Genomic DNA, 57,671 nt, shown 5'->3' with positions numbered 1-57,671 from the left:
GTAGGGGAGTAAAGTCATGAATATTTTGAATTTAGATATACTAAGTGAGGTTGAAATACTTATGATATACTACGCTAGGAATCCACAATTAGATTCCAGTTCATGAGATTCCTGTCTGCACAGGAATTTAAAATATTAAGATAATTTTATAATCACTACAGTAAGTAATAACTAGCTTTACGACTTACTAAAAAAAATAATATGAAGAACTTTAAGCAATTCACACTATGGTTCGGTGCATTAATGTTTCTTTTAAGCTGTGGTAGTCCTCATAACCCACAATTGATTATCGATAAGGCTATTAATGTTTCCGGAGGTGGGTTATTGGACTCATCAAATATCAATTTTAATTTTAGGGATAAACATTATATCGCAAAGCGTAACAAAGGCGATTTTTTTTACGGCAGATCGTTCGTAAATGCCTCAGATTCCATATTAGATGTTTTAACAAATAGAGGCTTTGAGCGTTTTGTAAATGATGATTTTAAACCTATCCCAGATAGTATGGCTGTAAAATATAGTAGTTCTGTAAACTCGGTGCATTATTTTTCGGTATTGCCTTACGGTTTAAATGATGCAGCGGTAAATAAAGAATATTTAAGTAAAGTCGTTATTAAGAATAATCCGTACCATAAGATAAAAATCACTTTTAATGAAGAAGGAGGCGGTGAGGACTTTGAAGATGTGTTTGTATATTGGGTGCATACCGAAACCTTTATGGTAGATTATCTGGCTTACTCTTATGCAGAAGATGACGGAGTTGGTTTACGTTTTCGAGAAGCTTATAATGAACGTTACATTAAAGGAATACGCTTTGTAGATTATATTAATTATAAGCCTATTGATGGTAATGCAAGCTTGTTATCTTTGGATAGTCTGTACGAGAGCAAGGAGTTAAAGGAATTATCGAGAATCAACCTTGAACAGGTAAAAGTTGAATAGTTTACAGCAGTGCAGGCTACAATGTTTTGCTCATAAGAAGCATACCACTTAAGTGTTCATTAATACGTTCAAAATCTAAAGACATACTGCTAGTTTCTTTATAGCCCATTTTTTTGTAGAAAGATAGGGCTTGGTGTTGTGTATCCATAGCTTCCAACCAAATGTATTTATTGTTGTTTTGTCTTGCTACGTTTTCAACCCAATTAAATAGTTGTTTACCTATGCCTTTACCTTGTACGTCACTGCTTAAATATATACGATGTATATAAGTTGTTAATTCATTGGGGAATTCTTTAATTATCTGATTTACAACCAATCTTAATATGCCAACGGTTATAGCATCGTTAATAACAAAATAGTAAGAAGCATTAGTGTCTTTTAATTCCTCTTTAAAGTTACTTATACCATAGCATTTGTTTAAATACCAGCTACAGTCATTGTTTTTCCATAAATGCTTGTAAGGAGGCGGATAAATACGCTCCATAAGTGAAACTAACTCGGAATGGTTTTCTATATGAATATCTTTAAGTGAGAGAGATTCAGAAATTAATATCATGATTATGCTAACTCTAATGCAATTTCCATCATATCCTTAAAAGTTGTTTCTCGTTCTTTACTGGTAGTACGTTCTCCGGTAACTAAAGAATCTGAAATAGTTAAAATAGTTAAGGCATTTACATCGTGTTTGGCAGCTAAGGTATATAAACCTGCAGTTTCCATTTCTACGCACAAGACACCAAATTCCGACCATTTCTTATATGAATTAAAATCGTCTTCGTAAAACTCATCGGAGGTAAGTATGTTGCCAGCTTTTAATGGAATATCCTTGCTTTTAGCTATTTCTAATGCTTTCTGAAACAGGTTAAAACTTGCAGTAGGTGCATAATCTGCTCCGCCAAATCTTAACTTATTTATCCCGGAGTTTGAAGATGCCGCCATGGCCAATACGATATCCCTGATTTTTATGTGTTTTTGGTAAGATCCGGCGCTTCCAACACGTATTAAATTTTTAACGCCATAATCGGTAATTAATTCATTGGCATAAATAGAGATAGAAGGAACACCCATGCCGGTTCCCATTACAGAAACGCGTTTGCCTTTATAAGTTCCCGTATAGCCGTACATGTTTCTTATTTTATTAAAGCATTTAGGATCTTCTAAAAAGGTTTCTGCAATCCATTTAGCTCTTAAAGGATCGCCGGGAAGTAAGATGGTTTCGGCGATGTCTCCTTTTTTTGCTTCTATATGTACACTCATTCTAGTATTTTGAACTCGAAGCAACCCCGTTTACAATAGCAATTCCTGAAGAAGTGCCTAAACGATCGACTCCTAAATTAATATATTTTAGGGCGGTTTCATGGTCTTTTATGCCTCCCGAGGCTTTTATTTTAGTAGAGGTGGAGTCTGAGCAAACACTTTTCATAAGCTTTACATCATTTAATGTAGCGCCTTCGGTTCCAAAACCTGTAGATGTTTTTATAAAATCTGCGCCGCTCTGTATAGCTAGTTCACTGGCTTTAATTATTTCTAATTCATCAAGATAGCATGTTTCTAAAATAACTTTTAGTGTATTATTGGGCATGTGCTTTTTTACGGCTTCAATGTCTTTCCATACCCCATCAAAGTCTTTGCCTTTTAATAAACCAATATTTATAACCATATCAATTTCATCAGCTCCGTCAGATAGCGCCTGTGTAGCTTCAGCTACTTTGGCTTTGGTACTCATGGCTCCCAAAGGAAATCCAACAACACTACAGATTTTAACATCGCTATACTCTAATAACTCTTTGGCTAAAGATACATAGCAACTGTTTACACATACGGAATGAAACTTGTATAGTTTTGCTTCTTCGCAAAGTTTACCAATTTCTGTTGTTGTTGCTGATGCTTTTAAGAGCGTATGGTCTATGTAATTATTAATTGGTTTCATATGTTAGTTAAAATTAATACTATTTTTTTATCTAGGAGCATTTAAAAACTGTTATAAAGCGTTAATATGCTCATTTCTTTATATACGAACAATGACTTAAATCAGTTTTTATGTCTATAAAAAAAATCAATTTTTTTACGGACTTAAAAAGAAAAAGCTTTCAAAACGAAGGTTTTGAAAGCTTTTTCTTTTTATATTACATAGTAAATTTTTCTCATACGATTTGTTTTATTTTGAATTCTGATGAAGCTGAAATTCTACTAACTCCTATATCGATATATTTTTTGGCAGTTTCGGTATCTTTAATACCTCCAGAAGCACATATCTTTACATAGTCTTTAATCGTTTTCTTAATAATTTTAACAACGGTTAAAGTAGCACCGCTTTTGGAAAATCCACTAGAAGTCTTGATATAATCTACATTGGCATCCAGACAAATTTCGCAGGCTTTAATAATTTCATTTTTATTTAATTCAGAGACTTCTAAAGTAACTTTTAAAGGATGTTTGCCTATGGCCAGTTTTACATCGCTAATATCTTTTAAAACAGATACGTAATTTTTACTTTTAAGAAACCCAATATTAATAACCATATCAATTTCTTCTGCACCATCACTAATAGCCTGTTTGGCTTCGTAAACTTTTGATGCTGTTGCCATAGATCCGAGAGGAAAGCCAATGGCAGAACAAACTTTAACATCTGTTTTATTTAATAATTGTTTTGCTAATGCAACATAAGAGCTGTTAACGGAAACTGAATAGAAACTATTTCTCTTAGCCGTATAACATAAGTCTATGATATTACGTTCTGTGGAGGTAGGTTCTAAAAGCGTATAATCAATATACTTGGATATATCCATTGTTGTAAGTAGGTTTTAAAAGTTTATTTAAGGGGGATAAACCAGAATTATTTAATTTCATGCAGAGTTGCTGCAACGCCACACAAAAGCAAATTTACATATTTATACTGATATAAAATCCACAAAAAGCCATATTTTTATTAACATTGTAAGGTAATGATTACTAGTGTTTAATGGCGATGCGAGAAGAATTTTAAGAATTTTTAACAAGATTGGGTTTTAGCTGGGAGACGCGTTTTTCAAATGATATTGCATTTACAGGGTTGTTCACATTTTCAAAAAGTTGCATTAAATCTTCTGTATGTATGTCACGTTTTTGGGTTAATAGATTAAAATAAACAAAACCACACCAGATTATAGCTTTTAAGTGACTTTTGTCTTCGTTGTACATACGCATTTCAACATGTAACTCACTGTTTGTAAAGCGAATTAACTGCGACTCAAAAACAACATTTTCCATTAAAAATGCGGGTTTTAAATAGGCGATTTGATTGCTGCTGGAAACCCAACTTTTCCCTCTTTGTTTTGCCATTTTATAAATGTCTACATCATAATGCTTTATTAGAACGTCTTCACGGTGGTTCATGAAGTAGTTTATATAGCTACCGTTGTTAAGGTGGTTAAACGGATCGCAGTCCTGAAATCTAATTTTGGTTTTACTCTCTAGCACATTTGGTAATTGGATCATGTTTAGCGGTTTATAAAATATACCAATCGGTATATTTTTGGTTAAAAAAATATTATAGTTTTAGTTCTTGAACTATCATGTTATCTATTAAGTCCATAGTATCTTGTATATAAAAATCATCATCCATGGTGTAGGTCATAAAAATGGCACCTTGAATCATGGTGTCTAAGCGTTTGGCAAAATACATGGCGTTTATTTCTGATGATATTTCTCCGGCCTCAATGCCATCTTCGATTATTGTGGCAACTTGATCTTGAATTCTTTCTATGACTTCTTTTACTTTTTGGAGTAAAAGTGAATTTTGGTTGTTTGCATCTACACCAATATTTATAACGGGACAACCTCCTAACTGTTTGCTGTAATCGTAGTAATTTCGATAAAAATCGGTTATTAGAAACAATTTTTGAATAGGGGAGTCGCTGGTAGATAAATGTTCGGCTATGCGTTTCATCATGTTTTTAATGGTAAACTTAAACGAAGCTATAGCTAAATCTTCCTTGTTTTTAAAGTTACCATAAATGGCACCTTTAGTTAATCCGGTAGCATTAGTTACATCACTTAAACTAGTAGCCGCATAACCATTTTTGTTAAAAATAGGTGCTACAATTTCTAAGATATATTGCGATGTGAGTTCTGCTTTTGTAGTCATAATGAAGCAAATATACAAAAATATACCAATCGGTATATTTTTTATGTAGATATTTTAAGAATATTATTAAATAAGAAAGTTGTAAAAAGTTAAAGGCTGTGTCAATTACGAAGTAGGAATTACTGAGGCAATCTGATGTTTTTATTTAAATGGATTCTCGCGTTGTACTTGTGGTGCGCTTCAGCATGACGACCTCTTTTTTGCTTTTAGACCATTTTACAATCTAATAAACGAAGCAACTAACTTATTTCTATTATATGGGTTATAAATTCTGTAGCCGATTTTTTAAACTTAAGTGTGTATGTTCCGATTGTAGGTGCTTTAAACTTGTAAATAACCCTTTTGGTAGAAGGTGTAGATCCGCAATTCGTGCCTAAATACTTGGCTTCTACTTCGATGATTGTTGTTTTGTCGGTAGTTTCCTTAATCAGTTTACTAAAGGTGCCACAATTATTATCAATAATGAAGGTGATATCCAAAGGAATTTCCTTGTCAACTTCTCCCGTTGTATCTCCAGCAACATTTGTTACTACAGTTTTTTTTGTAATATCAAGGAGTACACCATCGTCTTCACTGCAAGCAACGAAACTTGCTGCCATGAATAAAGCAAAAGCAACCATTTTTAATCTAACTATTTTCATATTGCATTTTTTGTTTTATATATTAGATACAGTTAAATTAGAAAGGTTGCTTGCGGTTTAGCGAAAAACTGTTCGTTGTTTTCGCTAGGTTTTATATATGTTTGACTATTAATATTTTGCTTGAAGTTTTTGATTTCTAAAAACTAATTCATCATCAAAGGCATCTAACAGAATAATGCTATCTGTGGTGATTTTACCTGCTAATATTTCTTTACTCAAAGCATTTAAAACTTCTTTTTGAATGACACGTTTTACCGGTCTTGCACCATATTCGGGATTGTATCCTTTTTCTGCTAAATAAGCTATAGCCTCTGGTGTAGCATCGAAAGTGATATCTTGTTGTCCTATCATTTTTGTAAGTGCTTTTAGCTGTAAACCAACAATAGCTGTAATATCTTCTTTGCTTAATGGTGTAAACATGATGATATCATCAATTCTGTTTAAAAACTCCGGACGTACACTTTGTTTTAATAAACCAAGCACATCTGTTTTTGCTGCTTCCATAGCAGTATCAATATCTTTTGTAGCATCAAAACGTTCCTGTATTAAATGACTTCCTATGTTTGAGGTCATTATAATAATGGTGTTCTTAAAGTCTGCTAGACGCCCTTTGTTATCGGTTAAATGTCCTTCGTCTAATACTTGTAAAAGAATATTGAATGTATCTGGGTGTGCTTTTTCAATTTCATCTAAAAGTACCACAGAGTAGGGCTTACGTCTCACTGCTTCTGTTAACTGTCCGCCTTCGTCGTATCCAACGTATCCCGGAGGCGCTCCAACCAGTCTACTCACAGCGTGACGTTCCTGATACTCACTCATATCTATTCGGGTCATGGCATTTTCGTCATCAAAAAGATATTCAGCTAAGGCTTTAGCCAACTCGGTTTTTCCAACTCCGGTTGTTCCTAAAAACAGGAATGTACCAATTGGTTTTTTATTGCTTTGCAAACCAGCCCGACTTCTTCTAACGGCATCACTAACAGCAATAATAGCTTCATCTTGCCCCACTACACGGTTGTGTAGGTCTGCTTCGAGTTTAAGCAATTTTTCGCGTTCGCTTTGCACCATTTTGGTTACTGGAATACCAGTCCATTTAGCAACTACTTCAGCAATATCTTCATAGGTTACTTCTTCTTTTATCAATGAGTTTTCAGACTGTGCTTGTAATTGTTTTTGAAAGACTTCAAGCTGTTCCTGAGCATCTTTAATCTTACCGTAACGTAGCTCCGCTACTTTTCCATAATCACCATCGCGTTCTGCACGTTCTGCTTCTAGCTTATAGTTTTCAATATCTTGTTTTGTATTTTGAATATTATCGACAACTTCTTTTTCGCTTTTCCATTTGGCGTTAATTTCATTGCGTGTTTCTTTTAAATTAGCCACATCTAACTGGAGGGACTTTAATTTCGCTTCATCTTTTTCACGTTTAATAGCTTCAATTTCAATTTCCAGTTGCATGATCTTTCTATCTAAAACATCCAGTTCTTCAGGTTTGGAATTGATTTCCATACGTAGTTTAGAAGCAGATTCGTCCATTAAATCTATAGCCTTATCTGGTAAAAACCTATTGGTAATATAGCGTTCAGATAATTCTACGGCACCAATAATAGCCTCGTCTTTGATACGAACTTTATGGTGTGTTTCGTATTTTTCCTTAATCCCTCGTAATATGGAAATAGCGCTTTCGGTATCAGGTTCATCAACCATTACCTTTTGGAAACGACGTTCCAGCGCTTTGTCTTTTTCAAAGTATTTCTGATACTCATCTAAAGTAGTGGCTCCAATCGCACGAAGTTCACCACGTGCTAAAGCGGGTTTTAAAATGTTGGCCGCATCCATAGCACCTTGTCCGCCACCGGCACCAACAAGGGTATGTATTTCATCAATAAATAACACAATGTCACCTTCGCTCGTAGTTACTTCTTTTATTACAGCCTTTAAGCGTTCTTCAAATTCACCTTTAAATTTAGCTCCAGCAATCAGGGCGCCCATATCTAGAGCAAAAATTTGTTTGTCTTTAAGGTTTTCGGGAATATCGCCATCTATAATTCTATGTGCTAAACCTTCTGCAATAGCCGTTTTTCCGGTTCCCGGTTCTCCCACAAGAATAGGGTTGTTTTTGGTTCTACGTGATAAAATTTGAAGAATACGTCGTATTTCCTCATCACGGCCAATTACCGGGTCTAATTTTCCGTCTTTGGCTAATTGGTTTAGGTTTTTCGCGTATTTATTTAATGAATTATAAGTGTCTTCTTGACTTTGTGAGGTTACGTTTTCTCCTTTACGTAATTCTTCAATAGCAGCTTTTAAGCCTTTTTCGTTAACACCTTGGTCTTTTAGCATTTGTGCTATTTTGCTATTGGATTTGAATACAGCCAGAATAAGATGCTCTATAGAAACGAAATCATCTTTCATTTTTTTAGCAATGATGGATGCTTCGTTAAGACTTTTTCCTGTTTCGCGAGATAGCATGAGTTCGCTACCGGAAACCTTCGAAAAGCTCTCTAATTGTTTATCTAAAGCTTGTTGTAATATAGAAATATTAACATTTAGCTTTTTTAAAATGAATGGTAGTACGTTTTCATCAACTTCAAAAATACCTTTAAAGAGGTGTTCGTTTTCTATTTGTTGATGTGAGAAGCCTTGAGCAATTTGTTGGGCTTGCTGAATGGCTTCTTGGGATTTTATAGTATAATTATTTAAGTTCATAACAGTAATTTTATTTTCTTTACACAAGGTTTTAGTCAATAATCTTACCATTAGGAATTATAAGACAAAATGTCGTGTAAAGCCTTTATTGGAGTGACTTTTAGTCAGTTTGTAAGATTTAAAAAGTATTGCGACTTATTAATTCAATAAACAGTGTATAATGAGATTCTCTCCTTACTAAAATACTGAATCAAATTCGGTAAATATAGAGGGAACGACAAAAGTATAATATTTACTATGGGATTATTTAATAAAATATTTGGAGGAACTAGTGAAACGAAAGAAGAAAAAGTGATCCCTTGGATTCCTTTAAACGAATTACCTCAATTGGATTTTATAGAAAAAAAATCTGCTACCAAAACACAAGTTATTTTTAAACACTCTACACGTTGTGGTATTAGTAGTATGGTGATGAGGCAGTTTGTTAACGATTATAATTTAACCGAAAAGGATTTGGATTTATATTATTTGGATTTGCTTAACCACCGTGATGTTTCTGATGAAGTAGGATACAAGTTTCAATTAATACACGAATCGCCCCAATTACTGGTTATTAAAAATGGCGTAGTGGTAGCACATGCTTCTCATGGTGCTATTAATGGAATTGATTTGAATAGCTTTATTTAGTAATACTGAGCTAGTAAATGATCCTCGGGGCAAGCAAATGAGGCATTCAGTTGAAAATATTCTCCAAAAATTAAAGAGGGAGGTCTAAAAAGCAATTTATTTTATCATTCGGAGCCTCCCGACTTTATATTGCTCATGCTTAAAAACCCAAAAAAAAGCAATAAACTTTAACGTAAGTAGCTATTTCACAAAAGTTAATAAAACACTAAATACACAAGGGTTTGGGAAAAATTAGTAGATAAAATGTTCTAATATATATGCCATTTTGTTTTTAAGTGAATTCGCTGTCGGTTTTAATTGATATTTTAATAATTAAAGTCTAATTTGGTTTGTCTAACCTTTTTATATTTAAGGTTTTGCGTAAAATTTTAAGTGACCCCTGCGTAGTCAAGAACTAAAATTTAGGCAAGCTCTTTAAATTGAAATATTTAAACAAAATCCATGAATAGGATAAGACATATAAGTCTATTTCTTTTGGTATTCTTATTTGCTTTTAAAAATGGATTAACTCAAGAGTTTTTTATTGCAACCAATGGGAGTGATAGTAATTCAGGTACTAAGTCTGCACCTTTTGCTACTCTGGAAAAAGCCAGAAGCGCCATTAGAGACCTTAAAACACAAAACGGAGGAGTACTTCCAGAATCTGTAACTGTTTGGATGAGAGCAGGAACTTATTTCCGTTCAAACAATTTTGTAATCGGTACTGAAGATTCAGGAGAGGTTAATAAATCGATAAGTTACAGGGCTTATTTAAATGAAGGAGTTCCAGAGCAAGTAATTATTAGTGGAGGCGTACCATTTTTAGTATCTAGTGCCAATATAGTGACTGATAATATTTGGTTAAACCGTTTTCATCCGGAGGCCAGAGGAAAAATATGGGTGATTAATGATTTACCTACTGAAGTGGTTGAAACTATAATTAATAATCACCCAAGTGATTCCAAAATCAACCTTTTTGGTAAGCCATACAAAATAGCATCTTGGCCAAACCTTGGCTTTGTACATATGGATAAAAGCAAAGGGATAGAGAAAGGAGTAGCTTGGCATAGTGTTGTACGTGATGGTCCGAAGCCAGAATGGAGTATTGAAAATCCCATTGGGGGTGAATTTCAATCCATTGAACCTCTTTCTAATTTGGCAGAAGCAGAGTTTTTAAGGACTAAAAAAATGACAGTGGCAGGGCATCTTGGTCCAGATTGGCATAAAGAATTTAGAACTGTTGCCAGCATCGATGGGCAAAGAATTAAGTTGGCAGATTACACGACTTATGGTATTAATTCTGGAGCAAGTGTACCAAGAAGGTTTAAAATCTTGAATGTGTTGTGTGAATTGGATAGTCCGGGAGAGTATTATTTTGATATTGATTCTCAGTCTCTATTTTTATATCCTCATGAAGAGATTGCAAACAACGAAGAAATATTAGTTGGTCAAACCGACAAATTATTTCATTTAAATTCCGCATCAAATATTGTTATAAGAGATCTTGTTTTTTCTAATGGGAGAAATGCCGTTTATATCGAGGGAGGCGATCATAATCAGGTAGCAGGTTGTACATTTAAATTCAATGCTCGATATGGAGTTGTAATTACTCCTAAGAATAATGTAAGTTTTAATAATGGAGTTGTTGGTTGCGATTTTGTTGACAATTTAAATGCAGTAAATTTAGAAGGAGGCTATGTTACTCCAAATAATATTGTGGTAGCTAATAATTATTTGCTTAACTCACATATTTATCAGAAAGAATTAACCGAAGCCGGTTCACGATGTATTCGTTTAAGGGGAGCTGGAAATCATGTTGCTAATAATCTGATTCATAACATTTCCGGGCAAGCCATTATCTGGAGCGGGAATGATCAGCTTATTGAGAAAAATGAAATATACAGCGTTCAAATAACCGAAGGGGATGGAGGTGCTATTTATACGGGAGCAGATTGGAGTTCGTGGGGCAATACAATACGTTATAATTTTTTACATCATTTAATGTGTGTGCCTCAATTACATCCTAAAGGCGGTATTTATTTAGATGACAGGGACATGGGAGATAATACCTATGGCAATGTTTTTTACAAAGCAGCTCACAGAGCAATATTGCTTAATGGAGGAGCGGGGCAAGAGGCCAATGAAAATCTTTTTATTGAAGGGTATTGGGGGATTTATAATAATAATATTGGTTCGGAAGACATGTATCAAAAATCAATATTGTATGAGAATGGCTCCTTAGCTAGAGGTGATAAAATGGACTATATCTACAGACTTGAGCAAATAGTAGGTGTTGAAGGTTGGAACAATCCTTTTTGGGCAACAAAATACCCGTTAATGCGCACCATTATTAATCAAAGGAAAGACCGTTATTGGCCATTAGAAGTTACTGTTGAAAACAACTGTTTTTTTAACAATGTTGAAAATACTTGGTTTGGTGGAGAAAACGTAGCTATGGATCAAGTACCTCAATATATATCGTATAGTAACAATAACAAATTATCGTCCTTAGATGTTTTTGAACAACCATCAGTTTTGAATTTCAACTTTAAAAATGGAGAAAATTGTTCAGGGTTTAATATTCCTTTTGATGATATAGGTTTATATCTTGATGAATATAGGAGGGATATGCCTGATAAGGATGAATATCGGAAAAACATAAAAAATCACTTTGATGGTGTGCCTTCTTACGATCCGGAAGGGGTGTATGACCCTGAGACCATCAATGAATTTGTTTATTATGGTTTCGATGATATGCCATTGGCAGCAACGTATAAGTACGATTTTGGTACAAGCGAATCTCCGGTTCAAAGCGGATGGAAACGAATTTCCCCGCAGTCATCTGGAAAGAAATATTGGACAGGAACTAAGCCTTCAGCGACAAACAGAGAAACAAATTTAGAAATTTCTAACATAAATAGAGATCATATAACAGGTGTTGAGCCGGCAACGTTGAATCTTGAAGTTCAAAATGGTATCTGGGAGCTTAAGTTCGGCATTGGGGATATTGATAATGAATATGATGATATCCTTATTAAGGCAGAAGGTAAAACGATTAGAAGTTTGCTTAGTACCAACAAGAATCAGTTTTCTGTAATTCTAGATTATGTGGTTGTTGAAGATGGTGAGCTAAATATTGAATTTTCCGATCAAGGCGGACAAACGGATCGTTGGATTGTAAATTACCTAAGGCTTAAGAAAGTATATGAAACCCCAACAGGTACCTTTTTATCAGAAAGTCCCGTGGCTTATTGGAACTTTAATGAAACGAGTGGTGGGGTTGCTAAAGACATTATTGGAGATGCAGATGCTATTTGGCAGAATGGCACAAATACAAATTGGAATATTGGGGTTGAAGGCAACGCAACAGATTTAAGTGGCGGGGAAAATGATAAATTTATCGTGCCCTCAGATCCTTTATTTGGGACGAATAAATTAAGTATCTCTGTTTGGTTGAATATGGATGTTACTGGTGGCTATAAAGGGATAATAACTACCCGTAATAACCCTACAACAAGTAATATTTATAATTGGGGCTTATCGGTAGAGAATAATAATCCAAATATCGATGCGCGTTATAATAGTCAAGGTATAGACTCAGGTACTAATGTTTATGTTGGCACTTGGCATCATATAATTATGACTTGGGATGATTCCGGAAAACAGAATCTTTATCTAGATGGTTCGCTTGTTACGTCTGCAAACAGTAGTATTACATCATACATTACAGGAGGGAACTGGTGGATTGGAGACGACCCTTGTTGTGCGGGAAGAGAAATAAATGCACAGATTGACGAACTAGCCATGTTCAATACTGTACTGACTGAAGAAGATGTTCAATTGATTTATAATAGTGGTTTACAAGGTATTTCAATAGAGAAACTAATACCACCTAAACTAAACAATCATATAATTGATAAACCTGATCGAGTCAAAATTTATCCAAATCCAACATCTGGGTTACTTTATATAGATTTGAACAAATCGTATTATTCAATTAAAAAAATCGAAATAACGAATGGTATTGGTCAGAAAGTATTTAGTAAGTCTTTTAATTCAAATTCAGAGCAAATAACTATAGATATTAGTGATTTAAATTCAGGATTCTATTGTGTAGTCGTTAATTATTCTAATGATAGATCTATAGTAAAAAAGCTTTTGATAAATAAATAATCGCTTTTATAATTTAATGGTTACAATTTAAGTTATTCCCAAGCGCTGTTTAACATTAACCATGTTGCAGATAGTATTGAAGAATTTATTTCCTTAACACTTGAAAATATATAAAATAGAGAAAGATTAATTTTTATCTGCTTTATTATTTGTCATAACTATTTTAAATATTCAAAACACTTAATTCTTTAATGTTTTTAATATCGTTAGGATTTAATTGGTATTGGAATACATTGTTTTCTCCTATTAGAATAAGATGATTTTCTCTTACAATAACATCGAAAGCACTTATATTAATGGCATTTACCAATACTGATTCATCTGGGTTAGAGATATCGAAAACTTTAACTTCATCATCGCAAACAAACAAATAATTGTTATAAAGCCCTAAACCCTTAGGAGCAATTAAGTTTCGTCGAGACACTAACATAGGAGCGGTTAGTTGACTGGTGTCGTAAATCTCCAAGGCACTAATACTGCCACCACAGCCCGTACTTCCATCTAGAGTTACAAAAGCATGTGTGTCATTTGCAACCACGGGGTCACAAGCCCTAAAATGAGATACAGAGGCTAATTGTTTAGGAGCTTCGGGATTGTCTAGGTTGTAAATAAACATGCCCGTTTGTGAACCCACATAAAGATTATTATCGTAATGGAATAAGGTTTCTATATCAAATCCGATGTATGATGTATTTACTTGAACAGGAGATTCTGGGTTTACAATGTTAAACACATTTAAGAATGATTCATCCACTGTATAAAGATAGTTGCCAGCAATTGTAAATTGGGCTAAAGAACCACCCTGACCGGTATCGGAGCTTAAAGAATCGGATTGACTATCGGAATCACAAGCCAAAATGCAAAAAAAAGACAGAATATAGATGTAATTTTTCATAGCTTAGTTTGTTTTTAAATTCCAGTCTAAAACAATTTCTTCTTCTTTAGATTCCGAATTATGATAAAAACCATCTGGTGAAACCAGTTTTGGGAAAATGTTCTTCACCCGTTTTGTCACTTCAATTTCATTGAATGCCGGATTGATTGTAATTGCAATTAAATCTATGGCATTATTAGCGTAAATAACATTGCCTTTAATGGATATATCTGTAGAACCTAAAATTTTTAAGAAGCCGATTTTTATTGGAGATTCTGGGTTTGAATTATCATAAATGTGAAACCCCTTATAAGGCTCATTTATAATTAAATAGTGGTCTTTAACATATATTTTTCCTGATTCTTTGGAAGGTTGAACGCCGATTAATTCGGTAGAATTCTCAAGACTCTCTCTGCTAATAGTCACAGCTTCATAGGCAGAATGGATAGGGTCTGTTATATCGTCATCATCATTACCAAAATAAAAACAAGAAACGTTAATTGAAAAAATTAAAGTTAAGAAGAGGAGCTTTTTCATTCACGTAAATTTCTTAATAGATGTGAAATATAAGAAAAGGTTGCGCGTATTTTGTTAACAATTCAGTTATTATTTTTTTAGAAAACCTGTATGGTGAAATCAGTATAATATGTTAATTTAATAATACGTCAAGAGTTTTTTTCTCAAAAAGAATATATTTACGGCTTATACTTAAAATACAGATAAAATGCGTAGACTAGTTTTATTTTCTTTTATTATTTTATTGATTTCATGCAAAAATGAAAACTCTAAAAAAGAACAAGCACCTGCTTTAAATTTTGCAGAACTTCTTAAAAATTACAGTGAGGAAGGACTCGAATTAGACCCTATGAAGGCCACCAATGCCGGAGATAGTAGGTTTAATACTGAATACCCGAATGTATTATCGGATGAATACAAAGCAAAAAAGAAGGCCTATTACACAAAATATAAAACAGCATTGGCTGAAATTGATGCATCACTTTTAACAGAAACAGAAAAAATGAGTAAAGCTGTTTTAGAATGGGATTGCGATATCAATTTAGAGGCGATGACTTTTAAAAAGGACTTGATGCCGATAGATCAAATGTGGTCTAAGAATCTGGATTTTAATCAATACGCTGGAGGAAGCAATGCGCAGCCATTTAAAACGGTACAGGATTATAAAGATTGGTTAACTCGTGTAGATGCTTATTTAGTATGGTTAAACACGGCTATTGATAAGATGAAGGAAGGTATGGAAACCGGTTATGTGTTGCCAAAATCTTTAATAGTAAAAGTAGTGCCTCAATTTAAATCTTTATCTGAAGGTAATGTAGAGGATCATCTGTACTTTTCTCCAATTAAGAATATGCCAGAAAGCTTTACAGAAGCAGAGCAAAAGGAGCTTACCGATGCTTACACAAATATGGTTCAGAATAAAATTATGCCAGCCCATAAACAAATGGCAGAGTTTTTAAAAGTAGACTATATGGCTAAAGGAAGAGCCTCGAGCGGTATTAATGAAACGCCGTTAGGAGATGCCTATTATAAGCATCAGATAAAAAAGTACACAACTACTAATATGACGGCTGATGAAATTCACGAATTAGGTTTACGTGAGGTCGCTCGAATTCGTTCGGAAATGGAAGCTGTTAAAGCAGAAGTTGGGTTTAAAGGCGATTTAAAGGCTTTTTTCGATCATGTAAGAACCAATAAAGATTTAATGCCGTTTACAGAGCGTTCTCAGGTAATTGCGTTTTACGATAGTATTCATCAGGTTATGAAACCTCAAATAGATAAGCTATTCGGAAATAAACCAAAAACTCCTTTTGAAGTAAGAAGAACGGAGCCATTTAGAGAAAAATCGGCAGCAGCTAATTATAATCCGGGTTCATTGGATGGAACAAGACCAGGTATTTTCTATACACCAATTCCAGTAGTAGAAGAATATAACCTTTTCGATAAGGAAGATTTGTTTTTACATGAAGCCATTCCAGGACATCACTTTCAAATATCATTAGCACAAGAAAGTACGGAATTACCAGACTTTAGAAAAACGTTATGGTATAGTGCTTATGGTGAAGGATGGGCGCTGTATACAGAATCTATGGGGAAAGAATTAGGACTTTATAAAGATCCGTATCAATACTTTGGAATGCTAAGTTCTGAAATTCATCGTGCGATCCGTCTGGTGGTTGATACCGGACTTCATGCTAAGGGTTGGACCAGAGAACAGGCTATTGCGTATTCATTAGAAAACGAAGCAGAGGCAGAAGATAGTATTATTAGTGAAATAGAGCGTTATATGGCTAATCCGGGACAGGCATTGTCTTATAAAATAGGCCAATTAAAACTTATAGAATTGCGCGCCAAAGGAGAAGAAGCTTTAGGCGATAAGTTTGATATTCGCGAGTTTCATAATCAGGTGCTGGAAACAGGTTGTATTCCATTGCAATTACTAGAAGAGAAAATAAATACTTGGATAAAAAAGACTGGGAATTAATTAGTTTTTTTGACACAGATTATTTGATAAAAGCAGAGGTAATACACATGACTCATGGTATTACCTCTGCTTTTTTTATTGAATTCAGGTTTCGCATTGCAGAACCGTTGTAGTATTCAAGAATTTATAGGGTTTGTTGAAACTTAACTCAGAAAACCATATTGCAAGAAGCATGAAGTCATTTGACTTTAGATACATATAATAATTTCATTGTAAAGTACTGATTGTTATGCTTATAAAATATTTTGTGTTTAAACACACCCTCCTTAATCCTCCCTCGAGGGAGGAATCTCACTCGGTAAAATTGTCCCCTTGAGGGCAATGTCGTTTAGTTAAGGAAATTTATGTCTGTTCGAGCGCAGTCGAGAACTTTTTAGCATCAATGAATAAAGAGGTTTCGACTTTAGCCTGTCTTGAGCGTAGACGAAAGGCTCAACCTGACATTGAGAACTTAAAAACTCTTAACTAAAAGACATTGCCCTTGAGGGGATTTTAGGGTTGTCTTTAATGTAACTAATTGAAAATTAATGGCTATTAAATCGAACCTGCATTAAAACTGGGCGTTGTGTGAACAATTTATTAAACAGATTGGTTTAATTGTATGCCACTTTTTGTTATAGTATTCTATAAATTTGAAGAATATATATACCCCGATGCGAAGCACTATTTTTTTATTAATTTGTTTAAATTGTCTCATAAAATTTACTTATTCCCAAACTCAAAAACTTCCAGAAAATTACAATGTGGTTTGGGAAAACCAAAGTAAAAACGCATTAGAATCGATGCCTCTTGGTGGTGGCGATGTTGGGCTTAACGTATGGGTAGAAAACAATGAACTACTTTTTTACATAGGCCAATCTGGAACGTTTGATGAGAACAATCAGATGTTAAAACATGGACGGGTACGTATATCTTCTGAGCCAAATTTGTTTGAAAATGGTATGAGTTTCTCGCAGGAGCTCAAAATAAATGAGGGTTATATTTTGATCAAATCTCAAAATACAGATGGCCATATTGAATTTAAGCTTTGGGTAGATGTATTTAAACCTGTAATACATGTTGAGGCTATAAGTGATATTCCTGTGAAATTGCATGCTCAATATGAGTCTTGGAGATTTGATGATCTTGAAATACCTCTAGGACTTCGTCATTCTTGTTTTAGTTATTCAGGTTTTCCGGGAACGGTTACTACTTATAAAGACTCTGTTAGCTTTCAAAAAGATGCAGTGCAATGGTATCATCATAATAAAACCGACAAATTATTATATAACTTTATAATTAAGCAACAAGGATTAGAAGAAGTAAAGGATCAAGTTCCCAATACGCAATTAAACAGAACATTTGGAGGCGTTTTATATGGAGAAGGGATGGTTGCTAATGGTACCGATACTGGAAAACATGTATCTACTGATTATAAAGCATGGAAAATAAAATCTGAAGAACCATCAAAAAAGCATCATATAAAACTGGCACTAAATACAGGGCAATATGAGACTCTAGATGAGTGGGGTTCAACATTGAATAATACACGTTTAGAAGATAAATCAGATAAAAGTGCATTTAAAAATACAGTAGATTGGTGGCAAAGTTATTGGAATAGAAGTTATATTCTTTTAAATACCAATAAACCCAATCCTGTCGATTCTGTTTGGCAAGTTGGAAGAAATTATCAATTATTTCGTTATATCTTGGGCTGTAATGCCTATGGAAAATACCCATCTAAATTTAATGGAAGTTTATTTACGGTAGACCCTATTTTTACTGCAAAAAATTACGATTGGACTCCTGATTTCAGAGCCTGGGGTGGAGGAAGTTTTACTGCTCAAAATCAACGATTGGTATATTGGCCTATGTTAAAGTCTGGTGATTTCGATTTAATGCCTCCTCAATTTAATTTTTATACCAGGGCTTTGTCTGCAGCAGAGGCACGTACTAAAGTTTATTGGAATCATGAAGGAGCAAGTTTTACAGAGCAATTAGAAAATTTTGGACTTCCGTTTGCTGGTGGTTGGGGATTTGATTCTGGTAATAGAAAACGTGATCCAAATGTAGCGTTTGGTGTGCAAACGAATACATTTGTTAACTATCATTATGTGAATCAATTAGAGTTCTCCTTGATGATCTTAGATTATTATAAGTTTTCGGGAAATGATATATCAGATTATTTACCATTTATTAAAAGTTCATTGCTGTTTTTCGATCAGCATTATAAATATAGATTAAAAGAAGAAACAGGTAAATCTCTTGATAAAAATGGGAAATTGGTATTTTTTCCATCTACAGCTGCTGAGATGTATAAAATAGCTAAAAATCCTAGTGATGTGCTATCTGCGTTAACAGCCATATTGCATAGAATGTTGGAGTTGCCTAAGAAATATGTATCTAAGAAAGAAAAGGAATATTATACTGGATATCAAAACAGAATTCCTGAAATTCCATTAGACATAAAAGAAGGTCATAAAGTTATAAAACCGGCTGAAAGTTGGGAGTATGTGGCTAATCAGGAAATACCAGAGTTATATCCCGTTTTTCCGTATGGTATTTATGGCATTCACAAACCCGATTTAGATGTTGCAGTTAATACTTATTATTATGGTGAATCTAACGCAAAAAGGAAGTTTACAGCTTGCTGGAGTCAGGTAGGTATATTTGCCGCTAGATTAGGTTTAAAAGATGAGGCAGCTCGTTTAGTGATAGATAAATTAGATAATGCTAAGAATAAGTTTCCTGCTTTTTGGCACTCTGGACCTGATTGGCTTCCAGATGTTGATCATGGCGGTTCCGGAATGATAAACTTACAGGAAATGCTTATGCAAACCCATGATGATTCTATTTTTTTATTTCCTGCTTGGCCTAAAGATTGGGATGTGAAGTTTAAACTACATGCTCCCCAAAAGACCGTTTTAGAAGTTGAATTGAAAGATGGTAAATTGATTCAATTAAATGTTTACCCAAAAAGTATGAGAAAAAGAGTTCGCATACCAGATTGGGTAAAACATTAATCTAATTATAGTAGTTATAGAGGAGGTATGGTCGTTTACTAAAACTAACCTCTAATCCTGTTATAGGAACTAATAATATCTTTTAGTTTGAGTTTTAAATCCTCGCCGGTGTCATAAACCATTTGTTCGTTACTAGGGAAGGGGACTCTTCTGTTATTTAATATTCTAATATCTTCAGATTCTAAAGCCCTTTCGTCGCCTCGTACATTGGCAAAATGATTTTCGAAGATAAATTCACTATCAATTCTAAACGTGTCCAACAACTGTTTTGTTTTAGTGTCAAAATAAACTACATCTGCTACAACCTGAGTAGATTTTATTTGAACAAACTCGTTATATCTTGCCTTTACTTTAACTATTTTGTCAATTTTAATATCGTTACCCAGACTATCTTTAGCAACATTGCCTTTTTCGTCTAGTTCATATTTCCAACCATCAACAATTTCTTTTTCTCTAACAAATTCACGTTCTTGAATACGCTCTGGTGAAATGTTAATTTGTTTTAATTGCAACTGCATGGCATAATCGTAAGCTGTATTCTTATTGGGTTGCGCATGATAAACTGTCCAGAATTGATTTAATCCATATGTATCAAAATTTAACAAGTCATCTTCTAAACGTTGCGGAATCATTTGATTGGTACGATTTTCAATGGTTACGCTTATATAAGAAATACCACGTTCGTGTGCCTCTTGCATTAACTCTCTGGTCTTCTCGTAGTTTGGATTAATAGACTCGATATAGCCTAATACATTGTAAGCTTCTCTTATTTGAACTTTGTCGTCTAATTCTAATAAATCCAGACCTTTTTCATAGTAAAAATCGGAAACATTTTCACGAGACTGTACAATTTCATTACTGTAATCGTTGATATTAAAAGTAATTTCCTTTCCGTTTACAAATAATGGTAATACGGGTTTAATAGCCTCTTGGCGCGAATTTAAATCCATATACCTTTCGTAAATCTCTTTGAATAATTCAGGATTTTTATCTTTTTTTAAATGGTTTATGGTATTTAAGTCACGTTCTACCACCTTGTGGTAAGCTTCTTGAAGCATTAAAACATAATCAGATTTACGTTTTTTGTTTTTGTTAGTTCTAAGTTTATTTAATGCTGTTGTAATGGCTTGATCGTAGTTACCAGAATTAACAGCTGCTTCTACCTGTTTTTTTCCTCCACAGGCTGTAAGCATAGATAGAACTATTAAGATAGGTAGTAATCTTTTCATAGAATTGGGTTTAAGGTTATTATAGTTGGCAAGCCAAATATAATGCCAAAGCCTTAAAGTTAAAAGAATATTTTAATATTTTTAGCTTTAAGGCTTTGTATTACAGGGTGTTGTGTTATTTCTTATACACTGGAAGTAATTTCGTAGAAACTTCACCAAAACCGATGCGTGTACCATCTTTTTCGCAAAAACCTCTCATAATAACAGTATCATGATCGTTAATAAACTTACGTTCGGTACCATCCTTCATTTTAATAGGTTTTTCTCCTTTCCAAGAAAGTTCCAGCATAGAACCGTAAGAATCAGGAGTAGGTCCGGAAATGGTACCACTTCCCATCATATCACCAGAATTTACAGGACAACCGTTAATCGTATGGTGGGTTAATTGTTGTGCCATATTCCAGTACATATATTTAAAATTGGATTTGCTTACTACAGTTTCCTTAGCGCCTTTTGGTTGTATGGCAACTTCTAAATTGATATCAAAACTCTTTTTTCCTTTGTATTTAAGGTAATCTAGCTGCGGTTTTATAGGTTTTGGCCCTTCAACTCTGTAAGGTTCCAAGGCATCAAGTGTTACAATCCATGGAGAGATTGAAGAAGCAAAATTTTTGGCTAAGAACGGTCCTAATGGTACATATTCCCATTTTTGAATATCTCTAGCACTCCAATCGTTAAATAAAACGAGTCCAAAGATATATTCTTCGGCTTCTTCAATTGGAATAGATTCTCCTAAATCGTTAGCATCTGTAGTTATAAATGCCATTTCCAATTCAAAATCGACTAATTTACTTGGACCGAAAACAGGTGCTTTAGAATCTCCCGGTAACGTTTGACCTTGTGGCCTGTGAACTGGTATTCCAGAAGGAATAATAGAAGAACTTCTACCATGGTATCCAACGGGTATGTGTAACCAATTTGGTAATAAAGCATTATCTGGGTCTCTAAACATAGTGCCTACATTAGTGGCGTGTTCTTTGCTTGAGTAAAAATCGGTGTAATCGCCTATATGTACTGGTAATTGCATTTCAATTTCATCTAAACGAAATAATACAATCTCCTTATGTTTTTTGTTATTTTTTAGTGTTGTGTTTTCAGAATCGAAAATTTCTGCAATTCTATTACGTACCAACCGCCATGTTTTTCTACCGTCAGCAATAAAATCATTTAGCGTGTCTTGAAGAAAAATATCTTCTGTTAAAGGGATACCATCAAAATACCCCAATTGATGTAAAGCACCTAGGTCTATGGCTGTATCTCCAATACGTGTTCCTATGGTAATGATATCATCTCTGGTTAAAAAAACACCAAAGGGAATATTCTGAATTGGGAAATCAGAGTTCTTGTCTACGTGTAACCACGACTTTCTATCTGGATTGTTAGCTGATAACGGCATAACTGGTTTTATATTTATAGTTTATTAAATTCACATCAAACCTACACATTTTTTTTATTTTAATTGAAAAAATGTATGAAAATATAGATTTCATATAATCGTTAATAAAATGGTTAAAAACTTCATTGTAAATAAACCTTTTTTGATGTGATTAACTATTCTATTTCCTATTTTTGCCGAATATTTAACCATAATTTAATTTTATGCAACGCGACGAACAAATTTTTGAACTTATTCAAGCTGAAAAAGAACGCCAACTACATGGTATTGAACTTATTGCATCAGAGAATTTTGTAAGCGACCAGGTTATGGAGGCTGCTGGCTCTGTGTTAACAAACAAATATGCTGAAGGTTACCCAGGAAAACGATATTACGGTGGCTGTGAGGTTGTTGATGAAGTTGAGCAGATTGCTATCGATAGGGCAAAAGCATTGTTTGGTGCGGCATACGTAAATGTACAACCACATTCTGGAAGTCAGGCAAATACAGCGGTTTTTGCAGCTTGTTTAAAACCTGGTGATAAAATTTTAGGTTTCGATTTGTCTCATGGTGGGCATTTAACGCATGGTTCTCCAGTAAATTTTTCGGGTAAATTGTATAATCCTGTATTTTATGGGGTAGAGCAGGAGACAGGTGTTTTAAATTATGATAAAATACAAGAGATCGCTACTAAGGAGCAGCCAAAATTAATTATTGCTGGTGCTTCTGCATATTCTCGCGATATTGATTTTAAACGTTTTAGAGCTATAGCTGATAGTGTTGGAGCTATTTTAATGGCAGATATATCGCACCCTGCTGGATTAATTGCTAAGGGTATTTTAAACGACCCAATACCACATTGCCATATCGTAACTACTACAACCCATAAAACGTTAAGAGGTCCAAGAGGAGGAATTATCATGATGGGAGAAGATTTTGAAAATCCGTTTGGAATTACTTTAAAGAATGGAAACCTTCGAAAAATGTCTTCGTTGTTGGATTCTGCTGTTTTCCCAGGAAATCAAGGAGGGCCATTAGAGCACATTATTGCTGCTAAAGCGATTGCCTTTGGAGAAGCATTAACAGACGATTTTTTAAATTACCAATTACAGGTTAAGCAAAATGCAGCAACTATGGCTGAAGCTTTAGTTTCTAAAGGATATAATATTATTTCTGGAGGAACGGATAACCATTGTATGTTAATTGATTTACGTAATAAGAATCTTTCTGGTAAGGATGCGGAACAGGCTTTGGTTAAGTCAGATATTACAGTAAACAAAAACATGGTGCCTTTTGATGATAAATCGCCATTTGTAACGTCTGGAATTCGTTTAGGCGTTGCTGCCGTTACTACGCGTGGTTTAAAAGAGGACGATATGTTGGCTATTGCTGAATTGGTTGATGACGTTATTGTTAATTATGAAAACGAATCGGCTCTAGAAGCTGTTAAAGATAAAGTAAATGCAATGATGAAGGATAAACCTTTATTTGTATAAGTTAATAATTAAGTGTTATTGAAAAATCCTGCGTAAAGCAGGATTTTTTATTTATAATTAGTAATCGAATATTTTTAGATTTGTTCGTTTAACATTTAGTATTAAGGATAGTTGCTGCCCTATAGACGAGAATTTTCCGTAGGAGAACAGACGCAATAAAATAGTAACTACCTTGACTTTTCCAATTTTTCTAATCTTTTTTGCAATTCTAAGAATTCAACAGCCAAAAGTTTTAAAGATTCGTTCTCTTTTTCAAGTCTTTCAATTTTCAAGTCTTGAGATTTTAATTTTTTTTCTTGGGAGATTGTATAAAGAGTCAATTCCTCAATTTTTTGAAGTAATTTAGAATCCATTTCTCCAAGAAAAATTCCATTTTCTTGAACTTCTTTAGCACTAGGAATGTCTCTAAGATGTCCCTTTTCTTTTATGTGATTTTCCACGTCTTGTAGGGTTGGCAATTTGTAATCATCATAAAAAACAAAATCAGACCAACCAGTTTCTACTTTGATTTCCTTTGCTCTTATTTGACCATTCACAGCAAGTTTCCAACCACTAGGGTTTGATGTCCCAATTCCTACTTTTCCATTAAGTATGATTTTATGATTCCCATCGTCTCTTCCTAATTGCAATCCCCGATCATAATTATAACCTGACAAATAAAACTTTACAGGTTCAGTTGCACTATTGCTGTTTTCTATTGAGAAATGTCTATCTTCTGGGTTTGTGAACATCATATTTTTAAAAGCTCTTATATCATTATATGCTTTTATTTCCTTATAAGCTTTTAGTTCGCCTTTAATAAATATACTATGATTTTCATCATCTCTTCCTAATTGTAATCCTCTTGTATAATTATTACCTGATAAATAAAATTTTACAGGCTCGATAGAGCTACTATTATTATCTATTGAAAAAAATCTACCTTCTGGATTAGTAATCTTCAAGTTTTTTTGTGTTTCTATTGATGTCCCATTTTCAGTCCATTGTGCTTGTATACCGTTTGCAGCAAAAAGTGTTAACGATAAAAAAAATAATGCTTTCATTTATATAGTTTGTTTAATTGATTATAATGCAAAAATAAAGTTCCGTTTCAATGAACTTTTATCGATTGTTAAACTAAGTTAGTTTAGTTTTTTTACAAAATCAAGATTAAAAACAGTGGTACTAGTAAGAATATTTTAGTATTAGTTGTCTTCCTCAGGGAAAACAATATGCTGATAAGCTCCTAAATCGGGAGATGCTGTTCTGTTAACATTCAAGATGTCTGAAGGAACTTGAGTAGCAAATCCGGGGAGTCCTTTATTAATGGCAGCAGATTCTGCACCAATAATAAATTGATTTAAAGACGGATCTTTAAAATCGGGATTCTCGTTAAAAATATTTCCTTCATAATGATTGGTATCATCAAAGTCGTAGTTTGGACCGGTAAATTCATTACTACGGTCGTCAAAACGAATTAAGCAGTTGGTAAATTTAAAATTAAATACAACGGATTCATTTTCAAACTCCTCAAACCTAATTTCGGCATTATCATTTCCATAAATAATGCAATTATTAAAATTAGCTTCAGCTAAATCTGCCACTGTAACATTTTCATTGTCACCTATATTACGATTGTCTATCCAGATAGTCGGAAATTGTCTAAAACCATTATTCCAATAATTAGCAACAGTGCAATGGGTAAAGTTGTATTTACCGCCTAAAGTCCCTGCAAAAGATACGCCTCCAGAGTTATTAATAACCGTGTTTTCGGCTGCTATAGATGTATTTAATCCAACTATACCATGGTTACTGGAATTATAGATTTGAGAATTGGTTATAGTAAGTTTATCTGAAATCCCATTTGGGTTGCCTTCGCAATAAATACTTGTTGTTGCATTTTTAATAGTGGCGTAGTTTATGGAGCTACTAAGACTACCGTCTAACAGCAAAATACTTCCCCATTGTCCAGGTTTATCTGAAAAATTGGGCTCTAAACGATCCCCTTCAAAAATAACTTCATTCTCTAATACATCCCGATCGTTACTATACATACCATTTACTTGTAATGAAGCGCCACTGGTAACCATAAGTCCGGAATCGTTATGAAAATGTATTCTGGCTCCAGCATCAATGGTTAAGGTTTCACCATTTGGTACGGCTGCAAAACCATAAATGACATAGGGTTTTTCGTTGGTAAAAGTAAGTTCAGACGGTAATAGTACTCGTCCTTGTATTTTGCTTTTAAATAGTTTCCCGTCAACATTGAAGACTAGGGTTTCTATAACTTTTGTGGTGTTATCCCGATTGGGGTAAATAAACACAGCGTCTTGTACTAAGGTAACGAGTTCTACTTTTTGAAGGTTAGAACCGGCGTCGAATTCAATTTGATCGGTATATAAATAATTACCATCTGGATTTGGGAAATTATTAATGTCTATAGTCGATTCTACAAAAATAAAGATACTATCCTTGGCCAAAATAGGGATATCTTCGAAAACTTTGCCAGAAACCCCATCCACATTTAATCTGTAATTAGAAGCTTCCCCTAAGGCTAATCTTAATGATGGTATAGAAATATCGTCACTACTTCTGTTATAGACTTTTAAGTTGTATGTACTGGAACCTATATTGGTAAAAACCGTGTCTAAATAAACCGTGTCTTTCGAAAATTCGAGGTTGCCTGTACTTGGTGAAAATTCAAAATCTTTTCTGCAAGAACTCCAAAGTGTAATAAAAACTATGGTAAGTGCGAAATATAGATAGCGCTTCATGTAAATCAAAATTATTTGGATAAAAATATAACTTTTGAAGCTAGGTTTTAGTATAATGGTCTTTATTTTAATTAAAAATAATTCCTCAATACCCTGTTGTACGGTTTCTATTGAAATAGCTATTTCCTTTAAAATGGGGATTTAAAGTGTGTGAGTTCTACTTTTTTTTCGATGCTTCAATTATTTCTAGAAACGATCGGCTGTAAGTAATCAAGCTATCTAGAAGTATCATTTCATTTTTATTTTTGAGTAATTCTTCATTTAGATTTTTTGTTTCACAATAATCAAAAAAGAGATTTTTATAGTTCTTGGGTATATCTAAATTTTCAGAAAGTAGTTCATTATTAAAAAAGGAACTATTGGAAAACAAAGAATCTAATGATTTATGAGATATAGGGATTACATTACTATTCTTTTTGTTTTTCTTTTTGAGAAGCTTACCTATTAAACCAATGACTCTAACAATGTCAAGTCCATATTTAGAAGAAGAACCATATAGGTGAGGATTTGATTTTATATCGTTAGAGATTTGTTCGTTTATAGTGGCTTCTGTTTTAGCTTGATTAAAAGCCTTTTGTTTTGTATCACTTTGTATTAGTACTTCATTAAGTTTATTTACGGTTTTACTTAGTTCTATAACTATTATATCATTAAAATGAAACTTAGTAAGTTTTATAATTTTTTTATCGTGGAATATAGAATGAAATGAAAGTGTATCTCCTATGGTTGCTTTTATTGTAAAGTTTCCTTCGTTATCTGTATATGTTCCATTTTGGTTGCTAAGGTTGAAAACTTTCATCCCTTTAACTGTTGTTTCACTATCGTATACTTTTCCTGTGATGTTTTGAGAAAGCATTGAAAAAGGTAAAAGAATAAAAATAACGTACTTCAACTTTTTGTTTATAATGATTGATATTCAAATTAAAGCTTTATTGTTTATCTGAGGTAAGAAATTAATACACTTTAACACCCATTTTATCTATTATTAACAGTTTAAACTAAAAAACCTGATGTGTTTTGAAAACACATCAGGTTTATATAAAAATATGGTTTGTAAAACGTTAAATCAGTTCCCGAATCATCTTTGCAGCAATTTCTGCAGTAATGTCGCGTTGTGGAGATCCGAACATTTCGTAACCTACCATAAATTTCTTTACTGTAGCGCTTCGCAATAATGGTGGATAAAAACTCATATGCCAGTGCCAGTGTTTGTTTTCGTTACCATCAGTTGGTGCTTGGTGGATACCACTGGAATAAGGAAATGAGGTGTTAAATAATTTATCGTAAGCTTTAGTAAGCACCGAAATAGCTTCGGCATATTCTAAAGCTTCGGTATCGTTTAACTCTAAAATATTCGATTGTTGTTTTTTAGGTACAATCATAGCCTCAAAAGGCCAAACTGCCCAAAAAGGGATTAAAACAACAAACGAATCGTTTTCAAAAATAATACGTTCTTGTTTTCCCAGTTCCTGAGCTAAGTAATCTCCTAAGATGCTGCTATTATTTTCATTATAATAGGCTAATTGTTGCGTATTTTTCTTATCGACTTCGTTTGGAAGTGTAGATTGGCTCCAGATTTGTCCATGTGGATGTGGGTTGCTACATCCCATTACAGCTCCTTTGTTTTCGAATATTTGAACGTAATTTATATCTGGGTTTTCAGAAAGTTCTTTGAATTCTTTTTGCCATGTAAAAACTACTTTTTGAATGTCTTTGGCTTCCATATCGGCCAAACTTTTTGAGTGGTCTGGGCTAAAGCAAACTACTTTGCAGATTCCGGTCTCGCTTTCGGCTACGAGTAAGCCATCTTCGAGAGAAAAAGATTTGGAATCTTTTTGCAAGGCAGCAAAATCGTTAGTAAAAACAAATACGTCTTGGTATTTTGGGTTTACCTCGCCATTAATTCTGGTATTTCCTGCACATAAATAGCAGCTTTCGTCGTAAGCAGGTCTAGCGTCGTTAGAGACTGCTTCGTTTTGCCCTTGCCACGGACGTTTTGCACGATGTGGTGATACCAAAACCCACTCGCCGGTTAATATATTTAAACGTTTATGTGAATAATCCTGTAAATCTGTATTGTCCATCTTCAATTAATTGTAATTGATTATTTTACTAAATGCGTGCCTTCAGATAATTTTATAAAGTAAACTGAGCATGCTTTGTTAAATTTATTTTCATAAGCCACAGATGCCGCTTCTCCAAATGCTTTAGCTTCATCTTTAGCAACTAAGTTAATGGTGCAGCCACCAAATCCGCCTCCCATCATTCTAGCACCTAAAACATGATCGTTTGCTTTTGCCTGATCTACTAAAAAATCTAGCTCATCACAGCTTACTTTGTATTGGTGTTGCAAACCATTATGTGATTGAAAAATTAAATTACCCAAAGTGTTTAGATCGTTATCTTCAATGGCTTTTGATGCTTTTATGGCCCTGTTGTTTTCCTGGATAACGTAAAGTGCTTTTTGGTAATTTTCTGGAGTTACTTTGTCTTTTATAGCTTCAAGATCTGCTTCAGTAGCATCTCTTAGGGCTTTAATACCTAGTAAATCTGCTATGCTTTCGCAGGCAGAACGTCTGTCGTTGTATGCACTATCCGACAAACTATGCTTTACGTTTGTGTTAATAAGCATAAGTTGATGATCCTTAAAGTCGATCTCGTAAGGCTTGGATTCTACGGTTCTGCAATCCAGTAATAAAGCATTGTCCTTAATGCCGAACATACTTGAATATTGATCCATAATACCACATTTTACGCCAACATAATTGTGTTCTGCTTTTTGGGATATTAATATCATTTCGTGTTTGGTCAATCCTAAATTGAACAGTTCGTTTAAACCAAATACCACACTGTTCTCTAAAGCAGCAGACGAAGACATACCAGCACCACCAGGAATATCGCCTTTAAAAACAATATTAAAATTACCTAGAACCTTGTTTCTATTCTGAATTTCTGCAACAACGCCAAGAACATAGTTTTCCCAACTACCTTCGACAGATGGTTTTAATTTGTCTAGTTCGAACTCTATACGGCTATCTTTATCCAGCGCATAAGCAGTCGATACATTGGTGTCGCTTTTTTGTATAGCTGCAGCTATACCTTTATCTACTGCTGCGGGAAAAACAAAGCCATCATTATAATCGGTATGTTCTCCAATAATATTAATTCGCCCCGGAGAGAAAACAAGTAAGGGTTCGGTTTTAAATGTATTTATAAACGTTGTTTTTACGTCATTAATTAGTGTTGCGCTCATTTATTATGCGGTTAAGTAGTTATTTTATTTTTATGTTCCAGTTAATACTGTAGCTGTCGTTTGCATTTAAAGTTTTCAGACCTATATTGTTATTAAAACTATCTGAAACTCCTGTTGTAGGTTCAATGGCAATGGTATTCGGTTTTGGCGGGGTATATACCTGAAGGAAGTTATTCTCATCTGCCGAAGATTCAATTATTAGCTCATATTTAGGCGTTTTGAATGTTACATCGTTAGAATTTAAAATCCAGCAGTCGTCCAGTTGTTGGTTTTCAACCTTAAAATGGTCTCCAAAATTAATGTATTCAACACCAACCGTTATATTTCTGTCGCCTAAGACTAATTTTTTATCACTATTAAAATGTAATGAACTGTTATACAGGTCATCACTTAAAAAGTAAGGGTGCCACCCTAAAGTAAAAGGAAAAGCTTTAGAATCTGTGTTTTTTACAGCGACTTGTAAGCTTAAATTACTGGCTGTGAAAACATATTTTAATTGAATTATATAGGTGTAAGGAAAACCAGTAGATAACTCTTTTTCCTCGTATTCCAGTAAAATAGATGCCGAATCATTACTGTTTTCCTGCTCTATTATTTGAAACGTTTTATTGTAAACGAGTCCGTGCAAGGCATTGTTTTCGTCCTTGTGGTTTATTTCAAATTGAAAATCTGTATCATTAAAGGTATAGGCACCATCCTTAATTCTGTTAGCAAAAGGAAACAGGATTGAAGATGCGTAAGTGTTAGCATATGTTAAAGGTGCTAAATCTTTTATAATGGTATGCCCTTTTAATGTCAGTTCTTGTAGACTGGCGCCAGCATCAAGATGAATTTTTCCGTACACCTCGTCTTTAGAGTTTTCTATCTCTAAAGTATTTAATGCTTTATTGTGATATATTTTATACACTGTGTTGCTTTTTTAGGCTTTATAATGAGTTTCTGATAATCAATTTGTTAGGGTTTTCTACTTTAACCTGTTCTTTATTTAGTATCATTTCTGCTAAACGTTGCCCCATCATATTAAAATCTGTAGAAATGGTAGTAATACCACCTTCTACAATTTCCTTAAGTAAGGTATCGTTGTATGAAATAATACCAATATCTTTTGCCAGTTTGAGGTTCTTACTTTTCATTTTTTTTATAATTTGAAGTAAACTGTTGTCATCTGGCATGATGTATAATTCTCCTTTTTCTAAAACTCTACCAGCTAAAGAATTTATGACCTCATAAGGCATTTTGTTTTTTTTACAAAACATACTAAATCCTTTAAGCATACCTTGAGGTTGTTTGTCTTCAGAGAATATTAAAATTGTTTTTTTGTATTTCTTAACCAGGTACCAGGCTTTAGTAAGATTGTTGAAAATCACTTTCTCAAAATCCTGATAAATGGCGGCATATTCATGTAGGTCTTCATAATTACGATCTAAAATATAAACCTTGTCTTTAGGCAGTTTTTTTACATCCTTGCTTGTATTGGTAAAGTTTGCTGGCATGATAACATAATAGTTGTAGTCGCCAGCATTATCGTTAATAAGTTTACTGAAAACGTTTTCGTTAAAATGATGGAAAAAAATATCAACTTGAATGTTGTCTCCTAAATGCTCTAAAAACGAATTGTATAAATCTTCTTTAAAGGAATTTAACTCATCGAAAAGCAAAAATATTTTTTGAGTAACATTTACATCTTCACTGGCAACATAATACCCTTTACCAACGATAGATTGAATAATACCTCTATTTTTTAACTCGTTAAAAGCCATTAAAACAGTATCTCTAGAGAGCTTATGGTTATCTTTAATACTATTAATAGAAGGGATTTGATCTCCTTTTTTCAAGGTACCGGAAAGTATGGCATGCTCAATCGAATTGATGATCTGCTTGTATTTGGGAATTCCTATTTTTGCTTTAATTGTTATCATAAATCACTACAAATGTATAATTTATTTTTTAAAAAAACCTACTAGACCCTACTAGTTGTTTTTTTGCAATAAAGTTATACAGAATTTTAAATTAAATTTCTATATTTGATATCTTAACTTAATTAATCAATTAAATCACTTATTTATTATGACAGCAGGATTCGATATGTGGGACTATGTAGTCTTCGTAGCTTACGCTATTTTAATTTTAGGCGTTGGACTGTGGGTTTCTCGCGATAAAGAGGGCCATCAAAAAAATGCTGAAGATTATTTCTTAGCAAGTAAATCTTTACCATGGTGGGCCATAGGTACATCATTAATTGCAGCAAACATTTCGGCAGAACAATTTATTGGTATGTCTGGATCTGGATTTGCTTTAGGACTTGCAATCGCATCTTATGAGTGGATGGCTGCTTTAACCTTAATTATTGTTGGTAAATATTTCTTACCAATTTTTATAGAAAAAGGACTTTATACGATTCCTGAATTTGTTGAAAAGCGATTTTCAACGAACTTAAAAACCATTCTAGCTGTATTTTGGTTGGCTCTTTACATTTTTGTAAATCTGGCTTCCGTGTTATATTTAGGTGGTCTTGCCATTGAAACCATTATGGGGGTTGACATGATGTATGCTATTATTGGTCTGGCGTTATTTGCCGCTGCTTATTCTTTATACGGTGGTTTATCTGCTGTTGCCTGGACCGATGTTATACAAGTCGTGTTTTTAGTATTAGGTGGTTTAATTACTACGTATTTGGCCTTGAACACAGTGTCTGGAGGCGAAGGTGTTCTTGCTGGTTTCGCTAAAGTTGTTGAGGCTGCACCAGAGAAATTCCATATGATTCTTGAAGAAACTAACGATAACTATGTAAACCTTCCAGGTATTTGGGTATTAATTGGTGGTTTATGGGTCGCTAATTTATACTACTGGGGTTTCAATCAATATATTATACAAAGAACTTTAGCGGCAAAATCTTTAAAAGAATCTCAAAAAGGTATTTTATTAGCTGCATTTTTAAAACTTATCATTCCATTAGTTGTTGTTGTGCCAGGTATTGCAGCTTACGTTATGGTAAACGATCCTTCAATTATGGCCAATTTAGGTGAAGCGGGGATGTTAAACGTACCTACAACAGAACAAGCTGATAAGGCATATCCGTGGTTATTACAGTTTTTACCAACTGGACTTAAAGGTATTGCTTTTGCTGCTTTAGCGGCTGCTATAGTATCTTCCTTAGCGTCTATGTTAAATTCAACATCTACCATATTTACTATGGATATATACAAGCAATACATTAACAAAGAGGCAGATGATAAAACAACCGTTAATGTAGGGCGTATTTCTGCTGCTGTGGCTTTAGTTATAGCCGTGATAGTTGCACCACTTTTAGGAGGTATCGATCAAGCATTCCAGTTTATCCAGGAATATACAGGTATAGTGAGTCCAGGTATATTAGCCGTATTCATTTTAGGTTTATTCTGGAAAAAAACGACAAACAATGCAGCTATTTGGGGAGCTATTTTATCAATTCCAATTGCATTAGCTCTTAAGTTCTTACCTATTCCAGCATTTGAGCCTTGGATGCATCAAATGGGAATAGCAACCTTATTATCTATGCTAATTGTTGTTATATTAAGTAATATGCAAAATAAAGGAGCGGATGATCCTAAGGGAATCCCTCTTACTAAAGAACTATTTAAAACAACGCCATTATTTAATATTGGTTCGTTTGTAATCATGATTGTTTTAGCTGTATTATATGGCTTGTTTTGGTAGTCTGAATTAAATAAATATTTAAAAACACCATTTAAAATTTTAAATGGTGTTTTTTATTATACGTTAGTTTTTAATTAGTTATAAAAGCCTTTAATCTTAATAAGTACAAGGTTTTCAAATATTAAAGATTATTGATAAAATTTATGAAGATTTCCTTTGGATAGATTTATAGTTAATTTTATATTTGCACACCAGAAATCAAAAATGATTTCTTTTAGGGCTCTTAGCTCAGCTGGATAGAGCACCTCCCTTCTAAGGAGGCGGTCGAAGGTTCGAATCCTTCAGGGCTCACAAAAAGCTTCACTATTTTTAGTGAGGCTTTTTTGTTTTAAGAAATTATTTTTCCTTTTCTAGTATATTAAAGCATAGGTGTAAGATGATGTCTGCTAAATAGTTTTGTTATAAACAAACACTTTAAAAGATGTTTTTTATTAGAAGTTTTAGAATCACTTTTTTTTGATTTAGTATTTATTTCACTAATAAAAGTATTGATTCTTGTTTTTTTTAAATAAACCATAATCTGCTATATTTAAGTTCATGGTGTTTAGTCGAAAATAGAGTCAACTTTTTTAGCCAAATAGATTTGGTACTGGCTAAAAAATTAAGAAGGGGAGGGGAAATCTTATATAAAAACCTTCTGCTTTCAACTATAATGTACTTTAAAAGAGTTAATTATAAGACATGCAAAATGTAAATAGATAACTAAGGAGAAGAATTTGGTTTATTTGTACACCTCATAGGGGTTAAACAGTAAAAGCATAAAGTTAATTCTTACGTCTTTTAGGTTTAAAAACGTTTAAAGAGCCTTGTTTATAAGCAAATAAAGAAATGCTGTAGAAGTAAAAAACGGTATATGTATAAGCTCAAACCGCTTTGCGTAATATTATAAATTCTTCTGAACTTATATTAATTACAAGTAACTTGAAACAACGGTTTCTCATTTATTTTATAGCTAACATTCTTTTTGTTGTGTATCTTTAAAGCAGAATAGGCATAGATTATAGACATGTCATGAAACGATTCATCAGATTTGGTGTATTCTGAGCCTTCAACATAATATTCCTCATCTATAAAGGCATTTTTTTGTTCATTAAATACGTGATGTTCGTGTATATCCTGTTGTTCTTCAAAATCAAGATCACCAAAAAAGTTATATGCTGGATTTATGTAAATAGTATCCTTGTTCGATTTCATGTCTATATACTTTCTAATAAATTCGAGCCCTTCATCAGTTTCGTTTAAAGGCATGCGCTTCACAATACTATCATTAATAAGTTTAAGTTCACCATTATTAAATGTCGCAAAAAATGGTTGGACTTCATGACTATCTACTTCAGTGAAATTTGCAACAAAATCGTTATACTTATCTGGGTTTTCAAATGTAATATTATAAGTGTTTTTATCATCATATTGAATGGACATGAATGAAATACGATCTCCAATTAATTCAAATGTGTGTACATAAGGAAACGAAAAACAGTTTGCATTTTTATTAAAGACCCGTTGGAAGATGTTTTCTTTTTCCTGAGTTGTTTTTAATTGGACAAATGTCTCACCCTTTTCAAAATCATTAAAAAAGATTTTTGTAGAGTTTTTAAGATCTTTATTATGTCTCCCGAATAATTCGAATTTATTTTCTTTAATATCTGGACTGAACTTAAAAGTCTGATCACTGGTAAACTCCCATTGTCCTGTTTGGATACCTCCAAAATATAAGATGGCGTAATGGTTGTTTTCCAGCACGAATAAATGACTTCCTCCTTCTGGCGATGATGATCCTAAATTGTATTGACCTATTATATCTGGTGTGTTTTGGGCATTTGCTAAATTAAACATAACAATAGTAATTAGTAGTAATCTGTATTTTTTCATTCGTAAATTCAATATCGTTGATTAGGGGGACTCTTTTATCTTTAATAACTCGTAAGTATGTTATTCTGTATAAATTGGTTGGTAAGTTTACTCAAAGCTTGGTTATATGGGGTTTTTAAAATCTATAATATGCTACTTGAATTTAGCTACAGGCGACTCCCTGATTTTATAGAACTAAGATATGCTTTCTTGTAGGTTTAAAAAAAGGATTTTGTATTATTTATGTATATTCTGTTGTTGTTTTTTCCCAGAAGTACTACATATGAGTTTTCGATGCGCAAGAGGTTCTTTTTGTTAACGATTAACTGTTTTTATAAGTACTTAATATTCTCTTTTGTTAACAATTTTATAGGTAAGTACCTTTTTGTTTCTGGAACAATACCATTTAAAATAAAATTAAATAAGGTTTTTGTGCCTTCGTAGCCTTGATAAAAAGAATTTTGATCGATTAAAAAATCGATGATTTCATTTTTAATAAAAAGTATATTATCCTCGTTCAGATCGTAACCGATTAATTTTAAATGTTTTATGTTGTTGTCTTCAATATGTTTTGCTATAGTTCTTACTTTACTTGACGGAACAAATATGCCTCGAATTTGGTTGTTCGTTAATTGTTCGGAAATTAATTCATCAAAAGATTTTTGGTCTTTCATATTCGAAACAATAGCTTCATTAATTTTAACCTTTGAATTTTTGGAGTTGAAATACGATTTAAAGCCCGAAATTCTGTCTAAAATAGCAGAATGAAAACCGTTATTTTTTCTGGCTTCTAAAATGAGGATCTCATCTTCATCATCTATTAATAAAGACATGAGTTTAGCAGCAAGTACTCCGCTATCAAAAGAATGTTGCCCTATGTAAGAAATATTGTTTGCACCTTCCATTTCAATATTAATAAATACGTAGGGGATGTTTCCTTTTTCTAAATGTATAAGGCGTTTTTTGGTTTCTTCTGGGAATATAGGAACCAATAGTACAGCATCAAAAGATTTTTCCAGCAAGCTATCAAACGCTTCTTCGAAAGATTTAGGATCAAGCAGATTAAAATAAAAGTAGCTTACCGAGGTGCGATGAATTTCAATTTCTTTCGAAGCCTTTTCAATACCTTTTTTGGGTAAGTACCAAAAATCTGAGGCAGACTCCGCTACAGGAATTAGCACAGCTATATCATATTTTTTATTTAGTGCAAGTGTACTAGCCGTCTTGTTTATTTGAAAATTGTGCTCCTTTATTATTTTTTCAATATGAGCTTTGGTTTTTTCAGAAACCCCAGGTCGGTTATGAATAACACGATCTACTGTTCCAATAGAAACATTAGCTAAGGCTGCAATATCTTTAATTGTTTTCAATATGTGCTTAAAATAAATTCATACCTCAAATAAAATAAATACAAAACGTAGTTTACTTAAAGTTTCAAAAAAACGAAAATATAAAATAGTGAGCTATTTACAATATTTTCGCTGTTTTTTAAAAACGAATTAAAGAAAATAGTTTAAATTTGCGTGTACGCACACGTATTTGTAAGAAATTAGGATGTTTTTTATTGAAATAGGAGAGGACAATTAAAAAATAGGATAAGATATAATTGATTGTCTTTTATAAAAATAAGATGAATTTATTTAATATAAAGAGTAAAATAGTACTTGTAACCGGAGGTTGTGGAGTACTTGGTGGAGGTATTGCAAAATATTTACTAGAAGAAGGTGCCATAGTAGTTTTATTGCATTATAAAGAAAAACCACTGGTAGAAACCGTAGAAGGATTTAAAAGCATAAGCGAGCATGTAGATGGTTTTGTCTGTGATGTTACTAAAGAAGAAAGTATACAGAAAGCATCCCATGCGATTATTAAAAAGTATGGACGTATTGATGTTTTAATAAACGCAGCAGGAGGTAATATGCCTGGTGCGACCATAGCACCATCACAAACGATTTTTGATGTAGGTATTGATGACTTTAAAAAGGTGGTAGATTTAAATCTGTTCGGAAGTATTTTGCCATCAATTGTTTTTGGGAAGGAAATGGCGAAAAATAAAAGCGGTGTTATCTTAAATGTATCTTCAATGGCGGCCCAAAGAGCCATTACAAGAGTGGTTGGCTATTCGGCATCAAAAGCTGCGATCGATAATTTTACAAAATGGATGTCTGTTGAATTGGCATTGAAATATGGAGACGGATTAAGGGTAAATGCCATTGCCCCAGGATTTTTTATAGGAAACCAGAATCGAGATTTGTTAATTGATAAAGAAACGGGGAATTATACAGACAGAGGGAACACGATTATTCAAAATACCCCAATGAAAAGATTTGGCGAAGCGGATGAATTAAATGGCGCGGTGCATTATCTTTGTTCCGATGCATCAAAATTCGTAACAGGCATTGTAGTTCCTGTCGATGGCGGGTTTAGTGCATTTAGTGGAGTATAATAATTAAAAAGAAAAAAATGCAACAAACATGGCGTTGGTACGGACCCAATGATCCGGTAAAATTATCAGATATAAAACAAGCAGGAGCAACAGGTGTTGTTTCGGCTTTACATCAAGTTCCTAATGGAGAAGTCTGGACAATAGAAGCGATTAAAGAAAGGAAACAAATAATAGAAGCTGCTGGTTTAGAGTGGTCTGTTGTAGAAAGCATTCCCGTACATGAAAATATTAAAACACGTTCGGGAGACTTTAAAACATATATAGATAACTATAAAAAAAGTATAGAAAATGTAGCAGCATGTGGTATTAACATTGTTTGTTACAATTTTATGCCAGTTTTAGATTGGACGAGAACCTCTTTGGATTATGAAGTTGAAGATGGATCAAAAGCATTACGTTTTGATGTAACAGCTTTTGCAGCTTTCGAATTGCATTTACTAAAAAGACCGGGAGCAGAAGCTACATATACAGCTGAATTAAAGGCTGAAGCAAAAGCTTATGCTGAGGCTTTAACCGAAGAAGAAAAGAGAGGATTGGTAAACAATATTATTGCAGGTTTACCAGGAGCAGAAGAAGGGTATACTTTAGAACAGTTTCAAACCATTTTAGATAGTTATGCAGATATTGATGCCCAAAAACTAAAAGAAAATTTGGTAGCATTCTTAAAGGAAATTATACCAGTAGCAGCTCAAAATAATGTATTAATGTGTATTCACCCAGACGATCCACCTTACGCTATTTTAGGGTTGCCGAGAATAATGAGTACAGAAGCCGATTACGCATATATTTTTGAACAAGTACCTCATATTTCTAACGGTATTACTTTTTGTACAGGATCTTTAGGTGTAAGAGCAGATAATAATTTGGTGCAAATTTTTAAACGTTTTGCAGACCGAGTACACTTTTTACACTTAAGAAGTACAAAAAGAGATGTAAAAGGAAACTTCTATGAAGCCAATCATTTAGAAGGCGATGTAGGTATGTTTAGTATCGTAAAAGAGGTTATAGAAGAAGAAGCAAAGAGAAAGGCAGCAGGAAGAGCAGATGCCTTAATTCCGGTGCGCCCGGATCATGGCCATCAAATGTTGGACGATTTACATAAAAAAACTAACCCGGGATATTCAGGTATTGGACGTTTACGTGGGTTAGCAGAATTAAGAGGATTAGAATTAGGAATTACCAAAAGCTTAGGACTATGATTGAAGCTTCCCCCAAAGCATTCATAACAGAAAATTTTTTACTAAGATCTAAAGAAGCAGAAATCTTATATCATGATTATGCTAAAGACCTGCCAATAATAGATTATCATAATCATTTATCTGCGAAACAAATAGCAGAAAATAAACCTGTTGAAAATATTACCAAAGCTTGGTTAAGTGAAGATCACTACAAATGGCGGGGTATGCGGGCTAACGGTATTAATGAAGCATTTATTACAGGTTTTGCTTCTTTAAAAGAGAAATTTATTAAGTGGGCAGAAACAGTGCCTTATACCGTAAGGAACCCCTTGTTTCATTGGACGCAATTGGAGTTAAAACGCTATTTCAACATCGATACGATTCTACAGCCAAGCACTGCGGACGAAATTTACGATAAAGCCAATGCTATTTTAGCTAAAAAGACACCCGCTGAGTTGTTGGAACAAATGAAAGTGGAGCTTGTTTGTACAACAGACGATCCCACAGATTCTTTAAAATATCATAAACAAATAAACAAAGGGACCTTTTACACAAAAGTGTTGCCTACATTTCGGTCTGATGCCTTGTTTTTTATAGAAGACGCACCAAACTTTAATGCCTATTTAGATAAGTTGGGTGCTTGCGTTAAATTTTCCATCAGTAGCCTTGGTAGCTTGCTTAAAGCCATTGATACAAGAATTGATTTTTTCCATGAAAATGGCTGTGTATTGTCTGATTATGGTATTACAGGTGCTTTGCATATTGTGGATTATACAGAGATTGAAGTTGCCGAAATATTCAGAAAGTTTTTAAGCAAAAGGCCTTTAACAAATGAAGAGGTAGCAAAATATAGAACATTTATGATGTTTTACCTATCTCGTAAATACCATACTAAGGGATGGACGCAACAATTTCATTTAGGACCTATTAGAAATAATAATAAAAGATTGGTTGAATTGTGTGGGGCAGATGCAGGATGCGATTCTATAGGCGATTATTCATTTGCAGAATCTATGTCAAAGCTATTTGGACAGTTAGACTATGAAAATAAACTGGCAAAAACAATTTGCTATAATTTAAACCCGGCTCACAATGAAGTATTTGCGAGTATGATGGGTAATTTCAATACCGGAGAAATGCCTGGAAAAATGCAATGGGGTTCTGGTTGGTGGTATTTAGACCAAAAGGATGGCATTGAAAAACAATTAAATACATTATCAAATATTGGACTATTGAGCCATTTTGTTGGCATGCTAACAGATAGTCGTAGCTTTTTATCCTTCCCAAGACACGAATATTTCAGACGTATATTGTGCGATTTAATTGCAGATGATATTCAAAAAGGGTTAGTTCCTAACGATATACCGTTTTTAGGGAAATTAGTTCAGGATATTTGTTATAATAATGCCGTAAAATATTTTAAATTTGATACTAATTAAAAGCTCTCCATGAAGAATCCACGTTTTATCAAGTCCCTATTTGTTTTAATAATAGCATCATTCGTACTTAGCTCTTGTAATACGTTACAAAGTAAAAAAGTAATAAAACTGGCTCATGGACTAGATATGAGTCATCCGGTTCATAAAGCTATGGTGTTTATGGCAGAAGATTTGGAAAAACGTTCTAATGGAACTATGGGGATTCAGATTTACCCGAATCAACAGTTAGGAACCGAACGTCAGGCCTTAGAGTTAATACAGATAGGTAGCTTAGGAATGACCAAAGTTTCGGCAGCTGTTATGGAGAATTTCTCGCCTAACATGAAAGTGTTTGGCCTGCCATTTTTATTTAGAGACAGAGCACATACGTTTAATGTTCTGGATGGAGACATAGGGAAGGAGCTTTTAGATGGCGGACAGAAATACTGGCTAAAGGGGATGGGATATTACGATTCTGGAAGCCGTAGCTTTTATACAAAAGAGAAGCCTATAGAATCGCCCGAAGACTTAAAAGGGTTGAAAATCCGTGTTATGGAAAGCATCACGGCTATGAACATGGTTAACAGTTTAGGTGGCTCACCAACACCGATATCCTGGGGAGAGTTATATACATCGTTGCAACAAGGCGTAGTAGATGGCGCAGAGAATAATCCACCAAGTTTCTATTTATCACGTCACTACGAAGTCTGTAAATACTATTCTTTAGACGAGCACACATCTGTACCCGATGTATTAATTATGGGAACACATCTGTGGGATGATTTAAATGATGAACAAAGAATATGGGTTCAAGCTTCTGTTGATGCATCTGTTAAATACCAAAGAAAACTTTGGGCTAAAGCAGAAGAGGATGCGTTAGAAGCTGTTAAAAAAGCAGGTGTTGTAGTTGTTAATCCAGATAAATCTAAGTTTCAGGAAAAAGTATCGGATGTATATGAGAGTTACAAGGATGAAAGTGAGATTTATAGTTTAATCAGTAGAATTCAAAAAGTAAAATAACCCTATAATTTGCAAAAAATGAAGATAAGAGATAAAATAGATAAAGTTCTGGGTAATATTTTAGCTTTCATTATGGCGGTTATGGTAATAAATGTACTATGGCAGGTATTTACAAGGTTTATAATGGGATCACCAAGTTCGTTCACCGATGAGTTGGCACGATATTTAATGATTTGGGTTGGGGTATTAGGTGCTGCTTATGTATCGGGAAAAAAAATGCATGTAGCTATAGATTTAATCCCCAGAAAGCTTAACAAAAAAAACCAAATTAAGCTAAAACTATTTGTAAATATTCTTATCATACTTTTTTGTTTAACAGCCCTTGTAGTAGGAGGGATCAGACTAGTTTACATTACTTATGTATTAGAGCAATATTCTCCCGCGCTCCAAATTCCACTAGCATTAGTTTATTTGGTTATTCCTATTAGTGGTATCATAATTATTTATTACAAAGTTTCAGACATCATTAACAAACAACTACTCTAATGGAATATATACCAGTAATCATTTTAGTTCTAAGTTTTATCAGTTTATTGTTAATTGGGGTGCCTGTAGCCTGGAGTATAGCCATTTCATCTTTATTAACGATGATGGTAAGTATTCCAACGTTACCAGCTTTAACAACAGTCTCTCAAAGAATAGGAACAGGGCTGGATAGTTTTGCACTACTCGCTATTCCGTTTTTTGTCCTCTCAGGACAACTCATGAATAAAGGGGGCATAGCCCATCGTTTAATTGCTTTTGCTAAAACTCTGGTAGGATCGCTTCCCGGAGGTTTAGCTTTAATAAATATAATTTCTGCAATGCTCATGGGAGCTATTGCGGGTTCTGCTATGGCATCCGCCTCTGCTATGGGAAGTATTTTGGGTCCCGAAATGGAAAAAGAAGGTTATTCCAAAGAGTTTGGAGCAGCCGTAAATATCACATCTTCTACCACTGGACTTATTATTCCTCCAAGTAATGTGTTAATTGTTTATTCTCTAGCTAGTGGGGGCGTGTCTATAGCGGCGTTATTCCTTGCGGGGTACATTCCCGGAATCTTAACGGGCTTATTTTTAATGATCGTAGCTTCGTTTTGGGCTAAAAAGAAAAAATACAAAGTAGGAAAACGTAGTTCTTTAAAAGAAGTGGTAAAAACATTTATAGATGCTTTCCCTAGTTTAATGCTTTTAGTGGTGGTTATAGGTGGTATTGTCACCGGAATTTTTACAGCTACAGAGGCTTCTGCAATTGCCGTACTTTATACATTGGTTTTAGGATTTTGGTACAAGGAAATTTCGGTTAAGGATATCCCTCAAATATTGTTGGATTCTTGCGGTACCACAGCTATAGTGATGCTATTAATTGGTGCGTCAATGAGTATGTCGTGGATTATGAGTTATGAGAATATCCCTCAGGATATTTCGAGCCTGCTTTTAGGGGTTAGTGATAACCCGATCATCATTTTATTAATAATCAACTTGCTGCTCTTATTTGTAGGTATCTTTATGGATATGACACCAGCTGTTTTGATTTTTACACCTATATTTTTACCAATTATAACCAAATTGGGTATGGATCCAGTACAGTTTGGAATCGTAATGGTGCTAAATCTGTGTATAGGACTTTGTACCCCTCCCGTAGGTTCGGTCTTATTTGTTGGAGTAGGTATTGCTAATACAACTATAGAGAAAGTAGTTAAGCCATTATTACCGCTTTTCGTATCTATGATTATTGCACTGTTTTTAGTTACATATATCCCTGGTCTAACATTGTGGTTGCCTAAATTGTTTGGGTTGTAAATAGAGTATGATTGTATAGGAAGGAGCCAAATAATTGGATTTTGATACAAGTTTAAACTAATGATTTATTAATAAGTAAACTATGTTTATTTATGTGTAAATACAGGTTGTAATGATATACAAAAGATATATAAAAATATAATAGCTTTTCCGCAGACCTGTCAGGTTTTTAAAACCTGACAGGTCTTATGTGCCTATCCGAGTAAATTAGTGTAATTTATATCTAGATAAAATTTACATAAGACTTAGACCAATCTTTCCAAACCACCTCATAACCCTGAGATTGAATCATGTTTTTGATCTCCTCAGTAGTACGCTCGTCCGAAATTTCAAATTGTTCAAGCGATTCAGGTTCTACACTATACCCTCCCGGATTTGTTTTAGATTCGGCACTAAAAGAGGTAATACCCAAATGAACACTATGATTTCTAAACAATTCATTTTCGCGGGTAGATAGGGATAATTCAACATCTTCATCCAATAACCTATAAGCACAAATGAGTTGTACCAGATCGGCATCGGTCATTTCTACCTTTGGATCTAATCCGCCTTGATGCGGTCTAAGCCTTGGGAAAGAGATCGAATATTTTGTTTTCCAGTATGTTTTTTGCAGGTATTTTAAATGCAGTGCTGTATAAAAGCTATCAACTCGCCAATCTTCAAGCCCAAAAAGAGCACCTAATCCAATTTTATGAATTCCAGCTTTGCCTAATCGATCTGGGGTATCTAGCCGATAATCAAAATTTGATTTTCTACCTTTAGGATGATGGGTTTTATAAGTGGCTTTATGATAGGTTTCCTGATATACTAAAACGGCATACAATCCAGATTGAATCAAGGTTTCGTATTCTTCCTGAAGTAATGGTTGTACTTCGATACTAATATTTGAAAATTGAGAACGAATTAAATCTATAGCATGTTTTATGTATGAAACCCCAACCGTTTTGTTTGCTTCTCCCGTTACCAGAAGAATATGATCATATCCTAATTTTTTAATGTGTTCGGCTTCTTGCAATATTTCGGTATCACTCAAAGTTCTTCTTCTAATACCATTATCCATACTAAATCCGCAGTAGGTACAGATGTTTTGACACTCATTGGACAGATACATAGGAATGTACATTTGAATGGTATTACCAAAGCGTTTTTTAGTAATAGTATTGCTGCGTTGCGCCATTTCTTCTATATACGGTTTGGCAGCTGGAGATATGAGCTTTTTAAAATCTTCTAATTCAATTTTATCTTTAAGAAGCACCTTTTCTATCTCTTCAGCGGTAACTTCATATATCTCTTTTTCTAAAGTATCCCAATCGTATGTTTCGAATGTGTTTTTAAAAGACATGATTGTGTTGTTAGTTTAGATCGTTTAGAAAAGAGGTGAGAGGACTACTTGCTTCTGCATGTTTCTTAATAGGTGCTAGTTTGGCGTTATAAGCCATACGCCCGGCTTCAACGGCCATTTTAAAAGCAATTCCCATTTCTACTGGGTTTTGAGATACGGCAATAGCAGTATTTACTAAAACGGCATCAGCTCCCAATTCCATGGCATATGCAGCATGTGACGGCGCACCAATACCAGCATCAACAATAACAGGAACGTTGCTTTGTTCTATAATAATTTCCAAAAACTCAAGCGTTTTAAGGCCTTTGTTACTTCCTATTGGAGCACCTAAAGGCATCACACATTGCACGCCAACTTCTTCCAAACGTTTGCATAGCACAGGATCGGCATGAATGTATGGCATCACAACGAAGCCCAATTTTACCAATTCTTCTGCTGCTTTTAAGGTTTCAATAGGGTCGGGGAGTAGGTATCTGGGATCCGGGTGTATTTCCAGTTTTACCCAATTGGTTTGAAGTGCTTCCCTTGCCAATTCAGCTGCAAATACAGCTTCTTTGGCTGTTCTTACCCCGGAGGTGTTAGGTAACAAATTAATTTGATTACTTTTTAAATGCGCAAGCATATCATCCGATTCATTTTCCAAATCCACACGTTTTAATGCTACGGTAACCAATTCGCTTTCCGAAGCTATAATGGCTTCTCGCATTTTATCAGAACTGCTAAATTTACCCGTACCGGTGAATAATCTCGACTTAAAGGTCTTATCTGCTATGTTAAGTATATCTGTTGTCATGTTATGTATTTTGATTGGGATTCCAAACCTGTTCTTGCTCCGAAGGGCTGTTTAACAGTTTGTTGAATTGACTAATTGTATTGAAATTTTTGGTGATTTCTCCAGAGGCAGCAATACCATGAATGCCCGTTTTTAATAGTTCTGGCACATCTTTTAAGGTAATACCTCCAATGGCAATAATTGGTGTGTCCGTTTGAAGCGTTTCAAGAATGGTTAGGTAGCCGTTTGTTCCTAAAATAGGGCTTAAGTTATTTTTAGTTGTTGTAAAGCGAAAAGGTCCCATCCCAATATAGTTTACTTTTTTTTCGATTAATTTTTCACAGTCTTCAAGGGTGTTAGCCGTGCCCCCAATGATTTGCCAGGGGTCTAAATCTTTTCGAGCCGTAGTAGGACAGGTGTCGTTTTTTCCCAAATGCACACCGTCTGCTTTTACTTTTTTTGCAATTTTATAATGGTCGTTAATGATTAATCGTGTTTGATAATGCGATGTAATTTCCCGGGCTTCTTCTGCAGCTTTCAGAATTTTCTTTTCAGATGTATTCTTTAAACGGAGTTGCACCAATTCAGCTCCCGAAGTACAAGCTCTTTGAATGTTTTCAAGATGTTCTTTGGCTGTATGGCCTTGTGATATATAATGTAGTTTAGGAAGCATGACTATTAGTTTTAGAATGAGTGCCCAAAAGGGTTTTTGTAGAGTTTAGAAATTGTTCAGTATACCATTTGGCATGTCTGCAAGCATCAATTAAATCAGCGTGTAATGTCAGATTACTAGCTATAGCTGATGCTAACACACAGCCACTTCCATGTTTTGGATAGATGTCTGTAAGTTTAGGTTCAAACAGTACTTTATTATAATCTTTTCGGTATAATTCATCCCGTCCTTTGTTATCAGTTCTGTGACCGCCTTTTAAGTATAAGTTGGTTTTATCGCTAATAATTTTAATAGTTTCTTCTACCGTTTTATCAGGATATAAAGCTTGTATTTCTTCAAAATTTGGTGTGATGATATAGCATTTATTTAAAATACTTTCAAATTTCTGCTGTGACGATTTCTCATGAAAATCGAAACCCGTACTTGACTTTAAAACAGGGTCTAATACCATTTTAATGTTAGGGTTTAAACGAAGCAACTCATCTAATATTTGGGATAAAACTTGCCAATTTTCGACAATTCCAATTTTTACAACGTCAATCATAAACCGATCAAAAAGGATATGAATTTGATCTAAAATAAGGTCAATATCAACCCATTTACACGATTGAAATGTCATATCGTTTTGAACAGTTAGAGCTGTGCAAACCGATAACCCGTATAAACCGTGCGCTTCAAATGTTTTGACATCAGAAGCAATTCCTGCTCCATTTGACGGATCGAAACCTGCAATGGACAATATGTAAGTCTGTTTGTTCAATTAAAATAATTAAGCATTTGTTTTAAATCATCAACCGGGGTTTTACTGTTCCAGATACCTCCCAGAACGCCAACACCTTGAAAACCGAGACGAATAAAGTCGTTAATATTATCTTTTGTAGCACCACCCATTCCAATGATTCTTTTGGGAATATCATTAACATCAAACCCTTGTCCTTTATAGTTTTCTTTTGAAATGGATGTAAACACAGGGCTAAGAAATTGATAATTGAATTCATATGTGCATTCAGATAATTCTTTAGGATCATGAAACGAAGAACTCACCGATATTTGTTTGTTTTTTAAGAAAGTATCTATTGTTCTAGAAGAAGTATCTCTTCGTTTTTGCTCCTGAAAATGAATGCCTTTTAGATCAAATTCATCAATTAATTCATGATGGTAATGTACCACAATTCTATTATGAAATCTGGTGTTTATTTGTTGTATGTAATCACCATGCTCCTTGAAATTTTTCATTGGTTTTCGCAAATGATAATATTCTAAACCAGCTTCGAAAAGCTGATTTAGAATTATAATTTCATCACGAATGTCTTCCTCGGGAGCAATAACTACGATCATGACTTATAAATAAACTTCGCTTCCTTTATCCTTGAATTCTTTCGATTTTTCAGCCATACCTTTTTGCATCACTTCATTATCGTCGTTAATATCGTTTTCAGCCGCAAAGTTTCGCACTTCCTGAGAAATTTTCATGGAGCAAAACTTTGGTCCACACATAGAACAGAAATGTGCAATTTTGGCACCCTCTGCTGGTAAGGTTTCATCATGGTATTCTCTCGCTAATTCCGGGTCAAGACCTAAGTTAAACTGATCTTCCCAACGGAATTCGAAACGTGCTTTACTTAAGGCATTATCTCTGTGTTGTGCGCCAGGATGACCTTTTGCTAGATCGGCAGCATGTGCCGCTAATTTATAGGTTACTACACCTGTTCGAACGTCTTCTTTATTCGGTAAGCCTAAGTGTTCTTTTGGAGTGACATAGCAAAGCATGGCACAACCGTACCAACCAATCATGGCAGCACCAATCCCGGAAGTAATATGGTCGTACCCAGGAGCAATATCAGTTGTTAGTGGCCCTAAGGTATAAAAAGGAGCTTCATCACAAACCTCAATTTGTTTTTCCATGTTTTCCTTGATCATATGCATAGGTACATGACCAGGCCCTTCAATAAAGCATTGTACTTCGTGTTTACGAGCAATTTTGGTTAGTTCTCCTAAGGTTTCCAGTTCGGCAAACTGCGCTTCGTCATTGGCATCTGCTACAGAACCCGGACGTAATCCATCACCTAAAGAGAAAGCGACATCGTATTGTTTTAAAATGTCACAAATATCTTCGAAATGCGTGTAGAGGAAGTTTTCTTTATGATGTGCCAAACACCATTTTGCCATAATAGATCCGCCACGAGAAACAATACCCGTAACACGATTTGCCGTCATGGGTACATATCTCAATAATACACCAGCATGAATCGTGAAATAATCAACACCCTGTTCCGCTTGTTCAATAAGGGTATCTCTAAAAATTTCCCATGTTAAATCTTCAGCAACACCATTTACTTTTTCTAAAGCTTGATAAATAGGTACCGTTCCAACTGGTACAGGAGAGTTTCTAATAATCCATTCGCGAGTTTCATGAATGTTTTCTCCTGTAGATAAATCCATGATATTATCTGCACCCCATCTACAAGCCCAAACAGCTTTTTCTACTTCTTCTTCAATGGAAGATGTTACAGCAGAATTTCCAATATTGGCATTGATTTTTACTAAAAAGTTTCGCCCCAAAATCATAGGTTCAGCTTCCGGGTGATTAATATTTGATGGAATAACGGCACGGCCTCTAGCTACTTCTGAACGAACAAATTCAGCAGTAATCTTTGAAGGAATAGAAGCTCCAAAGTGTTCGCCTTTGTGCTGCTTTCTAATCTCTGTCATTTCATCTATCCGCTGATTTTCCCGAATGGCAATATATTCCATTTCCGGAGTTATAATGCCTTGTTTGGCATAATGCAATTGGGTTACATTTTTTCCTGCTTTGGCGCGCAATGGCTTTTTAAGCAATGAAAAACGCATATGATCTAAAGAGGAGTCTCTTAAACGTTCGTTACTGTATTCGGATGTGTAACTGCTTAATTCTTCTACATCATTGCGATCTAAGACCCATGGTTTACGAATGGGGTCAATACCTTTATGAATGTCGATATCCTTATTTGGATCGGTATAAGGTCCGGAGGTATCGTATACGGTTACCGGTTCGTTAGGGGTTAACTTACCCGTCATGGCATCTTTTGTGTCGCTAAGAGAAATCTCCCTCATTGCCACTTGTATGTCTGGGTGTATGTCACCTTGAACATAGATTTTTTTGGAATTAGGAAAAGGGTTTCTTGATATTTTCCCTTCTTTTGGAGCTGTGTCTTTAGTTTTCATTTTTATAAGTTTTTTTGTCATTCTGAATGAAATAAAGAATCTATAATCTTATGATTTTACAAACAAATAAGATTCTTCGCTACACTCTGAATGACATTTTTTAAATAGCATCAACCACCCTGAGTAGCCTGAATTATTAATATGTTATCGTTTAAGTTAAAGTAATATGAGTCCCATTGCTCTTTGGCTATAATTTTATTGTTAATAGCAAATGCAATACCGTTTGATGGTGATTTAATTTTAGTAAGTAGTTTGGATATGGTGGTCGTTTCTTCAACCTCCATTGTCGTCTCATTTACTGATATTTTAATCATAAATAATACAATTTTAATAGTTTGAATAAAGTGCCTCGGAGCAAGCCCACGAGGCATTCAACAGAAAACATTTTTTATTTCGAAGTAAACTTCGAGGGTTATACCTAAAGATCCCGCCAGATACTGAAACGAGCGGGATTAGTTCAACTAACAATTTTGAATTCTTCCGATGTAAAATCGAAATTTTCAAAATTGAGTTTCACTAATAAACTATTAAAGGCTGAGACGAAATACTTTGAAAATAGTACAGCAGCTAATAAGTAGCCGTGTACATATATAAGAAGTATGTAGATGTATGTTGTATACATCTCTTAACTTTTTCCTTCGCTGGTACTAACCATATCAGGTTCAAAGGGACTGTCTCAGTTCCATATAGGAACACCCCTAAAGTTTACATTACAAACTTAATTTAAAATTCTGGATTATGACTAGATTTTTTTAATAAACATTGAATGTTGGGTTGAAGTATTAGGAAAAAAGGATGAATTAGAAAAGCAACTTTTTAATGTTTTTGTAACAAATTTACAACTGTATACTACTAATAGTGTAGTTATGAGTTTTATGTGTAATCCAACGGAAAAATTAATAAACCCCAAAAAGCGAAATATTAGTGTTTTTTTATTGTAAAATCCCTTTAAGATAAGTTTCACCCCCTCTAAGACATGTTTTAATCCGTTATATATATATAATAATCCATCTAAGGTAATTTTTATCATTGATATTTATTGAACTGTATAAAACCAGTCATTTACAGTTATTGTGCCTGGTTTTTTTGATCGTTTTTTATTGAAACGTTTGAGGCATAAATAAGTTTTTGTCTCATGAAAAGCTTAGTTGAAAAATTATTACCCAAATCTACTTTGTTTTCTTTTTGGAATATAAAATATCAGCTTCTGGTAGAACTATTCTATTTATTTCATGGAACCAAGTCTAACTAGTCCACTTGAGATGTTTATGCCAGTGGTTAATATTACAAATTATATGACATTTAGAAAAATTAAAGAAATATACCAGAAAATTCTAACAGTGTTTAGTTTATTAATAGCTATTATAGGAATAGGTTTTTTATTAAAAACAATTGAAAAAGAAGAGTTAAGAGAGAATTTTGATATAATGGCTTTTGAGATATTTGATAAAAAAGATTTGGAGACCAAAAATTATTACTCAATAATTAAAAGCGGGGATGTAATTGAAAGAGGTAGTATAGAAAAGTATAATTCACATAAAAAGAAAATTCAAAATGAATATTCTAGAGTTATCAAGAAAAAAGGTAGATTAGAACGTAGACTTGAAAAAATAAAATCGCTTGGTTCATCAAACAAAAAAAGGACAAATAAGATAAAAAAAATAGAATATAGGATTAATGATTTAAGTGTAAGAAAAGACTGTTTAAATTTAATATCTCGAAATTTAAAAGCACTTGAATCATCCACTGATATATTTAAGTTGAACGAATTACCTATTAACGCATTAAGTGGTAATTTAACATATGATTATAAAAATGATACTGTATTAATAAACTATATAAGCGGGCAAACTTATAGTTTTATCCATGAAGCTACTCATGCTTATCAATTTTACGCAGGGTATATTGTCTTTGTAAAAAATACAAAATTACCAACAGCTCTTGATATCCCCGATGAAGTATGGGCATATAGAGCTCAATATGCTTATGATCCAATGGGGGTTAAAAGAATGACTTCCAACAAAAAAATCAATGGCATAGAAGATATTGATGAGGATTGGGTTCTTAACATAAAGAACCTGAAAGCCCCTAAAGGTGACCCTAGAGGCAAACCGTACCAAAGAGATTATATCTACAAAGAAAAAAAGGATATAAATACAACTTTAGGAGAATTGCTTGAGCGAAATAAAGATATAGCCTACTATGATAAAATAATTAAGCTAGAAGATCTTTTAAGCATACCAAGTATAAGAAAGCTTATTGCTAATAAACCTATAGATAAGAGTACTGCTTTGAGTAAATTGCGTATACTTTTTCCCTATTTTGATTTTAATAACAAAATAAAGCTTAAGCATTTACCTAATGCAATAATTGGGGATTCAGAATTAATAATAAGGAACTAGAAAACTTTATATTCTGTTAATTTAAATTATTTTTAGTCCGTCAACTTCCGCATAACCCATTCCAATGGCCCAGCATCTTTATACTTAAACCAAACCCATGCAAAACAAGCGCAGAAGAAACTAAAAGCAAAAGCATATAACACAGAGAATTCTATGGAGTAGTTTCCAAAGTTTTCAGAGCCCAATTCTTCCATAAAACCTATTCCAATAACGACATGAGCAACGTAAAATGTAAGCGCTAACCGTCCGGTTTTATATAATCCATCTATTATTATATTGGATGTGTTTCTACACATTAAAATACATCCTGATATAGTCGTGACCGCAATAGATAAACCGTTCATCATAAATATGGGCAAAGGTGGCATAGGTTCAGTTCCAAAAATGGAGTTAATTTCTTCAAAAGCGATGTTATTACTATTTGAAAGATATTGAACCATTCCATTGGAAAACAATTGAATAAAAATAAAGGCACTCAAACCTATCCAAAATGATTTTTTTACAAATTTTTCGTCATTTAAATTTTGTCTGCCATACCATAGCCCAAATAGCATAAAAGCTACCCAAGGGAATACAGGATTATAGCCGTTATAGAATAGATTTCTTAGAAAGCCTTTTACGGTCCAAAAGTTGTCATAGTATAATGTTGTAAAATCCCATCCATTATCGTAATCCCATATTAAAAGCAATAAAGGAAATATTGCAATAATCGCAATTACAGCGATTAGAATAGGAGTCGCCTTTTTGTTTATAAAGAATAGGGTTAAGAGTAAATATACCCCGTAAGAATGTAATATATCGGCAGGCCATATCCACAAATAGGATAACCCGATAAGAAAAAGAAAAATGGCTCTTTTTATTATTCGGATTCGAATTAATCTTAGTTTTTCAAGATTTTGTGTTTTTACAGATGAGTTTGTCATTAATGCCAATCCAACACCTGCCAAAACAACAAATGTGGCTGCAGCTTTTCCATCAAAAAAATTGGCAAATGCTTTTATCCAAGCATTACCCTGATCTCCAAAAACAATTTTGAAATGAACTATAATCATGCCTATTACAGCTAATGATCTAGCAACATCTATTCCTATAATTCTATTTTTCATTCGTATGGTTTTATGGCTACGAAATTACCCATAGCGGGTTTGAATAATTTGTCATTTTTGGACAATTTTGAATAATTGGGAGATGTTATTTGTCTGCAAGTAACTAAAGCAGTTATTATTTATGACTTACTGGATTTTTTGTGAGTTTTAATCCTGTATTGTCATTGATGTTATTTTTGTTTTATAATCACTTTATTTTTAAAGGTGTAACTAAGAAGCTAAACCCTATTTTCTGTTCATTGAATTGAAAGAAGAACCATAATTAAAAGTCTATGTATTAGTCAAAATTCTTAACAATTCGCGGATTCTTGTTTATAGCCGCACGCAAAATCTTCTGTACATCAACATTATCCTTTTGAGGAGTCAAATAGTTTTCTAAATCTTCTGTTGTGGTAATTTGTTCAGAGTTGTCTATGAACCCATAGCCTAAGTATAGGCCATTTTTAATAAGTATAAATCCGTTTTCTTCTTGATGTCTTCCTTTTGATTTAATAACAGCATTTTTAGTACTTTCTACAGCATGTGTTATAGCATTTTTTACACGACCATTGTATCCTTTTACAGATTCGTTTTCAATACAAATACCATGACAGTTCTTAATCTTGAAATGTGAGCATTGGGAGACACCTTCTTGCAAGTGACAATATTTAGGGCACAATTCGAATTGTGAGCATAGGCGCTCTAAAAACTGTCTGCAATCTGTAATGCTGTATAAAGTAAGTAGTGGGTTAGGAGTTGCTTTTAACGTATTGTATGCTAAATGAATAATACCTTTTCTGTCTTCATAACTAAAAATAGCAAAGGCTTTTGGATTTCTTTTAGAAGCCTGATTAAATTCAGGAAAGTGTTGCTTTATGGCGGCATCTTCCATAAGAAGGGCAATGAGCTCGCTACCGGATAACTCGAAGTCAATATCCACCGTTTCACGACATAGATTAAGCTCCTTTTCTGTTTTGTTATAAAAATGACCTAAAACCCTTTTCTTTAAGTCCTTTGCCTTACCAACATAGATAACTTTTCCCTTCTTGTTTTTAAAATAGTAAATACCTGGGCTATTGGGAATCGCATTAAATACGGTGCCTGGCAAATGAGGAGGTAAGGTAGCTTCCTTTGAGGATTTTTTAAGAAAGTCTTGAAATACCGCTTCAGAACCTTCGGTACCTAATAACTTTTCAAAAAGTACAACGGTGGCTTCGGCATCACCTCTTGCTCTGTGTCTGTCTTTTATATCGATTTCCAGAGCTTTGCAAATTTTTCCTAAGCTATAGGATTTATGTCCGGGAATTAATTTTCTGGAGAGTCGAACGGTACATAGTTTTTTTCTTCTAAAATCAATGTCTATCGCTTTAAATTCATTGCGGATCACGTTGTAATCAAAATTTACACTATGTGCAACAAAAATAGCACCTTCTGTAATAGCTAAAATATCCTCAGCTATTTCAGAGAATGTTGGAGCCTTAGCCACCATGGCATTATCAATACCAGTTAAAGTTGTTATATAAACTGGTATATAAATTTCTGGGTTAACTAAGGATGTAAATTCATCAATAATTTGGGAGCCATCATATTTAAAGATAGAGATTTCTGTAATTTTATTGCCTTCGCCTGTAGTTTCAACATCTATTATGGTGTACATTATTGCCGTTTTTCTAAAACTTTTAGTTCAACCCCTAAATTATTAAACATATTGATGATACTACTTATTTTAAGTTCGTGTTCATCATACTCCTGGGTATTGATACTACAGGTAAATTCCCAGATTTCTAGGACCTCGTTTATAGGAACACTGTAATCGTGATACATTTTATTATCAGATATTAAGAGTAGCGAATTATTAAGTTCTATATTATTTATTACTCTTTTATAAACCATACCGTCGTTAAGCGTTACGAGTACATAGGTTCTTCCGCTTTTAATGTCATTTCTGTCTTCAATAAAACGACCTACAACATAGGAACCACTTTTCATGGGTAACATGGAGTCTCCTTTTATGGGAAACGCCCTGTGTTTTCCTGTGGGTAGAAATGGGAGTTTTATTTTTTCTAACTGTTCAATATATTCAGGGTCGTCGTAACCCGCTAAATACCCGGCAGATGCTTTTATAGGAACCACTTCTATTAGGTTATTATTATCATTATCTACCGTAATGGGAAATAATACACGTTGGTTCCCAACTTCAATAAAAGAGGTGTCTGTAGCCTTTGTGAGGTCGTTGCGTAATAAAATATCAATAGGTAATTTAAAATAATCTGAAATTAAAATAAGCATCTCAATGGTAGGGGCAGAGCGCCCTTCTTCATAAGAGCTTATACGAGATCGGGGTACTTGTAGATTGTCTGCTAAGGCTTCCTGGGTAAGTCCTTTTAGCTGTCTTAAATGCCGAATGTTTTTTGATATGGTTTTCATATTGCTACAAATATAAGCATTGTTTGCTTAAAAATGTAGCTGAATCTTAAAATGAATGTAAAATGTACTATGTATTCATTTATAACTGTAGCATGTCACCATTTTAGCTATATAATTTTTATGTGGTTATTCATATTATTCTGTCTTTCAATTCAATTAATTAATCCTTTCTAGGAAAGTTTTTTCAATACTATTGTACATTAAGTATGATAAAAATCATTCTTTTTATAGCATTATCTCTTTAAATTTGGATGTGTATCATTATATCAACCACCATTTAAGAATCCCAAAAGTATAGCTTATATATAATTTGTGATTCACTTTCTTAAGCCCCATGAAAATAAAGAATACCCACCGACTCCACTTAAAATTCAATAAATATGGATATTGTTAAGTTAAACGATAAGAACATAGAAGATGAGCATATTTGTTGTGCAATAAGTGATAAAAAAAGTCAAGACGGTTATCAAAAGAAGAAGGATTGGCTAAAAACTGAGTTTAAGAATGGCTATACCTTTAAGAAGTTGAATGTTAGAGGGAAGGTCTTTATTGAATATGTACCCATTGAAAATTCCTGGTTGCCATTAGTTGGTGAAAACTATATGGTAATTAATTGTTTCTGGGTATCCGGACAATTTAAAGGAAAAGGAAACGGAAAGAAATTGTTAGAACAATGTAAAGAAGATGCCAAGGCTCAAGGAATGGACGGTATTGTTGCCATTTCCAGTGATAAGAAACGACCTTTTATGACGGATCCAATTTTTTTAAAATGTCAGGGGTTTGAAATCATTGATGAAGCCCCTCCATATTTTAAACTTTGGGGATTAAAAATTAATCCTGATTCTACATTTCCTCAAATAATGGATAGTGCTAAAAAAGGCACTTGTCCTAATAATGAAGGGATTACTGCTTACTATTCGAACACGTGTCCTTTTACAGATTTTTATACAAATAATATGCTAAGGAAATATGCCAAAGAAAAGAATATTCCGCTAGAAATAAATCATATAAAAAGTAAAGACGATGCCCATAAACTGCCTATTCCCTGGATACTTAACAGTGTATTTTATAAAGGTGAGTTAGTTACTTTAGAAATGAAAACAGAAAGGCATTTAAATAAATTGATTTCTTGATTTTATCAATGATGTATGGTATCGTAGAGTATTCTTTTACTATTGACGTTATTTTGTATATTCGATAAATCCTCTTTGCTTCGATTCTCAGCTACGGTGTACCCACATCTTTTTAATCAAGCCACAAATTACACAGATTTACACGAGTAAAACCTCAATATGATGTATAGTTCTCTATACTATTCATAATCACGAATCAGACTTTCAGTCTGTTTTTATAATCCAAACCCGATTTAATTCTATTATATTTCTGTACTTTAATTTATTAATGAGTAAACATTGTTTGTTTATTGTTAAATAATTTGTGTTTAGAGCCATTTGTGATAATTCGTGAAATTAGTGTCTATCCTTGTAAAATTATTATTTAATATGCAGCCATATTTGTGGGTACACCGTAGGATTCTCAGGCAGACATTTAGTTATTAAAATATAAAAACTAAGGTCTCAAAGGTGTCATTCAGAACCTTTCGACTGTCACTCAAGACAGGCTAAAGTGAAGAATCTTTCAAAAAATAAACATCTGTTTATTAGAGTATTGAGGTTTTTCGACTTTAGTTTATACTGAGCATAGCTGAAGTACTCAAAATGACAACCCAAGAACTTTTGAGACCTTTTTATGTTGATACACAATAGTGTTATTTGACTATTTTTTTAATAAGAACGTTCTTGTCGTGTTTAATTTTAACGAAATATATTCCCGGAATCATAGCGTTCATATCTACGTATGCTCGTGTTCCTGATTGCTTAACGTTTTGCATATGGATCACTTTTCCTGAAAGGTTCATGATAGTAATCATGGCACCTTTAAGATTTTTGTTGCCTTGCAGTGTTAAATGATGCGTAACAGGATTAGGGAATGTTTGCATGTTTAAGTAGACATGGTCAGGATTACCAATACCCGTAGCTATGTCATTTTCTAAGTTAGGAATTTTAGATTGTTTACTGCTACTAGCTATAGCTCCTACAGGCTCTAAGCCCCAAACCAGAATACCATTTTGATACAGTGTTACTAAAGCATGGGGCTGAAATGATGTTTTACCAGCATCGTATGAGTAGTCATTATTTTGATTGTGAGTTTGATACCCGGAGTGATGTAGTCTGGTTTGTATTGGTCCAGCTTTACTATTAGCATTTAAGTTACCTGATGAGGCTGCAAAGCTTATTTCAAGGTAATTTTGCGTGCCTGATGTACCAAAAGCTCCTGTTATATTTGAAATTGGAGAATAATCGACGTTAAAAGCCATGGGGACTGTATGTTCGGGCGTAAACCAATATCGGATCTTAAAGTCGCTAAGTGGCAGGTTTTGCGCAGATTCACTAACAATATTGAAAAAGGGTTTTAGTTCTTGTGTGGAGTTACCAGAGCTATCATCACGGTATTCAACACTAAAATCTGTATTTGGTAAATTGCCAAACCTTGGATCTACAGTAAAGGTAATCTCTGTTGGGTTTCCTACTAGGGTTCCATTGGCTTCAACTAAAACGAATTTAAGGGTATGTAGTCCTTCTGCAAGATTGCTTACAGGAATCGGGGTTGTTGCAAAAACTGAACCTTGTTCTATAG

Annotated in this window: 47 protein-coding genes, 1 tRNA gene and 1 riboswitch (1 of these 49 running past the window's edge); of the genes, 16 read left to right on the top strand and 32 right to left on the bottom strand. The window is 33.9% G+C overall.

What is annotated here, in order from left to right:
* Positions 1–201: 201 nt before the first annotated feature.
* Positions 202–942 (top strand): DUF6503 family protein, encoded by a 741-nt coding sequence (locus tag C1H87_RS02135; RefSeq protein WP_233783303.1) that lies wholly within the window; start codon positions 202–204, stop codon positions 940–942.
* A 16-nt stretch (positions 943–958) separates the two neighbouring features.
* Here the strand turns inward: C1H87_RS02135 and C1H87_RS02130 are convergent, their stop codons facing one another.
* The 8 genes from C1H87_RS02130 to clpB all read right to left on the bottom strand — a co-directional run bounded on the left by C1H87_RS02130 (position 959) and on the right by clpB (position 8,418).
* Positions 959–1,498: a GNAT family N-acetyltransferase gene (locus tag C1H87_RS02130; protein WP_102754239.1), complete on the bottom strand. Its 540-nt coding sequence runs from the start codon at positions 1,496–1,498 to the stop codon at positions 959–961.
* 2 nt (positions 1,499–1,500) lie between these two features.
* Positions 1,501–2,199 carry a purine-nucleoside phosphorylase gene (gene deoD, locus C1H87_RS02125; protein ID WP_102754238.1) on the bottom strand — a complete coding sequence of 233 codons (699 nt, stop codon included), beginning with the start codon at positions 2,197–2,199 and terminating at the stop codon, positions 1,501–1,503.
* Between the two features lies 1 nt (position 2,200).
* Positions 2,201–2,872, bottom strand: a complete 672-nt coding sequence (gene deoC, locus C1H87_RS02120; protein WP_102754237.1) for a deoxyribose-phosphate aldolase — start codon at positions 2,870–2,872, stop codon at positions 2,201–2,203.
* Positions 2,873–3,086: 214 nt separating this feature from the next.
* Positions 3,087–3,731 (bottom strand): deoxyribose-phosphate aldolase, encoded by a 645-nt coding sequence (deoC, locus tag C1H87_RS02115; RefSeq protein ID WP_102754236.1) that lies wholly within the window; start codon positions 3,729–3,731, stop codon positions 3,087–3,089.
* Between the two features lie 193 nt (positions 3,732–3,924).
* Positions 3,925–4,419: an acyl-CoA thioesterase gene (locus tag C1H87_RS02110; protein WP_233783301.1), complete on the bottom strand. Its 495-nt coding sequence runs from the start codon at positions 4,417–4,419 to the stop codon at positions 3,925–3,927.
* 52 nt (positions 4,420–4,471) lie between these two features.
* Positions 4,472–5,068, bottom strand: a complete 597-nt coding sequence (locus C1H87_RS02105; RefSeq protein WP_102754235.1) for a TetR/AcrR family transcriptional regulator — start codon at positions 5,066–5,068, stop codon at positions 4,472–4,474.
* A 239-nt stretch (positions 5,069–5,307) separates the two neighbouring features.
* Complete coding sequence (locus C1H87_RS02100) at positions 5,308–5,709, bottom strand: hypothetical protein (RefSeq protein ID WP_102754234.1); 402 nt, start codon at positions 5,707–5,709, stop codon at positions 5,308–5,310.
* Positions 5,710–5,817: 108 nt separating this feature from the next.
* Complete coding sequence (clpB, locus tag C1H87_RS02095) at positions 5,818–8,418, bottom strand: ATP-dependent chaperone ClpB (protein ID WP_102758143.1); 2,601 nt, start codon at positions 8,416–8,418, stop codon at positions 5,818–5,820.
* Between the two features lie 237 nt (positions 8,419–8,655).
* On the opposite strand from clpB, the gene ytxJ reads away from it, so the two are divergent.
* Both ytxJ and C1H87_RS02085 read left to right on the top strand, forming a co-directional pair.
* Positions 8,656–9,045, top strand: coding sequence for a bacillithiol system redox-active protein YtxJ (gene ytxJ, locus C1H87_RS02090; RefSeq protein ID WP_102754233.1), 390 nt, complete (start codon positions 8,656–8,658; stop codon positions 9,043–9,045).
* A gap of 441 nt (positions 9,046–9,486) precedes the next feature.
* Positions 9,487–13,197 (top strand): LamG-like jellyroll fold domain-containing protein, encoded by a 3,711-nt coding sequence (locus C1H87_RS02085; RefSeq protein ID WP_102754232.1) that lies wholly within the window; start codon positions 9,487–9,489, stop codon positions 13,195–13,197.
* A 163-nt stretch (positions 13,198–13,360) separates the two neighbouring features.
* Here C1H87_RS02085 and C1H87_RS02080 read toward each other — a convergent pair whose 3' ends face one another.
* Positions 13,361–14,092: an LVIVD repeat-containing protein gene (locus tag C1H87_RS02080; protein ID WP_158655100.1), complete on the bottom strand. Its 732-nt coding sequence runs from the start codon at positions 14,090–14,092 to the stop codon at positions 13,361–13,363.
* A gap of 3 nt (positions 14,093–14,095) precedes the next feature.
* Complete coding sequence (locus C1H87_RS02075; RefSeq protein ID WP_102754230.1) at positions 14,096–14,608, bottom strand: LVIVD repeat-containing protein; 513 nt, start codon at positions 14,606–14,608, stop codon at positions 14,096–14,098.
* Between the two features lie 187 nt (positions 14,609–14,795).
* On the opposite strand from C1H87_RS02075, the gene C1H87_RS02070 reads away from it, so the two are divergent.
* Together C1H87_RS02070 and C1H87_RS02065 are read left to right on the top strand one after the other, a co-directional pair.
* A complete protein-coding gene (locus C1H87_RS02070; RefSeq protein WP_102754229.1) occupies positions 14,796–16,571 on the top strand; it encodes a DUF885 domain-containing protein in 1,776 nt (591 codons plus the stop codon).
* Between the two features lie 743 nt (positions 16,572–17,314).
* Entirely contained in the window at positions 17,315–19,573 is a 2,259-nt protein-coding gene (locus tag C1H87_RS02065; RefSeq protein WP_199769323.1) for a DUF5703 domain-containing protein, read from the top strand.
* A 44-nt stretch (positions 19,574–19,617) separates the two neighbouring features.
* Here C1H87_RS02065 and C1H87_RS02060 read toward each other — a convergent pair whose 3' ends face one another.
* The gene (locus tag C1H87_RS02060) at positions 19,618–20,802 is read right to left on the bottom strand and encodes a hypothetical protein (RefSeq protein WP_102754227.1); all 1,185 of its coding nucleotides are present in this window, start codon (positions 20,800–20,802) and stop codon (positions 19,618–19,620) included.
* Positions 20,803–20,917: 115 nt separating this feature from the next.
* Positions 20,918–22,198: a fumarylacetoacetase gene (gene fahA / locus C1H87_RS02055; protein ID WP_102754226.1), complete on the bottom strand. Its 1,281-nt coding sequence runs from the start codon at positions 22,196–22,198 to the stop codon at positions 20,918–20,920.
* A gap of 203 nt (positions 22,199–22,401) precedes the next feature.
* Between fahA and glyA the strand changes: the two genes are divergently transcribed.
* Positions 22,402–23,673: a serine hydroxymethyltransferase gene (gene glyA / locus C1H87_RS02050; protein WP_102754225.1), complete on the top strand. Its 1,272-nt coding sequence runs from the start codon at positions 22,402–22,404 to the stop codon at positions 23,671–23,673.
* Positions 23,674–23,840: 167 nt separating this feature from the next.
* Here glyA and C1H87_RS02045 read toward each other — a convergent pair whose 3' ends face one another.
* From C1H87_RS02045 to C1H87_RS02015, 7 genes are all read right to left on the bottom strand, one after another.
* A complete protein-coding gene (locus tag C1H87_RS02045; protein WP_102754224.1) occupies positions 23,841–24,716 on the bottom strand; it encodes a hypothetical protein in 876 nt (291 codons plus the stop codon).
* 141 nt (positions 24,717–24,857) lie between these two features.
* Entirely contained in the window at positions 24,858–26,426 is a 1,569-nt protein-coding gene (locus tag C1H87_RS02040) for a right-handed parallel beta-helix repeat-containing protein (protein WP_102754223.1), read from the bottom strand.
* 157 nt (positions 26,427–26,583) lie between these two features.
* Positions 26,584–27,318, bottom strand: coding sequence for a carboxypeptidase-like regulatory domain-containing protein (locus C1H87_RS02035; protein WP_158655099.1), 735 nt, complete (start codon positions 27,316–27,318; stop codon positions 26,584–26,586).
* A gap of 169 nt (positions 27,319–27,487) precedes the next feature.
* Entirely contained in the window at positions 27,488–28,510 is a 1,023-nt protein-coding gene (locus C1H87_RS02030) for a UDP-glucose--hexose-1-phosphate uridylyltransferase (RefSeq protein WP_102754221.1), read from the bottom strand.
* A gap of 20 nt (positions 28,511–28,530) precedes the next feature.
* On the bottom strand, positions 28,531–29,679 hold the full coding sequence (gene galK / locus C1H87_RS02025; RefSeq protein WP_102754220.1) for a galactokinase: 1,149 nt from the start codon (positions 29,677–29,679) through the stop codon (positions 28,531–28,533).
* Between the two features lie 19 nt (positions 29,680–29,698).
* Positions 29,699–30,586: an aldose 1-epimerase gene (locus C1H87_RS02020; protein ID WP_102754219.1), complete on the bottom strand. Its 888-nt coding sequence runs from the start codon at positions 30,584–30,586 to the stop codon at positions 29,699–29,701.
* A 19-nt stretch (positions 30,587–30,605) separates the two neighbouring features.
* On the bottom strand, positions 30,606–31,598 hold the full coding sequence (locus C1H87_RS02015; RefSeq protein WP_102754218.1) for a GntR family transcriptional regulator: 993 nt from the start codon (positions 31,596–31,598) through the stop codon (positions 30,606–30,608).
* Positions 31,599–31,746: 148 nt separating this feature from the next.
* Between C1H87_RS02015 and C1H87_RS02010 the strand changes: the two genes are divergently transcribed.
* A complete protein-coding gene (locus C1H87_RS02010; RefSeq protein WP_102754217.1) occupies positions 31,747–33,375 on the top strand; it encodes a sodium/sugar symporter in 1,629 nt (542 codons plus the stop codon).
* Positions 33,376–33,592: 217 nt separating this feature from the next.
* A tRNA-Arg gene (locus C1H87_RS02005) sits at positions 33,593–33,666 on the top strand.
* A gap of 615 nt (positions 33,667–34,281) precedes the next feature.
* On the opposite strand, the gene C1H87_RS02000 is transcribed toward C1H87_RS02005, so the two are convergent.
* Together C1H87_RS02000 and C1H87_RS01995 are read right to left on the bottom strand one after the other, a co-directional pair.
* Complete coding sequence (locus tag C1H87_RS02000; RefSeq protein WP_102754216.1) at positions 34,282–35,247, bottom strand: hypothetical protein; 966 nt, start codon at positions 35,245–35,247, stop codon at positions 34,282–34,284.
* Between the two features lie 311 nt (positions 35,248–35,558).
* Positions 35,559–36,596: a substrate-binding domain-containing protein gene (locus C1H87_RS01995; protein ID WP_102754215.1), complete on the bottom strand. Its 1,038-nt coding sequence runs from the start codon at positions 36,594–36,596 to the stop codon at positions 35,559–35,561.
* A gap of 260 nt (positions 36,597–36,856) precedes the next feature.
* Here C1H87_RS01995 and C1H87_RS01990 point away from each other — a divergent pair, with 260 nt between their 5' ends.
* Genes C1H87_RS01990 through C1H87_RS01965 form a run of 6 tightly spaced genes read left to right on the top strand, consistent with a single transcriptional unit; the run spans position 36,857 to position 43,069 of the window.
* On the top strand, positions 36,857–37,672 hold the full coding sequence (locus tag C1H87_RS01990) for an SDR family oxidoreductase (protein ID WP_102754214.1): 816 nt from the start codon (positions 36,857–36,859) through the stop codon (positions 37,670–37,672).
* A 17-nt stretch (positions 37,673–37,689) separates the two neighbouring features.
* Complete coding sequence (uxuA, locus tag C1H87_RS01985) at positions 37,690–38,871, top strand: mannonate dehydratase (RefSeq protein ID WP_102754213.1); 1,182 nt, start codon at positions 37,690–37,692, stop codon at positions 38,869–38,871.
* On the top strand, positions 38,868–40,289 hold the full coding sequence (uxaC, locus tag C1H87_RS01980; RefSeq protein WP_102754212.1) for a glucuronate isomerase: 1,422 nt from the start codon (positions 38,868–38,870) through the stop codon (positions 40,287–40,289). Before uxuA ends, uxaC begins: the two co-directional genes overlap by 4 nt.
* Positions 40,290–40,298: 9 nt before the next feature.
* A complete protein-coding gene (locus tag C1H87_RS01975) occupies positions 40,299–41,288 on the top strand; it encodes a TRAP transporter substrate-binding protein (protein ID WP_102754211.1) in 990 nt (329 codons plus the stop codon).
* Positions 41,289–41,306: 18 nt separating this feature from the next.
* Positions 41,307–41,774 carry a TRAP transporter small permease gene (locus tag C1H87_RS01970; RefSeq protein WP_102754210.1) on the top strand — a complete coding sequence of 156 codons (468 nt, stop codon included), beginning with the start codon at positions 41,307–41,309 and terminating at the stop codon, positions 41,772–41,774.
* Positions 41,774–43,069 (top strand): TRAP transporter large permease, encoded by a 1,296-nt coding sequence (locus C1H87_RS01965; protein WP_102754209.1) that lies wholly within the window; start codon positions 41,774–41,776, stop codon positions 43,067–43,069. The genes C1H87_RS01970 and C1H87_RS01965 overlap by 1 nt, the downstream gene beginning before the upstream one ends.
* Positions 43,070–43,292: 223 nt before the next feature.
* On the opposite strand, the gene thiH is transcribed toward C1H87_RS01965, so the two are convergent.
* From thiH to thiS, 7 genes are all read right to left on the bottom strand, one after another.
* A complete protein-coding gene (gene thiH, locus C1H87_RS01960; RefSeq protein ID WP_102754208.1) occupies positions 43,293–44,411 on the bottom strand; it encodes a 2-iminoacetate synthase ThiH in 1,119 nt (372 codons plus the stop codon).
* Positions 44,412–44,421: 10 nt separating this feature from the next.
* Positions 44,422–45,204 (bottom strand): thiazole synthase, encoded by a 783-nt coding sequence (locus C1H87_RS01955; protein ID WP_102754207.1) that lies wholly within the window; start codon positions 45,202–45,204, stop codon positions 44,422–44,424.
* 1 nt (position 45,205) lies between these two features.
* The gene (gene thiE / locus C1H87_RS01950) at positions 45,206–45,856 is read right to left on the bottom strand and encodes a thiamine phosphate synthase (RefSeq protein WP_102754206.1); all 651 of its coding nucleotides are present in this window, start codon (positions 45,854–45,856) and stop codon (positions 45,206–45,208) included.
* Entirely contained in the window at positions 45,846–46,616 is a 771-nt protein-coding gene (locus tag C1H87_RS01945) for a hydroxymethylpyrimidine/phosphomethylpyrimidine kinase (RefSeq protein WP_102754205.1), read from the bottom strand. Before C1H87_RS01945 ends, thiE begins: the two co-directional genes overlap by 11 nt.
* Positions 46,613–47,194 (bottom strand): thiamine phosphate synthase, encoded by a 582-nt coding sequence (locus tag C1H87_RS01940; protein ID WP_102754204.1) that lies wholly within the window; start codon positions 47,192–47,194, stop codon positions 46,613–46,615. Before C1H87_RS01940 ends, C1H87_RS01945 begins: the two co-directional genes overlap by 4 nt.
* 3 nt (positions 47,195–47,197) lie before the next feature.
* On the bottom strand, positions 47,198–49,060 hold the full coding sequence (thiC, locus tag C1H87_RS01935; RefSeq protein ID WP_102758142.1) for a phosphomethylpyrimidine synthase ThiC: 1,863 nt from the start codon (positions 49,058–49,060) through the stop codon (positions 47,198–47,200).
* 110 nt (positions 49,061–49,170) lie between these two features.
* Positions 49,171–49,374: a sulfur carrier protein ThiS gene (thiS, locus tag C1H87_RS01930; protein WP_158655098.1), complete on the bottom strand. Its 204-nt coding sequence runs from the start codon at positions 49,372–49,374 to the stop codon at positions 49,171–49,173.
* Positions 49,375–49,676: 302 nt separating this feature from the next.
* Positions 49,677–49,770: riboswitch (TPP riboswitch) on the bottom strand.
* Positions 49,771–50,355: 585 nt separating this feature from the next.
* Here thiS and C1H87_RS01920 point away from each other — a divergent pair.
* The gene (locus C1H87_RS01920) at positions 50,356–51,462 is read left to right on the top strand and encodes a hypothetical protein (protein ID WP_158655097.1); all 1,107 of its coding nucleotides are present in this window, start codon (positions 50,356–50,358) and stop codon (positions 51,460–51,462) included.
* Positions 51,463–51,494: 32 nt separating this feature from the next.
* Here the strand turns inward: C1H87_RS01920 and C1H87_RS01915 are convergent, their stop codons facing one another.
* The 3 genes from C1H87_RS01915 to C1H87_RS01905 form a co-directional block, all read right to left on the bottom strand.
* Positions 51,495–52,568, bottom strand: a complete 1,074-nt coding sequence (locus C1H87_RS01915; protein WP_102754200.1) for a DUF418 domain-containing protein — start codon at positions 52,566–52,568, stop codon at positions 51,495–51,497.
* A gap of 277 nt (positions 52,569–52,845) precedes the next feature.
* Positions 52,846–54,207, bottom strand: a complete 1,362-nt coding sequence (locus tag C1H87_RS01910; protein ID WP_102754199.1) for an exonuclease domain-containing protein — start codon at positions 54,205–54,207, stop codon at positions 52,846–52,848.
* Entirely contained in the window at positions 54,204–54,974 is a 771-nt protein-coding gene (locus tag C1H87_RS01905) for an XRE family transcriptional regulator (protein WP_102754198.1), read from the bottom strand. The genes C1H87_RS01910 and C1H87_RS01905 overlap by 4 nt, the downstream gene beginning before the upstream one ends.
* 380 nt (positions 54,975–55,354) lie before the next feature.
* Here C1H87_RS01905 and C1H87_RS01900 point away from each other — a divergent pair, with 380 nt between their 5' ends.
* Positions 55,355–56,107, top strand: a complete 753-nt coding sequence (locus tag C1H87_RS01900) for a GNAT family N-acetyltransferase (protein WP_102754197.1) — start codon at positions 55,355–55,357, stop codon at positions 56,105–56,107.
* Positions 56,108–56,742: 635 nt separating this feature from the next.
* Here C1H87_RS01900 and C1H87_RS01895 read toward each other — a convergent pair.
* A protein-coding gene (locus tag C1H87_RS01895; protein WP_102754196.1) for a PKD domain-containing protein crosses the window boundary here: on the bottom strand, positions 56,743–57,671 show its 3' end. Its footprint extends 4,867 nt past the window's final position; 929 of the gene's 5,796 nt are visible here — the last part of the coding sequence; its start codon lies off the right edge, out of view — the gene reads right to left on this strand; its stop codon occupies positions 56,743–56,745.

Origin of the sequence: Flavivirga eckloniae, from assembly GCF_002886045.1 — a bacterium.
Taxonomy (GTDB): Bacteria; Bacteroidota; Bacteroidia; order Flavobacteriales; family Flavobacteriaceae; genus Flavivirga; species Flavivirga eckloniae.
The sequence above is the reverse complement of the archived record's forward strand: the minus strand, read 5'-3'. Positions and strand labels throughout refer to the sequence as shown.

Coding starts and splice junctions, on each gene's coding strand:
- C1H87_RS02135 (WP_233783303.1), top strand. CDS start 202: ATGAAGAACTTTAAGCAATTCACACTATGGTTCGGTGCATTAATGTTT.
- C1H87_RS02130 (WP_102754239.1), bottom strand. CDS start 1,498: ATGATATTAATTTCTGAATCTCTCTCACTTAAAGATATTCATATAGAA.
- deoD (WP_102754238.1), bottom strand. CDS start 2,199: ATGAGTGTACATATAGAAGCAAAAAAAGGAGACATCGCCGAAACCATC.
- deoC (WP_102754237.1), bottom strand. CDS start 2,872: ATGAAACCAATTAATAATTACATAGACCATACGCTCTTAAAAGCATCA.
- deoC (WP_102754236.1), bottom strand. CDS start 3,731: ATGGATATATCCAAGTATATTGATTATACGCTTTTAGAACCTACCTCC.
- C1H87_RS02110 (WP_233783301.1), bottom strand. CDS start 4,419: ATGATCCAATTACCAAATGTGCTAGAGAGTAAAACCAAAATTAGATTT.
- C1H87_RS02105 (WP_102754235.1), bottom strand. CDS start 5,068: ATGACTACAAAAGCAGAACTCACATCGCAATATATCTTAGAAATTGTA.
- C1H87_RS02100 (WP_102754234.1), bottom strand. CDS start 5,709: ATGAAAATAGTTAGATTAAAAATGGTTGCTTTTGCTTTATTCATGGCA.
- clpB (WP_102758143.1), bottom strand. CDS start 8,418: ATGAACTTAAATAATTATACTATAAAATCCCAAGAAGCCATTCAGCAA.
- ytxJ (WP_102754233.1), top strand. CDS start 8,656: ATGGGATTATTTAATAAAATATTTGGAGGAACTAGTGAAACGAAAGAA.
- C1H87_RS02085 (WP_102754232.1), top strand. CDS start 9,487: ATGAATAGGATAAGACATATAAGTCTATTTCTTTTGGTATTCTTATTT.
- C1H87_RS02080 (WP_158655100.1), bottom strand. CDS start 14,092: ATGAAAAATTACATCTATATTCTGTCTTTTTTTTGCATTTTGGCTTGT.
- C1H87_RS02075 (WP_102754230.1), bottom strand. CDS start 14,608: ATGAAAAAGCTCCTCTTCTTAACTTTAATTTTTTCAATTAACGTTTCT.
- C1H87_RS02070 (WP_102754229.1), top strand. CDS start 14,796: ATGCGTAGACTAGTTTTATTTTCTTTTATTATTTTATTGATTTCATGC.
- C1H87_RS02060 (WP_102754227.1), bottom strand. CDS start 20,802: ATGAAAAGATTACTACCTATCTTAATAGTTCTATCTATGCTTACAGCC.
- fahA (WP_102754226.1), bottom strand. CDS start 22,198: ATGCCGTTATCAGCTAACAATCCAGATAGAAAGTCGTGGTTACACGTA.
- glyA (WP_102754225.1), top strand. CDS start 22,402: ATGCAACGCGACGAACAAATTTTTGAACTTATTCAAGCTGAAAAAGAA.
- C1H87_RS02045 (WP_102754224.1), bottom strand. CDS start 24,716: ATGAAAGCATTATTTTTTTTATCGTTAACACTTTTTGCTGCAAACGGT.
- C1H87_RS02040 (WP_102754223.1), bottom strand. CDS start 26,426: ATGAAGCGCTATCTATATTTCGCACTTACCATAGTTTTTATTACACTT.
- C1H87_RS02030 (WP_102754221.1), bottom strand. CDS start 28,510: ATGGACAATACAGATTTACAGGATTATTCACATAAACGTTTAAATATA.
- galK (WP_102754220.1), bottom strand. CDS start 29,679: ATGAGCGCAACACTAATTAATGACGTAAAAACAACGTTTATAAATACA.
- C1H87_RS02015 (WP_102754218.1), bottom strand. CDS start 31,598: ATGATAACAATTAAAGCAAAAATAGGAATTCCCAAATACAAGCAGATC.
- C1H87_RS02010 (WP_102754217.1), top strand. CDS start 31,747: ATGACAGCAGGATTCGATATGTGGGACTATGTAGTCTTCGTAGCTTAC.
- C1H87_RS02000 (WP_102754216.1), bottom strand. CDS start 35,247: ATGAAAAAATACAGATTACTACTAATTACTATTGTTATGTTTAATTTA.
- C1H87_RS01990 (WP_102754214.1), top strand. CDS start 36,857: ATGAATTTATTTAATATAAAGAGTAAAATAGTACTTGTAACCGGAGGT.
- uxuA (WP_102754213.1), top strand. CDS start 37,690: ATGCAACAAACATGGCGTTGGTACGGACCCAATGATCCGGTAAAATTA.
- uxaC (WP_102754212.1), top strand. CDS start 38,868: ATGATTGAAGCTTCCCCCAAAGCATTCATAACAGAAAATTTTTTACTA.
- C1H87_RS01975 (WP_102754211.1), top strand. CDS start 40,299: ATGAAGAATCCACGTTTTATCAAGTCCCTATTTGTTTTAATAATAGCA.
- C1H87_RS01970 (WP_102754210.1), top strand. CDS start 41,307: ATGAAGATAAGAGATAAAATAGATAAAGTTCTGGGTAATATTTTAGCT.
- C1H87_RS01965 (WP_102754209.1), top strand. CDS start 41,774: ATGGAATATATACCAGTAATCATTTTAGTTCTAAGTTTTATCAGTTTA.
- thiH (WP_102754208.1), bottom strand. CDS start 44,411: ATGTCTTTTAAAAACACATTCGAAACATACGATTGGGATACTTTAGAA.
- C1H87_RS01955 (WP_102754207.1), bottom strand. CDS start 45,204: ATGACAACAGATATACTTAACATAGCAGATAAGACCTTTAAGTCGAGA.
- thiE (WP_102754206.1), bottom strand. CDS start 45,856: ATGCTTCCTAAACTACATTATATATCACAAGGCCATACAGCCAAAGAA.
- C1H87_RS01940 (WP_102754204.1), bottom strand. CDS start 47,194: ATGATCGTAGTTATTGCTCCCGAGGAAGACATTCGTGATGAAATTATA.
- thiC (WP_102758142.1), bottom strand. CDS start 49,060: ATGAAAACTAAAGACACAGCTCCAAAAGAAGGGAAAATATCAAGAAAC.
- thiS (WP_158655098.1), bottom strand. CDS start 49,374: ATGATTAAAATATCAGTAAATGAGACGACAATGGAGGTTGAAGAAACG.
- C1H87_RS01920 (WP_158655097.1), top strand. CDS start 50,356: ATGACATTTAGAAAAATTAAAGAAATATACCAGAAAATTCTAACAGTG.
- C1H87_RS01915 (WP_102754200.1), bottom strand. CDS start 52,568: ATGAAAAATAGAATTATAGGAATAGATGTTGCTAGATCATTAGCTGTA.
- C1H87_RS01905 (WP_102754198.1), bottom strand. CDS start 54,974: ATGAAAACCATATCAAAAAACATTCGGCATTTAAGACAGCTAAAAGGA.
- C1H87_RS01900 (WP_102754197.1), top strand. CDS start 55,355: ATGGATATTGTTAAGTTAAACGATAAGAACATAGAAGATGAGCATATT.